The following is a 57671-nucleotide window of genomic DNA, read 5'->3' as shown; positions in this document are numbered from 1 at the left end:
CGGACTTCAAACTCTTCACGCCCCAGTACCAGCCGTTTTTGAACACCGTGAAAGGCTTCTGAAAGGCTCAAAGTAATCGTTGCTTCTGTATCTAAGCCAGTGCCAGTATCAAACCCTGTGGAGAACCCGTCGGTGGTTGTCCGGTAGGTGCGGTAGCCTGTTTGAGTACCAGTCCGTCCAAAGCCTGTACTCCCTGTCCCCATACGACCGAGTAGTTCGTTGATAAATTCTTCAAAGCTGCCGTACTGCCCAAACTCGAAGCCATCAAAGTCCATATTGGAGAAGGGCGATCGCCCACCGGCTGAAGCTCCAGCCATTTCAGCCTGCTTCCAATACTGCCCAAAGCGATCGTATTTTTGCCGCTTATCGGGGTCTGACAGTACTTCGTAGGCTTCGTTAATTTCCTTAAATCGGGCTTCAGCCGCTTTATCGCCAGGGTTCATGTCGGGATGATACTTACGCGCCAGCTTCCGAAATGCCTTTTTGATTTCATCGGCACTGGCCGTCTTACTTACCCCTAAAATGGCGTAGTAGTCTTTGAAGTCAGTTGAAGCCATATCTCTGTAGCTAAGTCGATTATTGTCTCTATGATGCCTTACATGAGGGGTCTCCTGCTAAAGAAACAGGGTAGGGTACCTCTTTTAACAGAACCCTACCCTGGATTACGCTATACAGCGGATGTTGTCGTCGCTCCGCTAACCTCTATCCCAGGTTAACTTTAACCACCTTGTTCTTTTCTTCTTCAACTTTGGGCAGGGTCAAATGCAGGATACCGTCTTTGTACTCGGCTTTTACGTCTGTGTTCTTAATTCGCGCAGGTAGTGAGATGACGCGCTGGAATTTGCCATAGTGGAATTCAGAGCGGAAAATCCCTTTATCTTCCGTTCTGCTTGTAGATTTACGCTCACCACTGATAGAAACCGAGTCAGCCGCAACCTGAACATCCAGATCCTTAATATCAATACCCGGTAACTCAGCTTTCAGGTGAATAGCTTCTGGAGTTTCTTCCATTTCCACTACGGGCATAAAACGATCGCCATCGATAGCGCTGATTGGGCTCAGCGTATCAAACAGACGGTTCATTTCCCGCTGCAGGCTGGTAATTTCTCGAAGCGGTTCCCAACGAACAAGTGCCATAGCTCAACCTCCTTGCTGTAAGTGTCTAAGACTTAATGAACTTGTAAGACTTAACTAGCCTTGGCTCATCGTCTTCCCTATCCTGGTATCAGGATACCAAACTCCCCCGATTAGGTAAGTTCGGTTCTTGACACATCGACTGGTCGCATTGCCGAACAATTGCAGAAATGAGAGAAACTAGGGCTGGAGTCAGGGAAGTTTTGAGTTCTGAGTTTTGAATCTGACTCTCGTCTCCCTACTTACTCTAGCTTTTGGCTATCGCCATAGCAACTTCTAACCTCTTGTCACCTCAATCAACCGGTCTATTCCCTCTTCCAGCGTTGGAGGGGCACTTATCAGAGAGCGGTGCATGTCCAGAATGACGGAAACTGGCACCTGGCGATCGCGTTTCTCATTTCTTTCTAAGCACACCCACAAGGGTGGATTGAGCCACAGTCCGGTGATGCAGGTAAAGCCAGAAATGCGGGCCAAGGCGATCGCGTCCCGGCGTTGTTTTCGGACGACGTTAGTGGCATCGTAAATAGCTTCCTGAACCATTCCAGCGCCGATCTGCTGAACCGTCTGCCGGAATTGCTTTTCTACCTCGTTCCAGACTTTTAGCCAGGGACCCTGAACGGCTTCATCGCCAAAAAGCTCTGCGCGGATTCGGTCGGTAGAAATCAACCGCCGCTCAGGACACTCCTGCAAAAGCCTGGCGGCGACTGAAGATTTGCCACTCCCCGGAAGCCCGATCAGGAGAATCAGGTGGGAAGTGGGAGGAGGGAGGGTGAAGAGGTGATGGAGTGGAGGGGGAGAGGGGTGCATAAGAAAATGAGTGATGGGGTGATAGTACTCCATCACTTCATTACTCCATCACATTAATTTATTCGTCTCTAATCAACTAACAACTAACAACTCCTAAATCACCGTGCCATCAGGAATTACGGCATTCTTCAGCACGACTACAATGCCACTACGGATGTAGAAGCCGAGGTTTTCTCGTTCAGCTTCTTCAATCCGGTCTTTGTTGATGATGCGGACGTTGCAGCCGATGCGGGCGTTTTTGTCAATGATGGCCCGACGAATGATGGTATCAGCACCGATGCCGACAGCTGGAATGTGGGCATCGTCAAAATGCTCTCTACTCTGACGCTCAGCAAAGGGTTGGTAGTAGTCAGCTCCCATGATCAGGGTGTCTTCGATGGTGCTGCCCCCTTCAACCCGCGATCGCACCCCCAACACTGAATGGGTAACGGAGCAGTTCTTTAGAATGCAGCCTTCGCTGATAATGGATTCCCGGATGTGGCAATCCAACAGCTTGCTAGGCGGCAGGAAGCGGGTGCGGGTATAGATGGGTGCTTTTTCGTCATAGAAGCTAAAGGGTGGGCGGGGTTGCTGGGTAAGGGCCAGGTTAGCGTCATAGAAGGCCGCGATCGTTCCAATGTCTTCCCAGTAACCCTTAAACAGGTAAGCCTGGATATTGTAATCAGCCGCGGAGGAAGGAATGATTTCTTTGCCAAAATCCGTTTGTTCCGGTGCCTGCCGCAGTAGTTTGCCCATCACCTCTTTCTTAAAGACGTAAATTCCCATCGAGGCGATGAAAGGAAACTGCTTCGCCTCACTTGGGGACAAACCCAGAACGGAAGTATCTACTTCCATTGCCTTGAGGGCATCTCCCTTGGGCTTCTCGCTGAAATTGATCACTCGCCCCGACTCATCAATCTTCATTAATCCAAAATCGGAAGCGCGGCGGTAGTCCATGGGTACAACCGAGATGGTAATGTCTGCTTCGGTTTCCCGATGGCGGCGGACAAAATCGGCGTAATCCATCCGATAGAGGTGGTCTCCGGATAGGATTAAATATTCGGAAACATCCCATTCTTGGAACAGCCAGAGGTACTGCCGTACTGCATCTGCCGTCCCCTGAAACCAGTTCGGATTTTCTGGCGTTTGTTGAGCCGCCAGCACTTCTACAAAACCATCGTTAAACCCGCTGAAGTTATAGGCACGGGCAAGATGACGGTTCAAAGAAGCGGAGTTGAACTGAGTCAGAACGTAGATCTTGTAGATCTCTGAGTTGATGCAATTACTAACCGGAATGTCAATCAGTCGGTACTTACCTGCGATCGGTACGGCAGGCTTGGCACGTTGTTTGGTCAATGGGTAAAGGCGAGTTCCTGCGCCGCCACCCAGAATGATTGCCAATACTCTTTTCACGAGAACCCCCATCTGCCAATCTGCGATCCCACTTCTAGTGTGGGACGCGACGGCACTGTTTGCAAGGTCTCTAGACAACAAGAATCAAGTATTTTTTGACAAATTTATTCTGTCTAAAGGCAGTTCTCAGACAAAACTCAACTACCAGAGGCTTAATAAACGTAGCAGGATAGTTGGGAGCTAGCCATGCCTTCAGAAGAACGACGATTAGAGGACGATCGCACTCAAAACATTCCCTGGCACAGGTGGGGGCCTTACCTGAGCGAACGTCAGTGGGGAACGGTGCGGGAAGACTACAGCCCCCATGGTTCCGCCTGGGACTATTTCAGCCATGATCAGGCTCGCTCCCGTGCCTACCGCTGGGGAGAGGACGGGATTGCCGGAATTTCAGATGAACACCAGCAGCTTTGTTTTGCGATCGCCCTCTGGAATGGGCAAGACCCCCTTCTGAAAGAGCGGCTGTTTGGATTGACCGGACTCCAGGGCAACCACGGAGAGGACGTTAAGGAATACTACTTCTACCTTGACAGCACCCCCACCCACTCCTACATGAAGTGCCTTTACAAATATCCTCAAGCGGCCTTTCCCTACACCCAACTGATTGAGGAAAACCAGCGTCGTGGGAAGCAAGACCTGGAATTTGAACTGATGGATACCGGGGTATTTGATGCCGACCGCTACTTCGATGTTTTTGTGGAATACGCCAAACAATCTCCCGAAGATATTCTGATCAAAATTACCGTGGCGAACCGGGGACCGGAAGCTAAACCCCTTCATTTACTGCCCACCCTCTGGTTTCGCAACACCTGGTCATGGAACCGCAAGGCAAGCAGACCTGTTTTGAAAGCAATTCATTCCGAAGGAAATCTTCACATCGTCGAAGCTGTTCACCACAAGCTTGGAAAGCGCTGGCTTTATTGCGAAGGGATGGGAGCCTACAACCACATGCCCCTTCTGTTTACCGAAAACGAAACCAATTCTGAACGGGTATTTGGAGTTCCCAATGCCTCACCCTATGTAAAAGATGGCATCAACCGTTATGTGGTCGAAGCGGAAGCAGAAGCCATCAATCCAGACCAGATGGGCACAAAAGCCGCTGCCCATTATGTTTTGAACCTGGGGGCCGGGGAAACCAAAACGATTCGGCTGCGCTTCAACAACATTCCGCTCTATCGGGATGGAGCCGCGAGCAGCCCATTTGCGGACTTTGACGCCATCTTTGCCACCCGCCAGCAGGAAGCGGATGCCTTCTATCAACGCTTGACTCCCTTTCCACTGGATGACGATCGCCGCCGGATTCAGCGCCAGGCCTTTGCTGGCATGCTGTGGAGTAAGCAGTACTACCACTACACAGTGGACACCTGGCTGAAGGGCGACCCGGATGTCGTTCCCCAACCCCCAGAACGCAAAAAGGGGAGAAACCACGACTGGATTCACCTGGACAGCGAAGACATCATTTCCATGTGCGACAAGTGGGAGTATCCCTGGTTCGCCGCCTGGGATCTGGCATTCCACTGCATTCCCCTGGCCATGATTGACCCGGAGTTTGCCAAGCACCAGTTAGATTTGCTGACGCGGGAATGGTACATGCATCCCAATGGGCAAATTCCAGCCTACGAGTGGGCATTTAGTGATGTGAATCCGCCAGTTCATGCCTGGGCTACCTGGCGGGTTTACAAGATTGAGCAAAAGATTTGGGGACAAAGCGATCGCCTGTTTCTGGAGCGGGTTTTTCAGAAACTCCTGCTCAACTTTACCTGGTGGGTCAATCGCAAGGATGTGGAAGGCAAAAACGTCTTTCAGGGAGGCTTTTTGGGGCTGGATAATATTGGCGTATTTGACCGCAGCGCAGCGCTGCCGACAGGAGGCCATATTGACCAATCAGATGGGACGAGCTGGATGGGGATGTATTGCCTGAATATGTTGGCGATCGCCCTGGAGCTGGCAAAAACCAACCCCGTTTACGAAGACATTGCAACCAAGTTCTTTGAACATTTCATCTACATTGCCGACGCTATGAACCATATTGGCGAAGGAGAAGCCAGCCTCTGGGATGAGGAAGATGGCTTTTATTATGATGTGCTGCACCTGCCTGAAGGGCGTCAGGTCACGATGAAGATACGGTCTATGGTGGGGTTGATTCCCCTGTTTGCAGTTGAAACGATCGAGCCCGAAATTCTGGACCAGCTACCGGCTTTCAGGGAGCGGTTGGAATGGTTCATTGAAAACCGTCCTGATCTGCGTCGAAATGTGGCCTGTATGCGAACTCAGGGTGTGGGAGCTCGCAGGCTACTGGCGATCGCCGATACGAATAAACTCCGTCGCATTCTGCAAAAAATGCTGGATGAGTCCGAATTTTTTGGACCCTATGGCATTCGCTCCGTTTCCCGCTATCACGCCGGGCATCCCTACATCTTCTATGCCAATGGCAACGAGTTTCGAGTGGACTACACTCCCGCCGAATCGACCAGTGGATTGTTCGGTGGTAACTCCAACTGGAGGGGGCCAGTCTGGTTTCCCGTGAATTTCCTGCTGATTGAGTCGCTGCAAAAGTTCCACTACTACCTGGGGGATGATTTCAAGGTGGAGTGCCCTAAGGGTTCGGGGCAGATGCTGACTCTATGGGAAGTGGCCTGCGAACTTTCCCAACGGTTGACGCGTATCTTTCTCACCAACGTGGCGGGCCAGCGTCCAGTTTACGGGGCAAGCAACAAATTTCAGATCGACCCTCACTGGCGCGACTACATCCTGTTCTACGAATACTTCCATGGGGATGTGGGAGCAGGAATTGGAGCCAGCCACCAGACAGGCTGGACAGGGTTGGTGGCTAAATTGATCCAGCAGTATGGCGAATATACTGCCCAAAACCGCGCTCCCGATCAGCAAAAAAACACAATCAAAGGTGATTTTAGAAGAAATTGCCGAATCTATCGCCCTGAAGTGAAACCGTACTCGCTCAGAATCGAGTTTTTGCTGACGATCGCGATCACTGAACGTTAGCCTAAAACTATTCCGCATTTGCACGGCGTTGCTGAAAAGCTGTATGAATCGAACCGAAGTTTCGAGCATACAGCCTCTATTTCATATAGCTCTACGCGGGTGCGTTAGGACATTGGAATTAGAGAGGGAGTAGGGGCTTCGCCCCCAGCTAGGGGTACTACCCCTGCACCCCGTCCTAACCATAATGACTACCGCTATATCCAGATTCAGCAATGCTTTCACCCACTACAACAAGGAGAACAGGCCGTAATGATTGGACACCAGGAAACCCCTCGCCTTCGCTGGATCACGCTCAATTCCGCTGAGGCAGAGGCTGATGAAGGGTTGGATATCATCCAGGGGGTTGCAGCAAACTCCCAAATACCTTCCCTGTCGTTATTTTTATGACGATCGCGGTTCCCAACTCTTTGAGCAAATCACCGACCTGCCAGAGTACTATCCCACCCGCATTGAACAGTCCATTTTGGAAAACTGTGCTTTAGACATCGCCCGGTTAACCGGATCTTGCGAACTAGTAGAACTGGGCAGCGGTAGCTCTCGCAAAACACGGATTTTGCTGGAAGCCTACGACACGCTACACAACGAACTGCAATACTGTCCAATCGATGTCAGCGCCGGAATTTTGAAAACGACAGCCCTCGATCTGCTGAATTCCTATCCCCGGCTTAAACTGTGTGGTCTGGCAGGAACCTATGAGCAGGCCCTGGCCCAACTTCCCCCCAGAGAACTGGAAAACCGGATGCTGATCTTCCTGGGCAGCACGATTGGAAATTTGAATCAGGAAGAGTGCGATCGCTTCCTCACCCTCATCCAGCAAGCCCTTGAACCGGGAGAGTTTTTTCTTCTGGGTGTAGACCTGCAAAAGGATATTTCAATCATTGAAGCAGCCTACAACGATGCCCAGGGCATCACCGCCGCCTTCAATCTCAATATTCTCAACCATCTCAACTGGCGGTTTCAGGGCAATTTTGACACCGACCAGTTTGAACACTGGGCATTCTATAACCCGATCAAGAACCAGATAGAAATGCACCTCCGCAGTCTGACCCTGCAAACGGCCAGGCTAGAAGTCCTCAATTTTCAGGTGGCACTGGAAGAAGGTGAAACGATCCACACTGAAATTTCCCGCAAGTTTCATCTCCCAACCCTGATGGCAACCCTGGAGGCTAAAGCCCTGAAGCCATTGCAAACTTGGACAGATCTCAATGCCTGGTTCGGCCTGGTACTCTGTCAGCGACAATGCATCGGGGCTGAGTGCCCATAGAAGAGATCCGTACGGCAGCATTTTTAATGCATTCGCTGCTCATCCACCCCTCCACCCCTCCACCCCTCCACGTAGCACTAGCGCCCTCGTAGCTCAGTTTCTAACTTGGGAAGGTCGCTTTTCAGAAAAACAGTGGCTCTGCCTGTGTAGGCAAAACCGTTGTCGTTCGTGGCAATTTCGAGCCAGTAGGCATAGCGATCGCCCTCGCGCACTTCTCCCTGAATTTCAGCCAGTAGAGGAGTTTTTTGATTCACAGCCTGATTCACATTCGCCCGGTCCGGGTATTGGTAAACAACCCTGGCGTTGATATAGTCCTGATAAATAACGGCTCCATAAATTGCTCTGAGCGCTTCTTGCAGGCGAGCCACCGTGACACCGTTGATCATATCGTAGATAGAAATTTCTTCAGTCCGAATGATGCCCCCAGTTGGACCAGGCGAACTTCTGCCCACCTGAAGCAGGGATGACCGGAACTGAAACCGCTGGGCTGGTGTTGCACTCTTGCGGATGAGCAATTTTTCGCCACTGGCTGGCCGCAGGGTGGGATGGGACTGAATCCAGGCTTCGGCTTCATCGGGAGATTGCCCCGGTAAAGCCTGTACCTGCCCTGCTATTAGCAACAGGGAAATGCCCATTCCCAGGGAACTCATGATCTGGGCTGGATGTTTAAGACGCTTCCCCACACTCCTCACGGCCTTCTCCCTGCCATCTATCAGCTGATACCTTTCATCTGCTGCATGTCTCATACCAAATCCCGCAAATCAGACTATGGCTCTACGCAAAAGTGCTAGTGGTTTATCAGTTTTATAGCTATAGCCACCAGGCTTAGAACGGGGTGCAGGGGCTTCACCCCGTCCTAACCACAATCACTACCGCTACACAAATGATTGACAGCACAGGCGCAGAACTTTGTGACCCTGCAGAAGACTTATCAGTCAAATTCAGGGAACTGGTATCACTTCGCCATCTTGCCACCAGTTTTTTACTTTGGAACACAAAGTTGTGATAGTTCACTCAAACCTGGTTTGGGCTGCCACCATTTGGATGGTAGTCAGTGGTACCTGATAGAAGTATTGGCGACGGAACTGTTCTTCCCGGATGGCGGTAAAAAAGGCTGTAACGGCGTTACGGAATGCTTTTTCACTTGCCTGCCGTTGCTGCCAGGCCACCTGTAGAGCATTGTCAGTGTAGCTGAGGCTAAAGCCAAGGGGTGCCAGCGTTCGAAAGCCCAATTGCAGGGTGCGATCGCCAATCCCCAATCGCTCCAGTACCTGTTGTCGGGTGGCTGTTTTTCCGGTGCGGCTCAGGTATTTGGCAACTCCCACCAGTTGTTGCCAGATTTCCTCCGGCGGGATAAGCGATGGAGGCGGGTAGGCGATCGCCAGAGGCCGCTGTTCCTGGCGCGATCGACGGAACCAGGTCTGAAATTCGCCCCAACTGCTGGGGCACTGTCGCAGCAGGAGGGGGGGGGATGTTTTGAATTTTGAATTTTGAATTTTGAATTGAATTTCTTCCGGTGCTTCCCGCCAGTCCAGGAGCCAATCGGTTTCAACAAAGGGTTGAATTGGGCTGGCATCACGGGAGCGGACGGCCAACAACCGCACTTCGTAGCGTTTCTTGTAGTTGTTGCTGTCCAGTTCTACGATCGCGTCGCACCGGCCAGAGGGCAGTTCATCCCGATAGTGCCCCCACCAGACTCCGGCAAACCCTTCTGAGACAGATTCATCCCACAGCTCAAACTCGGTTTTGATGTATTGTACCGATTGCCCTTTCCTGTCCTGGAGTTTCCGATTCCAGCCATTTGTGAACCAGCAGTTCTGGATCAGGAGTTTGGGAACGGGGTTGCCAATGCCGCAGGGTTCCAGCAATTTCAATTCCTGAAACAACGCTTTGCCCAGTTCCTGCACCTGGACAACTAAATCCACCTGAAGATGGGGAGCCGCCTGAGCTGGATCAACGGACTGCCGTAGTTTCTGATTAATTCCATCGGTAAACAGGGGCAAGTTTTCAATCGGCAGACTCAAGCCTGCGGCATAAGGGTGACCGCCAAATTTGGTCAACAGGTGCTCCTGATCTTTCACCAATTGATACAGATCGATATTGTTAATTGAACGGGCAGAACCACGGGCGATTGCCCCTCCCTCTGTGCTTAACAAAATGGTGGGACGGCCATACTCCTGCGCCATTTGTCCGGCCACCAGCCCCAGGACGCCAATTGGCCACTGTTCATCGGCCAGCACAATCACGCTGGTGGTAGACAGATCAAGCTGAGTCAGGCGTCGGGCAACCTGCGCCGCCACTTCTTTCTGCAATGCTTTGCGGCGGGTGTTGGCCAGTTCCGTCGCTTCTGCCAGATGGGTGCAAAGGTGGGTGTCCTGGCTGGTGAGCAGTTCAACACAGAAATGGGCATCCCCATGAATGCGGCTCACGGCGTTAATCCGGGGACCCAGACCAAAGGAGATGTCAGTGGGGCGATCGCCGCTGCGTTTGCAAAATTCCAGCAGTTTCGCAACACCAGGGTGGGTTGCCGTGGCGGAGTTCGATTGCTTCTGCAACTGTTCAATCCCCCGCTGCGCCAGATAGCGGCAGTCTCCCTTCAACTCCACCAGGTCTGCAATCAGCCCGATCGCCACCAGATCCAGCAATTGCGCCAATGGCTTCTGCGGCACGTCAGGTAACGTCTCATACAGTGCTTCTACCAGTTTGTAGGCAACGGCGACTCCAGATAGGGTTGCCAGTGGATGGTTTGTCGGTAAATAGCGGGGGTTAATAATGGCCGTCACTGGTGGACGCTCGGCTGGCAGGGTGTGGTGATCGGTCACAATCACATCCATACCCAGGCTTTGAGCATACTCAATCTCGTCCAGGTTAGTACTGCCCGTGTCGCAGGTCACGATCAAACGGCAGCCCTGGCTATGCAGTGAGTCAATACCCGGTTGCGACAAACCATGGGACTCCGTGAGACGGTTGGGAATGTAGTAGAACAGAGTCTTCTGCTGAGTGAAGAACTGCCCCAATCCATCCCACAGAACAGAGGTTGCAGTCACCCCATCGGCATCAAAATCTCCCCAGATTGCCACTGCTTCCTGATGGGTATAGGCTTGATGCAAGCGCTGAACAGCCCATTGCATCTCTTCCCCAAAGGCAAAGGGGCTGGTGGGATGATAGTGCTGGGGGTTGAGAAAGCCTGCTAACTGTTCCGGGTCTTGAATCCCTCGCTGCCATAGCAGTTGGGTAATAAATCGTCCATCGCTGTCGGACACCTGCTGTCTGACCGCCTGCACAAACCATTCAGGTGGTTTGGTTGAGGATTGAATTTGCCACTGAAGGTCGCGATCAGGCATACCTGCATTTAAGTACTTTGGATCAATTCCTTTCTACCGTAACCCTTACTTAGGAGAAACCACTTCAATCACCAGGGACGGAGCAGGCATATCAGCAAGCAGTAAGGCTTTGTTTGAGACCAGAGATTGCCTGGGCTGATTCCTCCGTCATGCGCCGGTTGGTTACGGGGACATCCTGCGATCGCTCCTGAGTCGTTTTCCCAATCCTACTCTAGTAGTCTGTCAAGCAGATTTTGAAGGGTTGACAATCCTTCAAAACCCTCTAAATTGGTTTTCCTGGGTTTAGATAACCAGGCAAAGTTCCTTTGATGACCCACTAATAGACAAGACCATAAATTTAGACCATAAATTTAGACAAGACCATAAATTCTGCCCATCCCCACCCACCCACATTGAAACTGAATCGCAATTCGCTTCAGGATTGGTTAGGACGGCGACGGGGGCGTTTCCAGACCTGACGTTCGGCCTTTTCTCGTTCGTAGGCAATGAGTTTGCCGTAATATTCGTGTTTACTCAAATTCATCGATAGAAAAATGTGCTTACGTATATTACCAAAGCCTTTGCGAGTAAAAAATTTGACTGCCGGAATGTTTTCTGGATCGGTGTCTACCATCATGAACCGTGCCCCATCATCAATCATCCGTTCAACCAGCTTATCGACTAGGCGATCGGCGATCCCACGTCGATGATAGGCCGGGTTCACACCTAGCCAGATAATGTAGCCGTAGACCCAGGAGGCTTTGTTGATGATGGTGCCCAAAATAAAACCCGCCAGCTGGTCTTCTACTTCTGCCACTAAGCAGTACTCTGGGTCAGTGTTATAAAGTCCAATCACCTCCCACTGGTCCCAGGTGCGGTAGATATATGGGTACAGGTCACTGGTGAACAGGGTCTCCCCCAAGTGATAAACAGGAGCCAAGTCATTGATGTCCATGTCCCGAATACTGATGGGGAGGGGTTCATCCTTAGGCGTGTCAGTCATAGAGGAATTTCCTGGATGTCTGCCAGGTTGGGTAGGGTGAAATCGCTGGATAAGGAGTATTTGTTCTGGATGGGCTCATGATCTACAGGGGGAGATGGAGTGCGATCGCACCGGATTGCATAATTACAGGAATCGCACAAACTGGCTCCCAGCGATACCTGGGGAAAGGATTCCCCAGCCTGATAACGCTCCAACCAGTGAGTCAATTGAATGAGCAGTTGTGTCAGATCGCGGCGGGTCTCCTCATGGCGAGCGGTGTCATACACAACGGTGAAATGTTGAGCTTCCTCCGATGCCTCCCCTTCCGCTTGAAAAAACCAGTAGGTCATGGAAATTTGCTCTGGTAAATAGAAACCCGTTTCAGCCAGGACAAAAGGATAGAGACGAGTTTGCCAGTTTTGCAGAAGCCAGCGCGGATTCTGGGGCTGGGGGTAGGTTTTCCAGTCTAAAATCTTTGCCTGGGCTGAGTTGGAAATCAGTAAGTCATAAGCGACAGTCAGCAGGTAGCCCTGGAATTCGACTGTGAGAGCATATTCGCTCTGGCGCAGAACATTGCCGCCCGGCTTGTCCAGCTTCAAGATCTGGGGCATCGCCTTTGTAAAGGATGAAAACCAGCGCTGAAGCTGGGTATCTTCCTCAACAAAGGGTTCAATCGGAAGTTCAAGCTGCCACTGCTGCATCAGGAGGTGAAACTGGGAACCTGCGGCTAGCCTTTCTAGCTGCTCAGGGGTGGTGGGCGAAGCCAACTGCTCCAGGTAGGTATGCTGAAACTTGCGGGGGCAGGCGGAAAGCAGGTTGAGATGCCCCTGGGATAGGCGGAGGGGAGGGAGGGGGTTCACTAGAACATCACCTCCTCAAGCTCTGGTTAAGACAAATACGCTGCCTTCGTTTCCCCGGCCAATCCGCAAGTCTTCATCGAGATAGGTGATATCAATCCATCCCTGCTGATCACGGTTCTCAACATTGAAGTTGATCGCCGCCAACCTCTGCCCCGATTCAATTTGCTCAATAAAACGGCTGGGGGTTTGATAGCCGATCAGGCGCTTTAGTCCTAGGATCGATCGCTCAAATTTGACATTGACGCGACGTTCAGAAACGGGTTGAAACCGGGCAGCGACGCTGACCAGTCCTTCTAGCAGGGGAAGCCCGTACACTTCGGCAATGTTGTAGACCTTCAGTTCAGCCACCCGAACGCATTGATAGACCTGTCCCAACTTTAAGAAAGGAAACTGATCAATTCCCAAAATGCCACCGCTGGTGGTGTACAGGAGTCGCCAATCCCCGTTCAACAGGTCAGTGGCTTCTACCGGGCGGGGGTTGGGGGTGCGGTCTTCGAGCTGGGCGATCGCCGCTAAGATTGCTTGCTTTTCAGTGCCCGACGCCAATAAACCCCGATTTTTACCAGCGATCATTTCTAATAGTGCCGCTTTGCCAATCATTGCTAGTATTCCTAATATTTCCTGTAGAATCCTGAATTTGGAAAAAAATCTTGCAATTTATTTCTATAGTGATACACTCTGGGTGTTTCATCCGGGAGAAAGGTGGACGTCCTGTCCATAATGTCTAAAGATCTAGAATAGTAGGCTGTTCATATTGTCGATCCGGTTTTCAAAATATGACGTATAATCCATCTCTCCGCGAAGAACCTCGAAACCAGCGGGCTGCTGTTATCCCTCTCAAACAAGAGTCTTCCATACTGGACTGGCTCGAAAGTAGCGGTCGTCTTCTGGCCCGGGAAGGGAATGAGTTTGATTACCTGGAAGAGGAAGGCGAAGACATTAGTGACCTGATGGGCGGCGATGACGGAAGCTTCGATCTGGACGATGACGATGATGATCTGGAACTGGAGGACTAGTGTTTGCAACGTGGGGGTTTGGGGGTGAAGCCTCCAGGCAGGGGTTCTACCCCTGCACTCCCAACAAAACTTTCGTTTTGCTGTACTAGTTGGCTTAGCCGGATTGATCCTCCAGCCATTTCATTGAGAGTGCATCTTTTGAACGCCTTCTTTGATAAAAATCGTTGCGTTTTTGCGAGACAGGCGCTGAGGCGTGTGTGTGTAGTGTGTGGAGTGAGATAAGAGACCTGTGGACGCAAAGTTATTTTCTAGTCGGGCGGTAAGCCTTTCAGGAGCTCTGCTGTTTATTCTGTTGACTGCTGGATTGAGTCTTGTTGCTGTATTTCTAGATGTTTCAGCGGGGCGGTTTGGGCAGCCTGTTTCGCTGGCGCTTCCCCTCTGGATTTGTGCTCTGGCAACGGCAGGATTGGGGTTTTGGGTGGTACCAATGTTGCGATCGCTCAAAGCCGGGCAGATTATCCGTGAAGATGGTCCCCAGGCCCATCTCAAGAAGGCGGGTACTCCAACGATGGGAGGCATCTTCTTTTTGCCCGTTGCGGTTGTAGTGGCTCTGCTGTGGTCGGGGTTTTCTACCCATGTGATGGCCGTTTCTGCTCTCACCCTTGCCTATGGGGCAATTGGCTGGCTGGATGACTGGCAAATTATTCGGCGCAAGTCTAATAAAGGCATTTCTCCCCGCATGAAGTTAGGGCTTCAAGTAGCTTTTGCCTGCCTCTTTTGCCTCTGGCTTTGGTTAACTCAGCCATCCACCATTACTTCGATCGCATTACCATTGGGTCTGGTACTGCCTCTGGGGCTTTTGTTCTGGCTGCTGGCAGGTTTTGTGCTGGTATCAGAGAGTAATGCGACCAACCTGACCGATGGGCTCGATGGCCTGGCGGCGGGAACTGTGGCGATCGCGCTGTTTGGGCTGGGTGCTTTAATTGCCCCCTCCTACCCTGACTTGATGTTGTTTTGTGCCTGCCTGAGTGGAAGTTGTCTCGGCTTTCTGGCTCATAATCGCAATCCTGCACGGGTTTTCATGGGCGATACAGGTTCCCTTGCTCTGGGGGGTGCCCTGGCAGCCGTGGCGATTTTGACCAACAGTCTATTTGCGCTGTTAATTTTGAGTGGGTTATTCCTGGTCGAAACCCTATCCGTTATTGCCCAGGTGGCTTATTACAAGGCCACCAAAGGGCCTGATGGAATTGGCAAACGTCTGTTCAAAATGTCTCCTTACCACAACCATCTGGAGCTTTCTGGATGGACTGAGACTCGCATTGTGGCTTTGTTTTACCTGGTGGGGGGATTGCTGGCATTTCTTACCCTGGCTATTTGTAGATGAGATTGGGAATATTTTTAAGTAGCTAGGCGCAATTAAATTAAGGATAAATTTGGGGATGGAAGGGGTAAACCCTCTGCCTGGACGTTCACCCCTATTCTCTCTTTACAATTAATGATGGCTATCTACTTACTACAGACAATCAGCCGCAGATTTAGCGCATTACTACTTAGCGCATTACTACAAGATTAATAGCACCTTAACCGTTTATCCTCAGCAACGCTTCTGCCAAAGCCAGATCAAAATAGGTGGCTTCCTGGGGCAAGGGTGTTATGGCTTTAAATGGCTGATCCGGTTCGCCCAAATGATTTAGCACCAGTGCAGCACCGGAAAAATCATCATCCTGAGTGTATCCATTGAAGGTGATAACCGTCCTTAGACCCGCCTGAGTAGAGGCTTTCAACCCCTGATATGAATCCTCGATCGCCAGGCAAACCTCTGGCGGCAGACCTAACCCATGCAGCGCATATTGGTAAATGTCGGGTGCTGGCTTCTTGGCAGGAACAATATCCCCCGCTGCAATTACATCAAACCAGGTAGGGCTATCGGAGCCCAGCCTTGCCTCTAACAAAGCCAACACATTTTCCGGGTCACTGGTAGTTGCGATCGCCAGCCGTACCCCTTGCTCCCGTGCTTCTTGAATCAACCGCTGCACACCGGGCCGCAACGGAATTAGCCCCTGTTGCATTAATTGGCAATAGTAATGCTTCTTCGCTCGATGCAGAGCCGCAGCCCAGGCCCACAGGTCATCTGCAGGACAAAAGCCGGGGTGATCTTGATTCAAATACGATATGATTCGCTCCTTTCCTCCAGCCACCTTAATCAGTTCCCTATAACGCTCTACCGACCATTCCCAATCAAGCCCGGCCTCTGCAAACGCCCGATTAAAGGCAACCCGGTGGGCATCCCGCTCGGTGTCAGCCAGCGTTCCGTCAACATCAAAAATTAGGGCCTGGAGTTGGGGCATAGGGAGAGCTTCTACTGAGAGGCATCGGAAATTTCAGGGTTTATCGTCCCTTCCTGATAATCGGGTCTGGAATCTGCATTGATTTCCTCTACGGAAGTATGCTTCAGATTGTTGTCTACCCGCTCGGTGGTTAAATTAGTTGAGGTTGGGCTATCCCAATGATCCAAAATATCTTCAATCAAGACTCTGCGTACCCAGATCTGACAAACCACCATCAGCGGAATTGCCAGCAACAGCCCCAGAAAGCCAAAGATAGTTGCAAAGAACACCTGTCCCAGTAGGGTCAGAGCTGGCAACAGGGAAACCTGTTGTGCCATTACATAGGGCGTTAACAGGTTACTTTCAAGTTGTTGAATCAGAACGAAGAGTCCAAGTACCAGAAGGGCTTTGAGCGCGGGAGTATGAGGATCAAGGAGCGATATCAGCATTGGTGGTACAACGCTGAAGGTGGGGCCAATGTTTGGAATGAAGTTGAGTAAGCCCGATAGAATTCCCTGAGCCAGAGCTGCCGGAACCCCAATTAAAATCAATCCAATGGTGCTGAAGATGGCAACCACCCCCATACTGATGATTGCACCTACAATCCATCGCCCTAAGGCAGTTTCACACTCCAGCAAAATCTTATCCACCCGATGACGGTAGAAGGATGGAAACAGACGAATAAAGCCGCGACGGTAAGCAATGGGGTTGACCAGCAGCATCAGACCCAAAACTACTACCAGAAGAATGTTTAGAATATTGCCAAAGGAACTGGAGAAGAAGGCGAACGATCCACTTAGAAGCCGGTTGATGAGTGGTTTTGCCTGTTGCTCTAGGCTTTCGACACTGGGAACATAAGGTCTAAATGGGGTTGGAATGAGCCGAACCATCCACTCTTCGATCTTGCTGTTCAGTTCTTCCCTGCCCTTAGGCACTAAAACAAAGAGCTCTTGAAATTGCCTGGCAAATGGCGGCACTATCAGCCAGAAGAACACCACTATCACAATCAACATCAAGAGAACGGAGAGCAAAACCGCACCCGATCGCTTGATTCCCATTTTTTGCAGCCGCTGCGCCAGCAAATTCAAGCTATTTGCCAGCACCACCGCAGCAAATACCAGTAGTAGGATCTGGCGAATCTCCCAAAGAATATAGAGAGCTGCGATCAATGCCAGAAGACCAATCCATTGCCCGATATTCACAATGGCTCCTTTCCGCCCCTTTACCCTTCACATACACTAACAACAAATAACCCTCTAAACAGGGTAGGTACGGCAGCACTGACCCCACCCATCGACCCATCACCTTTTCACCCCACTTTCTTTTTCATTGCCATCCTCTATTTCCTGTCCTCTTTCCTGCCAGCGCCAGGCCAAAATAGCTGCCATCAGTAGTGAGGGAAACCATACGGCGATCAACACATTTACAGTTGAGGCGGGAACGGACAGGCGTGGACCGATATATTTAATGGCGATCGCACATCCAACGGATAATCCAATCACTTTAAGTAAAAAAACAGCCATAAGTAAAACAACCAACCATAGCGTGAATATCGACCATTTGCACAGGGGGGTTAGCGAACGAAACCTAAGTGGAGCAAGAGTTTGACAGTAAAACCTACCCCTACCCATTCTTCGTCATTGAACCGGATTTACCGGATTTAATATTACCTGCTATGGTGCTCCTATCTGGATTGTGAAGGAGGATTCCTGCGGAATCCCCCTTCACAAAGCCTTTTTATTTCACGAGTCATTTAGAACTGCTATACATGGCAAATACTTGATTAATTGTTAGTTCCCATCCTGGAATGACATCGGATGGAATCCGTTGATCGGCTACAACTACCGTATCCTCGTACTGCCCATCGCTCCACTTACAAACGGTGATTTGTTGCATCTCCGGGTCAACGATCCAGTACTCAGTAATGCCTCTAGCTGCATACTCGGTATGCTTGTGGTGGTAGTCGCGGGAGCGATTGATAGCCCCAGGTAAAACCACCTCGATCACCAGAGCAGGTGGTGGCATATCGCGGGTAATGGTGGCACGGGTTGCTCCTGATAAGGCCGCCTTTGACTCTTCTGTATGAACCAGCAAATCCGGTAAACGACACTTTGCCCGCCGACCCATTACCTCAATTTCAATTCAATGTCTTTATAGGCAATGAGTGCCAGCGGCACATGTTTTGTTAACTCAAACAGCAATCGTTTTGCGATGTCATTATTTAATTAACTGGGCTCTCTGGAGGCATCTCGACTAACTCTCCATCCTCCAGCTCATAACGAGTCTCTGTGCCATCGTCATAGGCAAGAAATTCCTCAAAGGTCAGGAATTTAGAGCTTGTCGTCGTTCGCGTCATGGCAGTAAGGAGGGAGACATAAGAGGTGAAGGGGAGTTGGAGTGATAAGAGAGGATAGGGAATAGGTGATGGGGTGGTTGCTTCTTACACTTAGTACTCCATCACTCCATCTCTCCCTATTCCTCCTCCTACCCTCTATTTTCAAGTTAGCTAGTTGCCGCCAGTAGTGCGTTGGAATCTGCCACGGCTCCAAATACGCCACCCTGCATTTTCACCATGTTGAGGGCAGCCAGATGGTTGTTATAGTCGGTGGCTCCGGTGCAATCAGAAAGCAGGAGACATTCGTAGCCGCGATCGTTGGCATCGCGCATGGTGATGTGGACACAAACATCCGTTGTAATCCCTGCCAGGATAATATTCTGAATTCCCCTTAGCTTCAGCAGCATATCTAGATCGGTCGCATAAAAGGAGCCTTTACCTGGTTTATCAATAATTGCTTCACCCGGTAGGGGAGCAAGTTCGGGAATAATTTCCCAACCGGGTTCTCCCCGTACCAAAATTTTGCCACAGGGGCCGGGGTCACCGATGCCTGCCCCAACCTGGCGCGATCGCCACCGCTTGTTTTCTGGCAGATCAGCCAGGTCAGGGCGATGCCCCTCGCGGGTATACATAACATGAAATCTCTTTTTTCGCATGACTGACAGCACTTTTTTGATGGGTGCAATGGGTGCAGCCGTAAGCGATAGGTCATATCCCATCTGATCCACATACCCTCCCTTGCCACAGAAATCCGTCTGCATATCAATAATCAGAAAAACGGTATTCTCCGGGCGCAAGTCGCCATTGTAAGGATAGGGATAGGGGTCAGAGTCTACATAACAGCCCACAGTAAACCTCCATTCTTTTTGAACAAACTTCCCTTCACCCCTCGCTACTAACACTCAACAACTAACAACTGGGCGTTGCTGAATTCGGGTATGAATTTCGGGTATGAATATAGATGCTGTATGCTCGAAACTTCGTTTCGATTCATACTGCTTTTCAGCAACGCCAACAACTGTCCTTAGCTGCCATTTCTGCTAGCGGCACACCTTGATACAATAGGGTGGGCGCAGGAAAGCCACAGGAGGTTCCATCTGTATGCACCAGTTTCTCTTCCCAGGGAAGGCGGTAAGCGCCGTTCACTACAGGTGCAAATTTTTTGAGTCTGAGCTATTACATCGTCGGGAGTCGCAACATTAGGTAACTGCAACTGCACCAGACCCAAAACGACCCCATCGGGGGATTTATTTAAACCACCAAGTCCACTCATGCAAATCTCCTGCTAACTGCATTCCACTTATTTGGAGCTGCCATAATCAGGGTTTACAGAATCATGGAGGTTCATTAGGTATCAACAAACACTTTTTCCAGGGATTCGATACCAGCAACCATAGAATGAATGGTGCCGAAGACTGACTCCAATCTATGGCTGCAGGATCTTGATATCTGAAAGCGATCGCTAAGGGGTCTTTTTCTGAATCCGCAGTAACTCGTTGTCAATCTGCTGTTGCAGGGCCGGATCGCTGTCCTTACGGCGAGTAATCTCATTGAACTGGGTGATCGACAAACCATTGCTTTTAATGATGTCAGAAGACTCCTTCATAAACTCATCGCAGATGCTACGAACCGAAGCAGGAATCGTTGGCTGCTGACATACATTCGTGGGTACATTGCCGCCTAATTCATTCTTAGCTTCCCTGAACTTCTTCTGGCGCAAACGCTCAATTTGATAGGCCGCATTGGCATAGCTTGTAATCGCAGGATCACCCTGAGCATAAGCCGCGGAGCCAGAAAACAGATCAACCGGACGTTGAGCGATGTGAGGAGTTACTCCAAACATTAAGCTGGCAGCAGAAAGCACACTCACAATACCAATCCGCGAAAGTGTAAAACGAACTGGCAAAGTGATTAACCTCTGCCTATTTGCGGAAACAGTTCTTACAGAACGATTCAGAGTTTTCATCATGGTTGGGCGCATACCGAACACAATTAGCACTAACGAGTTTCTTCTAAACGCTTTGAATTATTTTAGAGGCGATAAGTTCCAGTGACGCGCCATCAATTTGATGGAGTTTCGGTGAAGTAGAGACAGGTGGATGGGTAACGGGGTGATGGGGTGGATGGGTGGATGGGTGGGTTTGTCAATTTTTTGTGGCAATCCTGGAAAGGGGGTCGAGGGAATCAGGGTTTCAAGGAGTCAGAGCCCCGTTTCTAGAACACCCCCTAGTCCCCACTCCCTAGTCCCTGCCTCCTGCCTCCTGCCTCCTTCTTCCTCCCCTCCCTTTCCCAGGCTAAAACCAGCAGAGCATTCAAAATAGCTGCTGCCACGGGTGAGCCTCCTTTGCGTCCATCGACTCGGATCTGGGGGACAGGGGTTTGGGCAAGGGCGGCTTTGGACTCGAGGACGGAAATGAAACCGACGGGGGCACCAATGATTAAAGCGGGCTGGCGTAGAGTGGGCAGGCAGGCGCAGAGGGCCAGTAGAGCTGTGGGTGCGTTGCCGATCACATAAATGGCCTCCGGAAACTCCTTGAAGCACTGGAGCATTCCGGTTTCGGTGCGAGTTTTGCCGGGAAGGGCTTCAGCCACCTGATCCACTGCGCTCAGGAGGGGATTGCCAAAGGTCTGGGTAACCATCGTGGCAACTCCCTGTTTAACCATACTGACATCAGTCACAATGGGAATTTGCTGCTGGAGAGCGGCGATCGCGTTCTCAATCGCTCCTGGACTGAACCGGACTAGATCCTTAAACTCAAAGTCTGCGGTACTGTGAATGACTCGCCGTACAACGGCATACTCATCAGGTGTAAAGGAGTGTTCTCCGATCTCGCGATCGATTATTGCGAAGCTCTGTTGCAGGATAGGGTGGGTAAAAAGAGGCATCAAATAGGGTTGCTTGTGGCTGTTTAGCCATAATTTACAACAATCCCCATAGATACTCTCCCGATCCATACCGCAAATCCTTCCTCTCCTTTGGGATGCTCCAAATCATAGGAGAGATTGTTAGGCTGCTTGTAGCCCTTCCGCTCCTGATGTACCGCTTCTGGACGTTATTGTTTCAGTAATTACTGGGAAATCTAATTCTGGTGCATGTCGTTTGCAGGAAAGTTTCTGGGTAATCGTCACAATGCATTCAGGCAAAGACCGAAAAATTTGGGCTGTGCTAAAAAAGGCATTGGCAGGAGGGGGACGGGTTCTACTCACAGCTTCAAGCGTTGCCGGTTGTGTGATTTTGCTGCGATCTACTGGAGTGTTGCAAGCATGGGAGTGGACGGCTCTGGATCAGTTTTTTTGCCTGCGATCGCCAGAACCTATTGATGAACGGGTCGTGGTGGTTGGCATTAACGAAACCGATTTGCAAAAGGCCAAGCAATGGCCCCTGCCTGACACGATGCTGGCCGAACTTCTACAAAAGATTCAGTCATATCAGCCCCGTGTTGTTGGCCTGGATATTTATCGGGATCTTCCCGTCGAACCGGGTCATGCAAAGCTGCTGGAAGTTTACCGCAACATGCCAAATTTGATTGGCATTGAGCAAATTAAGGATAAAGCCAGTGCAGGCGTCCCCGCCCCTCCTGTTTTGGGCGATCGCAACCAGGTCGGCTTCAACAACCTAGTATTTGATGGCGATGGTAAAGTACGGCGTGGGTTACTTTATTGGACGTTGGACGATGGCAAAGACCACGAAAGCCTGATTCTCAAATTGGCACTGAAGTATCTCAAAGCGGAAGGCATTACCCCCCAACCGTCTGCTGACAATCCCGACTACTTACAGTTAGGAAATACAGTTTTTCGCCGGTTTGAAGCAAATGATGGTGCCTACGTCCAGGCGGATGATGGCGGTTACCAGGTTCTCAGCAATTTACGAAGGCCCACCCATGCCGTCCCTATTGTGTCAATGGCAGCGGTGATAGAAGGGCAGGTTCATCCTGAAGTTTTGCGCGATCGCGTGGTGATAATTGGTTCTACCGCCATTAGCTTAAAAGATTTCTTTCATACCTCTTACAGCCACCAGCCAGGTAAGCCGCCCCAACCCATCTCCGGGGTTGAACTTCAGGCAAATTTTGTCAGCCAGATGATCAGTGCAGCCCTGGATGGGCGAGGGTTGATCAATGTCTGGACAGATCCGCTGGAGTGGTTGTGGATTCTAGTCTGGTCATGGCTGGGGGCAGAAATTGTCTGGCGGTTGCGATCGCCCTATAAATCTGCCCCAGCCGTAATTTTGGCAGGGGGAATGCTGATTACCCTTTGCTACCTGACGTTTTTAGCAGGCTGGTGGTTGCCACTGGTGCCCTCGTTGATGGCAATGTTTGGATCTGCCGTCGTTATTCTGGCTTACCTGGCCCATCTGGAGGAGGAATTCAAACGTTCCAAAGAATTCTTAAATAGTATCATCAACACCATCCCAGATCCAATTTTCGTCAAAGACCGTCAGCACCGCTGGATTGTCCTCAACCAGGCTTACTGCAAATTCCTGGGTCGCCCCCTGGAAGAGCTATTGAACAAATCTGACTATGATGTATTTCCAGCCCACGAAGCGGAGGTGTTTCGCCAGCAAGATCAGCACATCTTTGATAATGACCAGGAATACGAAAACGAAGAAGAATTTACTGACAAAGACGGTAGAACTCACCACATCGCCACTAAGCGATCGCTCCATAAAGACGCGGCTGGCAACTTGTTTCTAGTAGGGGTGATTCGAGACATCACCGAGCGCAAGCGCATGGAGGAGGAACTGAAACGCACTGCTGCCGAACTCGTTCGCTCTAATGCTGAGTTAGCCCAATCCGCCAGCCAACTTCGCCATCTGGCAAATCATGACCCCCTTACCGGCTTACCCAACCGTAAACTGTTCCACGAACACCTCAGCCAGGCTCTAACATGGGCCAATGAAAATGCACAACAGGTTGCTCTTTTGTTTCTGGATCTGGATGGGTTCAAACTAATCAACGACACCCAGGGTCACGACATTGGAGATTTACTACTGAAAGCAGTTGCCTGTCGCCTGACCGAGTGCCTGCGTGGCAGTGACACCGTTTCACGACTGGGAGGCGATGAGTTTACAGTGATCCTGCCAGCCATTCCCAGTAAACGGGATGCAGGACGAGTCGCTGAGAAAATTCTGACAACTCTTTCCCAACCTTTTGAGATTGAAGATCACACAACCTTTGTAACGACCAGTGTTGGGATTAGCCTTTTCCCTCAAGATGGCAAGGATGTAGAAACTCTGGTGAAAAGTGCAGATAATGCCATGTACCGTGCTAAACAATTGGGAAAGAACCGTTATCAGTTTGCCGCTCCGTAACACTTGCTACACGGGGATCAGCGAACACCCTCTAGGCTTTTATCAACAGGAGCTAAACCCTTCCCAAAAACTCCGGACGATGGCTGGCTGACTATGACCAATGAACTGGTAACAATGAACGGTGTACAGCGCCATGAATGTAAAAGGGGGCACGAGCCATAACTCAGGAGAGGAAAAAATCCTGAATTCTGGCTCCTGGCTTCTGGCTTCTACTCTCCAGGTCAGCCAATGGTAAGAGTTGAGGTTGCTAGCTGTCATTAGGGGGAGGAGAGACACTTATCGGAATGTCTAGAATGCAGAAACACTACCATACTGAGGGGGGGAGCCATGGTAGACAGAAATGAAACGCGATCGCTCCACCGGGTTGTGATTGTGGGAGGAGGCTTTGGCGGATTATACGCTACTAAATCCTTGGGACAGGCTCAGGTAGAGGTAACGCTAATTGACAGGCGAAACTTTCATCTGTTTCAGCCCCTCCTTTACCAGGTGGCAACGGGAACTCTCTCCCCGGCAGATATTTCTTCTCCATTACGAGGGATTCTCAGCCGTTACAAAAACATTCAGGTCTTAATGGATGAGGTGATTGACCTTAACCCACAGACGCAAAAGGTGATTTTGCCCGGTCAAGAAATTCCCTACGATTCGCTGGTAATTGCGACTGGCGTGAGCCACCACTACTTTGGCAATGAGCAGTGGAAAACCACCGCACCAGGTTTGAAGACCGTAGAAGATGCGCTGGAAATGCGCCGCCGCATCTTTATGGCTTTTGAGGCCGCAGAAAAAGAACCGGACCCTGAAAAACGGCAAGCCTGGTTGACCTTTGTAATTGTGGGGGGTGGCCCGACAGGGGTAGAGCTGGCTGGGGCGATCGCTGAACTCGCCTTCAACACCCTCAAACAGGATTTCCGCAACATTAACACTTCAGAAACCCGTATTCTTTTATTGGAAGGGCTGGATCGCATCCTACCACCCTACCCACCCGAACTTTCAGCCGAAGCGGAAGCCTCCCTCAACCGATTGGGTGTGACTGTTCAAACTCAATCAATGGTCACCGATATTTCTGATAGTGTTGTCATCTACAAGAGGAATGGACAGGTTGAGCAAATAGCTGCCAAAACGACCCTCTGGGCAGCGGGTGTTAAGGCATCTGCGATGGGTAAAGTCCTGGCAGAGCGCACAGGAGTGAGCCTGGACCGGGTTGGGCGGGTCATTGTCGAACCAGACCTGAGTATTCCCGGTTATCCCAATATCTTTGTGATTGGTGACCTGGCACACTTTGCCCATCAGGGTGATAAGCCATTGCCTGGTGTGGCACCCGTAGCTGTCCAGGAGGGAGAATACATTGCCAAATTCATTAAAAAACGCCTCCAGGGTGAAACGCTACCTCAGTTCATCTACAAAGATACGGGTAGTTTAGCCGTGATTGGACAAAACTCTGCGGTAGTTGATCTGGGGTTTGTCAAGCTGACAGGAGCGATCGCCTGGTTCACCTGGGTCTTTGTCCACATTTACTACCTGATTGAATTTGACAATAAACTGATTGTGCTGCTCCAGTGGGGTTGGAACTATTTCACCCGCAATCGGGGTGCCCGTTTAATTACTGGAAAAGGCTCCCTCCTCCAGATAGAACAGGATGCCCGTGGCAACTATCAGACATCCATTGCAGGCGGTAGGTGGTAGGTGTGAGGGTATGAAATCGCTACTCCTCAATCTTCACTGAAAGAATTCGATCCCCCTGGCGGATTGAATTGACCACATCCATGTCTTGAGTTTGACCAAAGACTGTATGAACGTCGTCTAAATGCGGTTGGGGCGAATGGCAGATAAAGAATTGGCTACCACCAGTGTCTCGCCCCCGATGAGCCATTGAGAGTGAGCCTGCAAGATGCTTATTGCGATTAATTTCGCATTTAATCGTGTAGCCAGGACCACCTGTTCCGGGCATTCCTCTGGCTCCTTCACGAGTATTGGGGCAACCACCCTGAATCATAAAATTCGAAATCACGCGGTGGAACGCAAGACCATCGTAGAAGCCTTTTTGGGACAAATCGACAAAGTTTTTGACGGTGTTGGGCGCGTCCTGGTCAAACAGTTCCAGGTGAATTGTTCCCTTGGTGGTTTCCATAATGGCGCGGGTCATAGTTTCTCCTTTGGCGATCGCTGAAACGGATATTTTTATAGCGATAGCCACCAGACTTAGGACGGGGTGCAGGGGTGGAACCCCTGGCTGGAGGCGCAGCCCCCACACCCCCTTAAAACCAATGTCTTAAGCAACCTGGCGACAGCTATACCATTCCAGCATACAGTGGCCTTCCAATCCTAACCCAGGGGCTGGCTGCTCGTATAACGGTAGCAGAGTCAGGGTTAGCGAGGGCAATCCATCACTTAAAACTCAAAGATGGGCCAATCAGGTTTTCGGTAGTATTCGGTCATGTCGTCGAATTTGCGGAGTTCTGCCCGGTACACCCAAAATTCCTGGGAGTTACTATCATTCCACTGCTGATTGGTTTCAGTCATGCGATCGCCTAACACAGTCAAATCCTCGGCAGGGGGAATCGTCCCAAAGTAGCCCAGAGTGATATGAGGAGTGAAATAATACTGCTGCTCAATGCCCAACCCAATCAGGTTGCGATTCTGGTAAATGGCACGGCGGAATTTCAGAATCCGTTCATAGGAATACTCGTCTACGGGGGCGAGGCACACCGCGATCGCGCGCGTCATCACCATCAGCCCAATCGCGTGGAACTCAATCGATTTGTCTTCGGCGATCGACTGGCACTGCTCAAAAATCTGAGCGATACACTGCTGAAGCTCAGTTTCAAAATTGGGATTCTCTTCGCTGGCCGCCAGATAGGCACTGTCCCAAATTAAATCAGCCAGTGTCAGGTGAAAACTCTCTGGTGGCACCGGGGCGAATAGCCTGGATCCCAATTGCTGCAAAAGCTGTTGCTGACAATGCTTCATTCGATCGTATAAAGCAGTATTTTTGAGGTCTTCGCTGCCAGGAGGCGTAACAATCGTATACCCCGGAAAAGGAACCGCTTCCCGGCCCTTTTCTGCATGCGGTCGAAACTTGGGCGACTCTTGAATAAGCTGCACCTGAGACCGATACGTCTCTGGCAAGATTAGACGCATGGCTCGATTAAGGTAAGTTTGATAATTCTCGTCCAATTGCGATCGCCTCGTAGTGCTGTTTCACAAATAAGGTTACCCCGTCGTAACCCCTTATCTATGGTAAGAACACAAGCGCTATCCTGAAAACGCCCGGCCGTAAGTCTAAGAGAAGTTGCTGGTTGTTAGAAGAGGTGAGGAGTGAGGAGTAGCCCTCCCCCCTCACTTCCCCTTCACCCAACCTGGCCATAGCACAATACAATGACACAAATGAAGCAGGAGGTAGTATCCCAGGTGCCAATTTATCTCTATTGGGGAGAGGATGAGTTTGCGATCGCCCAAGCTGTAGATGCACTCCGGCAACGGGTCCTCGACCCCAACTGGAGCAGTTTCAACTTTGACAAAATCACTCCCGATCAACCTGATGCAGTCATCCAGGCGTTAAATCAAGCGATGACGCCTCCTTTTGGCATGGGGAATCGTCTGATTTGGTTGGTAGACACGCCTCTTTGCCAGCGGTGTCCGGAAGAACTCTACACCGAGCTGGAACGTACTCTGCCCCGGCTTCCTGAAACCAGTGTGCTGCTGTTGACCTCAAGTAGCAAACCGGATAGTCGCCTTAAGTCCAGTAAGCTCTTACAGAGACACGCTGAAATCCGGGAGTTTCCGGTGATTCCACCCTGGAAAACGGATTTATTGGTTAAACAGGTGCAGCAGACAGCTAAAGAAATGGGGGTGAAACTGGCTACCGGAGCAGTGGAGTTACTGGCTGAAGCGGTTGGTAACAATACCCGCCAGCTATATAGTGAGTTAGAAAAGCTACAACTTTACGCAGGCAAGACAAAGCAACCCCTGGATGAAAGGGCGATCGCCACCCTCGTCACGGCCAGTACTCAAAACACCCTGCAACTGGGAGCCGCCATTCGTCAGGGGCAGGTTGCCCAGGCCCTCGACCTGGTGACGGACTTGTTACGCCAGAATGAACCTGCTCTCATGATTGGCAAATCGCTGATTGGGCAGTTTCGCACCTGGCTCTGGGTCAAGCTGATGGTGGAATCGGGTGAGCGAGATGAGCAAAAAATTGCCCAGGAAGCTGAAATCAACAACCCCAAACGCCTTTATTTCCTCAAAAAAGAAGTTGAGCGGTTGTCCCTGTCTACGCTGCTCCAAACCTTACCCCTCTTGCTAGAACTGGAAGCCAGCCTGAAACTGGGAGCGGACGAGCTTTCTACCCTGCAAACCCGGATAATTGAATTGTGTGAACTGTGCCGGAGAGGGAATTTTCCATGATTCCCATTCACGTGATTGGGATTGGACTGGATGGTGCGGTAGGGCTATCGGAAACTATACGCCAGTTGATTGAGCAGGCAACGCTGCTGGTGGGCAGTTCCCGTCACCTCAGCTATTTCCCAAACCATTCTGGCAATCGCCTGCTGTTGAATAACTTCACTGCCGCGATCGCCCAAATCCGCCAACTTTTAGAACAGGCAAAGGGCTCTGCGTTTACCCTTCACTCCCTATCCCCGACTCCCTACCCTCCACCCTCTACCCCCCACATCGCCATCCTCACTTCCGGTGACCCCCTCTTCTTTGGCCTCGGTCGTCTACTGCTAGAAGAATTTCCTGCTGAGCAACTCATCTTTCACCCCCATCTGAGTTCTATTCAACTGGCCTTTAGCCGGATTAAACTACCCTGGCATGACGTTCGGTTTGTTAGTGCCCATGGGCGATCGCTGGATGAATTGACTCAGGCACTGCACCAGGGGGCCGAAAAAATCGCCGTACTGACGGATGGAACCAATACGCCAGGAGCGATTGCTGACCTAGTGCGGGCCCTTGATCTACCTGTGTGCTACAAATTCTGGGTTTGTGAAAACTTGGGTGGAGCTAACGAACGCATCGTTGAGGCATCCCATCCCCACATGCTTCAGTCCCAGGAATTTGCGCCCTTGAATGTGGTGATTCTCCAGCGTCTGGCGACATCAGAAAGATCCCTGGATCTGACAGCATTGCCCCTATTGGGAATCCCCGACCAGGCGTTTCTGAGCTTTAGCGATCGCCCCCGATTGATGACCAAACGGGAAGTTCGGGTACAGATTCTGGGAGAACTGGCCCTTCAACCATCCCAGATAGTTTGGGATATTGGCGCAGGTACCGGGTCCATTTCCATCGAAATTGCTCGCCTCTGCCCGGCTTCTAAGGTGTATGCGGTGGAGAAAACGGCGATCGGTTCCGCCTTAATTGAGAAAAATTGCCTGCGATTCCAAGTCAACAACGTAATTTCAATTCATGGAACTGCCCCTGAAACCTTGGAAACGTTACCACAACCCAATCGCATTTTTATCGGTGGTAGTGGCGGCCATCTCACTCCCATCCTGGATTTTTGTGGAGAGCGGTTAGCATCTGGTGGGCGAATCGTACTGGCGCTGGCAACCCTGGAACATCAAAGTGAAGCGTTACATTGGTTTGCTGAACAGGTAGAGGAGGGAGGAGGGAAGTGGACGAGAGCAGAAGTGGACGAGAATAGGAGTAAGAGGGAGCAGGGCCGGTACAAGGAGGCTTCAAATTCTGAAGGTTATCCTTTTCAGGGTAGAGCAAAATGGCATTACCGCCTGCTCCAGCTTCAAATTTCCCGGTCATTGCCGGTAGCGTCGTTAACTCGCCTATCGCCACTAAACCCGGTACTGCTTCTGGTGGCTGAAAAAATTCACTAATCAATTATCCTTTGATCTGTGACTTTCAGTTCATGGATATTCCAGACAACACCGCCCAATTCGGGGTATTCAATACCCTCTATGTGATCGCGGGCCGCCGCCATAATCCGCTCTACCACCAGAGGAATCCACGGCAGGTATTCCTGGGTAAGCTTTTGTGTCTGGGCATAAATGGCTTTCCGCTTCGTTTCATCCAGTTCCTGGGCTCCTTCAATAAATAGCCGACCAATTTCGGCTTCCCAATCGGCGACCACCCGCCCTTCAATCGGAGGTCTACCTGGCAGGGAGGGAAAGTTGAAATTGTGAGATGACCCATTGGGTAGCCAGATGTTGGCACCATCGTTGGGTTCGCGCCCACTGCCCATTGCCAGCAGGTAGGCTTCCCAATCCAGTGTGTTGTCTAATTTATCCAGCAAGACATTGAAATTGAGTGGCCTCAGGTCAACCTGCATTCCAATCTTTGCCAGGTCTTGCCGGATCTGGGAAATCATCTGTTCCCGAATGGTATTTCCGGCATTGGTCATGAGCGTAAACCGGACCCGATTACCCTCTGAGTCCAATAGTTGCCCTTTGGAATCGTACTTAAATCCCGCATCCAGTAGTAGTTGTCTGGCTTTGGCTGGGTCGTAGTTGTATACTTTCAACCCCTGCTCCGGAGAAAGATAGTAGGGACTTTGGGGGATGAGTGTGGAGTTGATCAACGTCCCCAGTCCACGATAGATGGTATTTTTCATCTTCTCGCGGTCGATCGCATAAGCCACAGCCTGCCGAAACGACACATTGTTAAACCAGCGGGACTTAACCGGATCGACTAAGGGTTTCCCATTGCGGCGACCCTGGTTCAGATTAAATGACATGAATGTTGTAATTGGGCGTGGTCCCCCCATGTAGACGGTGAAACGGCCCCGTCTTTCTTCTCGCTTTAATAGCTCAAAATCCTCCGGGCGAATGGGTTCTGAAAGGTCAAGCCCCCCGGAACGAAATTGCAACAGGGCCGTATCTCGATTCTCAACAATACTCCAGACAATTCGCTCAATATAGGGTTGGGAGTTGCCCTGGGTGTCCTTGCGCCAGTAGTAGGGATTTTTCTTGAAAATCACACGTTGGCTGGTAACGTAGGCATCCAGTACGTAGGGACCATTGCAAATAATGTCTCTGGGGTTGGTATCCGTTCCCCAGGTGGATAAGAACAGTGGGTTGCCATCGGAACCCTTCGTTTTCACGGCCTTTTCCAGAGCATGTTTGGGCATGATGGGGATGCCCGTAATCCGCAGAAAAGGAGCAAAGGGTTCTGGGGTGGTAAACTCAACGCGGCGATCGTCTACCTTACGCACTGTGGGAAAGCGGCGGTCCTTACCAATTTTTAAGACATCTTGAATCGGCGTTGGAATGGCAGGATTGGTGTAGATGTCTTGATAGCTAAACACCACATCGTCTGCCGTCAGCGGTTGACCATCCGACCATTTCAATCCCTCACGCAGGGTAAAGGTGATTCGCTTCTTGTCCTCTGCAATTTCCCAGGACTCCGCTAGTGCAGGCTCAATGGCTCCCGTTAGGGCGTTTTCAGTAATCAATCCCTCATAGGTGTAGGTAAATACATTGGGAGATTCATTGCTGAGGGCGTAGTTGAAGGTTTTGGGATTGCTGAGATTCCAATCAGTGAGTTCTGGCACTTGCGCTGCCGACGTTCTGAACATCTGAGGGCTGCAAGCAGTGAGGGCGATCGCCCCAATCCCCACCAATAAAACCACCAGCCATCGCCGCAACGCGTGAAAATCAACCCATCTCATAAATGAAATAACCATTGGGAGAGCTAAATTAGCAAATCCTATGCGTCTCTCCAGGATACGAAAATCTAGCCAGGATGAGGCGGAAAGATTCTTCCGGCTTGCCGATAAAAGTATAGTTACGCTACACTTTTCTCCCAAACAAAACCCCTGGAATATTAAAACCCCTGGAATATTGATTTTGTTGTGGTCATAAGCGAGGCTTATTCACCAGCCTTCCAGGAGAACCGGAGGAAAGATAGGATTACGGGCTCATTAATGGGAGTAGTAAATCGTAAGCCCATTGAATGGGCGGATGGGTGAAAAGGAGTGAATGGGCGAATGAAATCCGGCATGATTTCACGATAGAGTGCTTTGGCTAGTATAAAGAAAAGTCTTTCTCAAAGCCTTTACGAGTCATGGGTTGGTCAAGCATCAGGCCCTCTCCACCTAGGGTATTCAAAGGTTCCCCTTCAACAGAAAGCCAGACCTGAGCGTTGGGATTCAGGCTTGTTGCCGTGTAGAGAATCTGGGCTACTCTGGCTGTCATTGAAGTTGTTCCCCCACCCTGAGTGAATTCTTCGGATAGGTCAATATGAATGCCATCGTTGCGAACAGACAGACTTTTGAGTTTTGTCTTGCGGGGAATGGTGGTCGTGACGGAGGCGTTGGAGGGACCTGCCAGCAGTTGCTTGACGGCGGCTTCCACCAATGCTCCAGAGTCCTGGGAAGAACTCAGCTTCACTGGAACCGCAGTGAGTGCTACTTCGTTGCCCATACCCTTGAGCCAGAACACTTGGAGCGTTTTTTCAGCTTCCGCAGGGGCAATCTTTGCTGGGGGTTGCCCCGTTTCAGCCGGATCAGCGGCGATCTGCGGCGACTTGGGCTCTTCCTGGATAGGTTGCGATCGCTGAGTCGCGGATGGGGCAGTCTGACGCTGAGAGATCGTGTTCCACCCCCACCAGGCAACCGCACCTCCTGTCCCCAGAATTAGCGCTGAAATGCCAGCGACGATGCTGAGCGGAAGACGGCGGGTAGGTGATTCGTGGTCTTGCATGGAAGGGTTTCCTTAGTCAGTTGTTAGCTGTTTGTTAGTCGTTGGAGAGGGGTGGAGGAGTAAGTTGTGAGTTATGAGTTTTAATTTTATGAGCTTTAAATTCCGATTTTTGAGTCCAGAGTTGTCCCAATACCTGATCCTAGCCCCTAGCCACACTCCTAGTCTCCGATTTATTTCTTCTTTCTTCTTCTTCCTACTCCCTCCTCTTAGCCTCTGACATCTGAACAAAGGCTGCCAGTTCCATCCGGTTGTTGCCGATCTTCAATTGCAAAATTCTAGCGATGATTCCAGATTTTTCAAGTTGGCGCAGATCGGAGCGTTCGAAGACGCCATCAGCGATCGCTTTCAACAAATTTTCGGGGGCTGCTTCCCCATTCAACCGAATGATGGGGGCAAGCAGGCGTAACTGCCGTCCGGCAACGACTTCAATGCCCGATTCTACAAAAATATCCAGGCTGGCGGGGTCTCCTTTTTCCCGTACTTGTACCTGCAAACGCAACCGCTGGTTGTCGAGTAATTCAATTCGGGGATTGATCAGTTCGTAACGTTGAGCCCGCCGCCGATTGTCTCCGTCATTCAGGATGCTGACCCCGGCTCGCCTCAATCGGTCTAAAACTGTGGAAGACTGCATAGCTTTGAGAATATCTTCCTGTTTGATGACGACCCTCACTCCGGTTCGGAGTGGTTGCACCAGTCGGGTTCTGCCGCGCCGCAGCAACCGCCGGGCATCGAGGTGAACTGGATCGGTTTCAACCTCCAGGGCTTCAATCCGCACGCCCTTCAGTGGAAACACTCCCCGTCCGGCAATGCGGATGCGATCTGCTTTTCCCTGGATTAACTGGTAGGAGGGAGCATTATCAATCCGCACCTGGAGTTGTTCAACATCCGCAAGCTGTTTGCGAATGGCGCTTTCAACCAGGCGATCGCTCACCACCCCCACTGGCGAAATGAGGGTTATCAAGCCAGAAAGAAGGATAACCAGAACTTCCATATCTCCCACCTGAACCCCATGACTGTAACCGATTGCTCTGGAAAAACGCGCTAAGTTTTACGCATTGTCGCAAACGGAACTTTTTGTGTCACTTCCAGACTGGCTCCTTGAACCCATTTCTGGGCAAAAAGATAATCTTTGCTTTGCCAGAGGGGAATAAAGGGAACATCCTGGGCCAGGAGGTTTTGCAACTCAATGTAGAGCTGCTTACGACGGGCTGGGTTCTGTTCTTTGCGGCTTTGATCGATTAGCTGGTTGGCGCGATCGCTGTAGTAAAACGAACCCCAAAGATAGCTGGAACCTTCTTCACATCCCGTTTTTGGGGACCCTTTTGAACATTCCATAAACGGCTGAATGTAATTATCCGGGTCAAAGAAATCGGGGGACCAGTCCAGCAAAAAGATGGGATAAGCGCCCTTATCCAGATTTTTGTAGGCCGTGGTAGATTCAACGCTCCTAAGCTCAAGCTGCATCAGTCCGCCCAGTTCCTTGTTAACTACGGCTTTGGAAGTGGCGGCAGCGAGTTGGTCATTGATTACGTTTGAGCGGTACCAGAACTCCAGCGTGAGGGGGTTGGATTCTGAATACCCTGCCTTAGTCAGCAATTCTCTGGCTTTGGCGGCATTGCTATCCCCGTATTGCTCCTGAAAGACGGGCTTCTGAACATCCAGCGTGGTAGGAACGAGACTATAGAGGGGTTCAATCTGTCCCTGGAACACCCGTTCCTGGACTAGCGGGCGATCCATGACAGCGGCGATCGCCTGCCGCACTTCCAACCGATCCAGGGGCGGGCTTTTCAGGTTAAGTGTCAGTACATCAATACTACTGCCCGATCGCTCGATGACCCGCCAGCCCTTCGCTTCCATCCCCTGCTGAAGGGTGTTGATCTGCTCAGTTGCTAAACTTTGATAGGCTACATCCACTGCCCCTGTGCGAAAGGCATTGAACAAATTGGCCGAACTGGAAAAAAACTGAATATCGATATTTTGGGTAAGAGGTTTTGGTCCCCAGTAGCGGTCAAAGGCTGCTAGCTGAATCTGATCCGTGCCCACTTTCACTAATTTGTAGGGTCCTGTACCCACAAATGTTTCCGGCTTAAACTCCCCTTCCTTAATTTCGTAGGCATTGGGGGAAACTGCACAAACCCCAGAAAATGCCAGTAGAGAAGGGAAAGCAGCAAATGGTCTTTTCAGTTGAATGGTTAATTCATATTCAGCGATGGGCTTGATTTCTTCAACCAGATCAGCCAATAGAAAGGATGGAGAACCTCCGTTTTGAATGAACCGATTGAGCGAAAAGGCCATTGCTTTGGCGTCGAAGGGGGTGCCATCGTGAAAAATAACATCCTGCCGCAAGGGAATGGTGTAGGTCAAACCATTGGAACTGACCTCAGGCATAGCCGTTGCCAGTTGCGGCTCCAGCTCGTGGGTGCCCAGTTTGTAGGTATAGAGGCGATCGCCCAGATTGTAGAGCAGCGTGCCCACAAACTTACCATAGGCATCTGCCGGATCAAGTGTACTGACGGTTGCGGTAGAACCCAGGATAATGCGATCGCGGTAGGTAGCGGATAGATTTCCCGCCTCTGGGGTTGAACGGCTACAGCCAATGACAAGCAAAAACGCCAGACAAACAAGTCCCCAAAATCGTGCCAGGGAGCGTGCTTTACTCAGGTTGCGCCAAAAATTTGCCATCCCAACACCTCAATGAGCCTTTGTAACTCCCAGGTAAAGCTCACCGACTTTGGGATCGTTGAGCAAATCAATGCCCCGCCCTTCAAAGCGATCGCGCCCCGCTTCTAAAACATAGCCGCGATCGGACATCTCCAGGGCTTTACGGGCATTTTGCTCCACCAGAACGATCGCCGTTCCTGCCTGGTTAATTTGTCGAATCTGGTCAAACACACTATTGACCAGCAACGGAGACAACGCAGCCGAAGGTTCATCCAGCAATAGCAAATCGGGCTTCAACATGAGCGCTTTCCCCATTGCCAGCATCTGTCGCTCTCCACCGGAAAGTGTCCCTGCCTGTTGCTTTCGTCGTTCTGCCAGCCGAGGAAACCGGGAGAAGATTTCTTCCTTTAGGGATTGCAAAGAGGTGTTTCCCAAAACAAACGCGCCCATCTCCAGGTTTTCTTCTACGGTCAAAGAGCGGAACACATTAGCAATTTGTGGCACATAGCCCATGCCCCGCTGCACAATCTGGTCGGACTTCAGCCCAGCGATCGACGCTCCCTTAAAAACAATCGTGCCTTTATGAGGTGTCAGCAACCCGAAAATTGTCTTTGCCAGCGTTGACTTTCCCGCCCCATTGGGGCCAATGACCGCCACCAGTTCACCTGGATAAATTTTGAAATTTACCCCCTGCAAAATGTCTAGGTCTCTAACGTAACCAGCAAATACATCGTGAACTTCAAGGAGCGGGCTAGAATCAGGCATGATTGGTCCTACTGCGGTGTTCTCTGTAAATCAGGGCGCTCTTCTGGAACAATCGCCCCCTCCACGGGGCAAACTTGCAGGCAAATGCCGCAGTCAATGCAGGTTGCAAAATCAATCCAGTACCAGTCAGTGCCCTTAGTATTTTTACCAGGACCAGGGTGGATGCAGGCAACAGGGCAGGCGTCAACACAATCGGCAACGCCTTCACAAGTGTTCGTAACAATTGTATGTGGCACTTTACTCTCTCGCAGTTTAGTTGTCAGGGGTTAGCAGTTGGTTTTAGGAGGACTTATATCCTATATAGCTATAGCCACCAGGCTTAGGACAGGGTGCAGGGGTAGAACTCCTGGCTGGGGGCGAAGCCCCAACCCCCTTTAAGCCAATGTCCTAAGGATCATAGATTTAATAACATCACATTCTTTGAGTGAACCCACCTCTCCCCCTTCCCTGCGCCGACTCGGATCGAGGTGCCAAAGGCGGGGTGAGGTTTTCGGAGTTATTTAACTCTCATTCCTTAACAACCTGGCGACAGCTATGAAAGCACTATTCAGGGATTATCGATAGTCTCCATCTTGCGTGAAGAAACACTCTACTATCGTACTCCCCATTTCCAACTCCTGACTTCTGGCTCCTGTAGAGGCAGGTTTTCAGAGATACTTGTTTTCTTAACAGATCTGACATGTCAACTCCCCCTACACTTTCTTCTTCCTTCTTCCTTTTTCTTCTTTCTTCCTTCTCCTTTTTACCCAATGGGCAAGCGAATGGTGAATGTGGCTCCCTGTCCCACTTCGCTGCTTGCAGTGATAATGCTACCATGCGCTTCCACAATCCGTTGAGCGATCGCTAAATCCAGGTCAGTAATGCTACCTTTGCGCGATAAAGGTAGCGGCATATAAATGGCATCTTTCTTTGGAAATAATATTGTTATGCTTTCTATTTGCATTGGATAAAAGAAGCGATGGGCCCATTTCACCAGTTCCATAAAGACAGTTAAGCCATCTTTGACTATTCTATTGATTGAAGTTGTTTGCAATTCTGGCTTAGTCACGGTTGAGATGGCAGGACATAGTAAGTGGGCAAATATCAAGCGCCAAAAAGCTCGGGTAGATGCTGTTAAAGGCAAAGTTTTCACCAAAATTTCGCGGGAGATCATCGTAGCTGCTCGTAATGGAGCGGACCCAGCCAGTAACTTTCAATTACGAACAGCGATTGAAAAAGCGAAAGCAGCAGGAATTCCAAATGATAATATTGAGCGGGCGATCGCTAAGGGTTCTGGCAAATTGGGAGCTGATAACGCAGCCCTGGAAGCGATCCGTTACGAGGGGTATGGTCCTGGCGGAGTTGCCGTCTTAATTGAAGCCCTCACCGACAATCGCAACCGCACTGCCGCAGACTTGCGGGTTGCTTTTAGCAAAAATGGCGGCAATCTGGGTGAAACTGGCTGCGTTGGCTGGATGTTTGACCAGAAGGGAGTTGTTGAAGTGATGCTCACTCCTCCAGAGGCTGGACGCAAACGCCGCCATGAACAAGCCAATCCGGTGAACGAAGAAGAACTGTTGGAAGCGTTTTTAGAAGGTGGAGCCGACACCTATGAATTGATTGAGGGAGAGGAAGGCACCGTTGCTGAAGCCCTGACTGATCCCACTCATCTGGAAACTCTGAGCCAGACGTTGAAAGACAAAGGTTACAGTGTCAACCGGGTGGAGTTGCGCTGGATTCCGAATAACACTGTAGAAGTCAGCGACTCTGATCAGGCACGCGCACTAATGAAACTGATGGACGCTCTGGAAGATCTGGACGACGTGCAAAATGTCACGGCTAATTTTGAGATGAGTGATGAGTTGATGACGCTGAGTGTGGCGTAAAAGAAGAGGGGAGCTAGAATGCCCCCATTCAGCTCCCCCATGTGCTTGTGCTCTACACATCTTTTAAATTAATACCAGTGCTTACTACCTTACCTCATCCTGCCAACTCATCCAATTGGGTGAATTCAGCCTCTGTTTTATAATCTGGCACTTTTTCCCAGGACATGTAATAGTCTCCTTAACCCCGTTTTGTAGGAGCACCCATTCGTGGTTGAAGTCGCCTTTCCCAAGGCTAACGCCTATTCTGAATCAATAATTGGCTATTGGATTTTCGCTATTGAAGAGCTGGTCGCGATCGCAATTGGCTTGGGGTTAACAGCTTTGGGTTTGGGAAGCGCAGCGTGGATACTGGGCGGCATTGGGGCGGGGGCTCTGGTATTTTACGGTTATCGGATACTGGGCAATTTCTCCATCCAACCTAACCGCAGGGCAAGAAAAGTGGGACAAATTATTATCGGGTTAACGATTGGGCTGTCTCTGCAACAAAGTAATCTAACCGTTTTCTCATCCCACTGGCTGTTTCTGCTGGGGCTACCGCTGTTTCTGCTGATCAGCGGTGGATTGATCGGAGGGATCTATTCCCGAATTGAAAAGACAGATTTGCTCACCGCTATGCTGGCAACCTCTCCTGGCAATATTGGGGTGATGGCAAGCATGGCAGCAGACTACAGCAAGAGTGCGTCGCTGGTTTCTTTAGTCCAATTAATGCGGTTTACGTCGGTTATTCTTGTGATGCCGATGATTGCGAATAGGGCGATCGCCCATTCCACCCATCCCTCTTTCAAAGAACTGCTGAACTCATTACTGACCCTTCAGATAAGTCAATTATCGTTGCCCTGTCTGGTACTGGCAGTGACTTCACTGGCCGTCTACCTGGCAGGAAAACTGAAGATTCCAGTGGCTGGATTTTTTTGTGCGATCGCGATCGGACTCGTGTTTGATATTCTGCCGTTCCTATTTCCTCCCCTCGCCTCCTTTGACTTTCGGTTGCCACCTTTGTTTAATATTGTGGGTCAAGTTCTATTAGGCATCACCATTGGTGAATATTGGGGAATCAACCCCAAACTCAAAGGGTCTACTGTTACGAATGCTGTAATCCCGGTTTCCCTTATGTTTGGAGTCACCTTTCTAGCAGCCGCAGGAGCCCGATTATTGACCTCATGGGACTGGCTCACCTGCTTGCTAATTGCGGCTCCAGGAGGTTCTCCAGAAATGATCTGGATTGCCCTAACCCTGAATCACAACGTCGAAATTATCACCGCAGGGCACTTAATTCGTCTGTTGATTATCAATCTGTCGCTTCCAGGGCTAATCTCAGTGGCATGTTATCTGGATCGGGAGTCAGAATCAATCTGACTTCTGCCTTCTGATTCCCTAATTTTTATATAGCGATTCTTCTTGAAATTTGGGCGTTGCTGAAAAGCAGTATGGATCGAAACGAAGTTTCGAGCATACAACACCTATTTCATACCCAAATTCAGCAATGCCAAAATTTGAACGGGGTACAGGGGTTCCACCCCTGCTTGGGGCTTAGCTCCCCTTTGTTCACAAACTCTTGTTCACAAACTATAGCTGTAACCACCAGGCTTAGGATGGGGTGCAGGGGGTGTTCCACCCCTGCTGGCTGGGGGCAAAGCCTCTACACTCCCTTAAAATCAACGTCCTAAGTAACCTGGTGACAGCTATAAAACCCATCGAGGGCGCGATCGCGAGTACATTCAAGGGTAGGTCTGTTGGTCTGATTGATATTGCGGAATTTACTGATGTACCGCTTCATCACATCATACCCATGCCGCCCATACCACCCATACCACCCATATCGGGAGTACCACCAGCAGGTTTCTTCTCAGGCTTTTCCACTACCAGAGCTTCGGTGGTCAACACCATGCCAGCGATGGAACCAGCATCTTGAAGCGCTGATCGCACAACTTTGGCAGGGTCGATAATTCCTGCGGCAATCAGATCCTCGAACTTATCGGTCTGGGCGTTGTAGCCTACGTTGAATTCGGTACTGCGGACTTTTTCAACCACAACGGAACCTTCGACACCTGCATTATCCGCAATCTGTTTCAGTGGAGCTTCCAGAGCTTTCAGTACAATATCGGCCCCAATCTGCTCTTCAGCGTTCAGCGTTTTCTTGAACTCAGCCAGTTTGGGAGCCAGGTGAATCAGGGTTGTACCACCACCGGGAACAATCCCTTCTTCGACTGCGGCTTTTGTGGCATTGAGGGCATCTTCAATCCGAAACTTGCGGTCTTTAAGTTCGGTTTCGGTAGCAGCTCCCACTTTAATTACCGCTACACCACCTGCCAGTTTAGCGATCCGTTCTTGCAGTTTTTCTTTGTCGTACTCGGAGTCACTGCGTTCCAACTCCTTCCGCAACTGCTCAACGCGCTTATCAATATCTGCTCTATTTTCAACCTCAGATACGATTGTGGTGGTGTCTTTGGTGATAGTAACTTTGCGTGCCCGACCCAGCATTTCCAGCGAAACAGTATCCAGGCTGAGCCCAATATCTTCTGAAATCACCTGACCGCCAGTGAGAACCGCAATATCTTGCAGCATGGCTTTACGGCGTTCTCCAAAACCGGGGGCTTTAACGGCGATCGCATTCAGCACTCCCCGCAGACGATTAACCACCAGGGTTGCTAGTGCTTCCCCTTCGATGTCTTCGGCAATCACTAGCAGGGGTTGACCCGAGCGAGCAATTTTCTCCAGAGCTGGGATGAATTCCTGAATGGAGCTAATCTTTTTGTCTGTAAGGAGAATAAGAGTATTTTCAAATTCTGCAATCATTCGCTCCGGATCGGTGACGAAGTAGGGAGAAATGTAGCCCCGGTCAAATTGCATCCCCTCGACCACTTCCATCTCGGTACTGAGGGATTTGGACTCTTCCACGGTAATCACGCCATCTCTACCGACTTTGCCCATTGCTTCGGCGATCATGGCCCCCACTTCTTCGTCGTTGCCAGAGGAAACGGTGGCGACCTGGGCGATCGCATTCCCTTCGATGGGCTTAGCAACTACTTTGATCTCATCCACCAGTTTGGCGATCGCCTTCTCGATACCTCGCCGCAAAGCAACCGGATTGTTTCCTGCTGCCACATTCTTCATCCCTTCCCGAATCATCGCCTGGGCAAGGACGGTTGCCGTGGTGGTGCCATCCCCGGCCAGGTCTTTGGTCTTGGATGCCACTTCACGAATGAGGGAAGCACCCGTATTTTCCAACGGGTCTTCCAGTTCAATTTCTTTGGCGATGGTGATGCCATCGTTCACAATCTGGGGCGCACCATATTTCTTCTCCAATAGAACGTTACGTCCTTTGGGACCCAGGGTCACACGAACAGCATCCGCCAGAGCATTCACGCCGCGTTCTAGCGCCTGACGGGATTCATCATCGAATACAACGATCTTTGCCATAGTTTCTCGCTTAGTTCTCCACATCTAAATTTAGCACTCAACTTGTTGGACTGCTAAATAGGTGAGGGGTGAGGGGTACTGAACAGGCAGCCTAACCAGAAGCTTAAGCAGACAGGCTCCTCGAATGGAAATTTGCCTGCTTACGTTGTCATCGCTACTTGGGCTGAAGCAGGTATAATCGGTTCCAGATTGGTAATCTGTTGTGGGTGAACTGGAATAGTGAGTTTCGTTTCCTCAGTTTGCCCGATTGTTGTTTAGGAGCAGCGATGGGACAGAGCACTATGAATCAGTAGTTGCCTCAGTTCATTCACCATGTTGTCGATCGCTTGCAGGCAGTTAAGGGGGATTGTAGCGATCGCGTTGGGTGGCTCAAGAGCAAGAGGCAACTATACCCTGAAGTCAGATGTGGCTCTGTGGTAGTCCTAAACAAGTAAGGAAGAGTTGGAGTGGTGAACGAAGTACCAGATGATCGCCCCGATTTGATTCTCCAGGTTTCTGGAAAATGACAGGGTCTTGCGAAGCAATCTCGAAACCTGTTGCCGTAAGGTGCAGTTAAACCGTTCGATGTAGCTGGTTTTGCCACTCTCTTTGCCGACACTATGATGCCGCTTACTAGGGAATACCTCATCGTAAACTGACCAGAAATCGCTATAGGAGGCGGCCCACTGTCGATACACAACGGGTAAGGCAGACCACAATCCTTTTGCCCCCTGGCAGCTACGGGCACCAACATACACTCCAACAAGTTCTCGGGTTACCACATCTAAGGCTAGCCAAATCCACAGGTTGTTCCCCTGGTTGCCCACAAATGACTACATCTCGTCACACTGGATCGTCAAACGTCCTTTTTTTACCGACACCTCGACCTGCGGAGGCACTGCTTCATATTTGGCATTGACATAACTTTGCAGCCAAGGCTCTCAAACACCTGCTACTCTTGCTATTCCAGCTCAAGGGAGCTTCTCCAATAACAGTTTGTCAATCAAGATTTTGGTTCCCTGAGCAATGCGTTTGTTTTGAGGGACTTCAACAAACTGTCTGCCACACTCGGGGCACTTAAAGTTCTGCTTGCCATTGTGAATTCTACCATTTTTGACCGTGTAAGTTGATTGACAAGCAGGACACGGGGGAGAGCAATCGACATAAACTATTGGAGGTAGTGTTGTCTTATCCATCCTTACATCTTTAAGACTACCGTGCATTAGGCGCAATTAAATTATTAAGGATAGTTTTGGGGGTGGAGGGGCACACCACTCCCCCTTTTACCAATTAATGATGACTACCTACTTAATCTTTCGACTCAATAATTCTGATTTGTCGAAGAGTTGGTTGAGTTTTAAATCTGTCATGAATCATTTGCAGTTTCATGAAACATCTCTACAGAGGAAAATGATATTGCTGGAATACTACTGTCAGAGAGCTTATAAGCTTTATTTGATAAGCTTTTTAGATTTTAAGTACTGTCAATATAAAACTAGCAAATTAGCCAGCGAAAACCCGACAAAGATTGCATAAAAGTGCAATCTTTTAGTGAGGAATCCGTTTTAGACTGAATGCAAGAGGACAACATTGCTTTAAGTGTGTCTTGTCTCCTGGAATCGTCTTAGGAGGTTTGCAGAGCAATCCTGCCCTTCTCGTCACCAGTTAGGGAAATCTACCTCAGACTTATCCAGACAGTGCTTTTGTTTCTCCCGGTTTGCTGGTAAAAAAGTAGCGTAAACTACTCTTTCACCCCAAACAAAATTCCTAGAATATTGATTTTGTTTCGGTGATAAGCAAGGCTTATACCAAACTTCCAGGAGAACTGTGCTTTTTGTATTTGCAGAAACTTTAATCAAGTTTCTGAGATCATAGCTGGGCATGTCTTTGCATGGAATTGTGGCGAGGCTTTAGGTTTTTGTTCCTGATTGAGATCGCACAGTTAAATTTCCCATTCACACGTGTGAAAATTCAACTCCAAATCCTTAAATTTGCAGATTCTCCTGGTTGGTCGTTGAAAGAGTACACAAGTTATTCTTTTACCTCACACCAATTCTCTGGAAATTGAAGTTGTTTTGTTAATAGAAAATGTTCATTAACAGACTTTGAAGAGAGTCATGATGCAATTTGAAATTTGGGTATGAGTTATCACATTACCAATGAGAGGAGTCTGATCTGGGGGCAATCTACTAACAATTTGGATCAATGTACTTCAGTTGCCTTTAGAGTTATGAATGATCGAATCTTTCTACCTCTCGTCAAAACTGTCAGATTAGGGGTTGCCAAAACCAAAGACACGCGTTTTTTATCTAGAAGTATCAGCATCTTGGGTGTTCTGATAATTGGAGCAACGGTTGTAATGGAATCGTACAGTCCTCCATCCAGACCCCGCAGAACACCCCGTAGAACTACTTCCTTTGTGGAAAATGTTCATTTGGTGGCAACCGTTTCGCAGATCAACCTTTTAATTAAAAGTTGAATTGCAGGAATCTCCAAGAAGTCACGTACTGTGCAAAACGCAGTGCGTTTTTTTGTGCTTTTTTGTCTTATAAGTAGGTAGCCATCATTAATCGGTAAAAGGGGGAGTGGGGGCTGCGCCCCCAGGCAGCGGCTTTCACCCCCTCCACCCCCGAAATTATCCTTAATTTAACTGCGCCTCGCTACTTATTTGGATTGTGAGAAGGAGTTCTGCAGAACTCCTTCTCACAAAGCCTCTCCATCTCACAACTGATTTAGGACTGCTATATAAAGGCAACAGGTGGCTGGCAGTGGGTACTCATTTTTCCTGCTGCTGCCTGTCACCTGATGCCCAACGTTGGTTGCCTGTGATTTCATTTACTGCTAGTCAATTGTTCAACCAGGGCAAGCACCTTGGTGCGGCTGAGTTTCTCTTCCCCTTGAGCCAGGGCGTCCAGGGTCGCATGGGCCAGTGCTAACGGAATCTGGCAGAAATCTAAAGCAGGACCGAGAGGTAAAGCACTGGTATACGCATCTGCCATTGCCAGGTTGCGGCGGGCATAGGTTTGCATGCGCTCATTTGTCCAGTCAGTCGGGTAGAAATTTACCCCGCGGTTCATATCTTCGGCATGGTTCCGTAAGATATTGACGGCTTGTAATCCTCGTCCAAAACCGATCGCATGGGTTCGGTTTGTTTGGGTACCGTCATACCAGGCCCATAGATCAGACAGTAGCAACCCAACTGCACCAGCTACGCTCATAGTGTATCGATCCAGGTCGGCCTGGGTTTGAATGTTCCAGTTGTTCAGTGCCCAGTAGGCCATCCGGTCAGACATAGCCGCTGTAGCATCCCATACACGGGGGGCGATCGTTCCCGGTGCTAACATTGCCCACTCTCCAATGCGGATGCTGACTTCGGGCAGTAGGTTTGTGTACTGGCTCAATTCTGCAGCCAAATCATCGACATCAATGCTGTCTGCCGCTGCCTGTAAAGTCAGGCTAATGGTTTGCAGGAGCTTAGCCTTGAGCGGATTATCCAGGTCTGGATGATCTTCAATTTCGTCAATCGCGCGCATACAAAGGTAAGCCGAAGTTACCGCCTCTTGTAACCCTACCGGAAGACGGCTGATAGGAATATAAAAGGTTCGGCTAGTTTCCTGTAAAACCTCTAAGGCATTTTTGTGCAACTGCATCAATTCACTCCTCCAAACCACCAGACCAATTCGCTCTCAATATATAGCAAAAAACTTAATTTTTTTTGAAAGAGAATTAAATAGAATCTGAGCTTTTCAAGATATTCAGTTTTCCGACCTATAGAGTCATGAGACTAACTATGAGAGTGAAAAGGCGCACCCTTAAACGCTAGCGTTGAGCCTGGCAACAATTTTTGATGGCTAAGAATGGTTTACAACAGCAGATTGCTCTTTATAAAGAAGCTGTATCAACTTATCGATATGGAAATGAAGGTTTAAGGCTCTCTGCTATTGACGTTCATTCTTTTATAGCTGCCGCCAGGTTACTTAGGACATTGACTTTAAGGGGATGGGGGGCTGCGCCCCCAGCCAGGGATTTCACCCCTGCACCCCGTCCTAAGCCTGGTGGCTATCGCTATAAAGTGTTTGGGGATCGCCGCTAAGTTCCAATACACACGGTAGATACCGTTTTCCAGAAAATTTAAGCTTTATGCGATAGAAATGGTTACTCCCCAGGGGTTTCCTTGCTGTAGGGAGTGCCCAATGCGGCGGGTGGGGTTGATCGACCCGCAAGTCCAACCATGGCCAGAAGGGCGATCGCGTAGGGCAGCATTACTAGAAATTGGTAAGGAATATTCAAATTAAATGCCTGGATGCGGAGTTGCAGAGCCTCTGACGCGCCAAATAACAGACACGCCAGTACTGTACTGACCGGGTGCCATCGCCCGAAAATCAGCGCAGCCAGAGCAATGAACCCCTTTCCGGCACTAATATCTTCTGTAAAAAATTTTACATGCACCAACACCAGGTAGGCTCCCCCCAAAGCCGCCAGGACACCACTCAAGATCACACTGATGTAGCGGACTCTGGCAACCTGGATTCCGGCTGTATCGGCAGCACGGGGATATTCGCCCACAGCCCGCAGGGTTAACCCCAGGCTGGTGCGAAACAAAACATAGGTACTCAGCGGTACGAGAAGAAACAGTAGATAAACCAGGGGATCCTGATTAAACAGAAGGGAACCCAGAAGAGGGATCTGGCTGAAGCCGGGGATGGCGATCGCGTCCATACCAGGCAATCGCTGGGTTGTCTCACTGGTAAACATCAGCCGTGACATAAACGCGGTTAACCCCGCCGCCGACAGGTTAATAGCCAGCCCCGATACCAGTTGATCGACCTTCAGCGTCACGCACAGAAAAGCATGCAACAGCCCCACCAGCCCCCCAGCAACCAGCGCTGCCAGAATTCCCAACCACCCATTGCCACCGACATAAAAGGTTGCCGCCGCACTGACAAACGCCCCCGTAAGCAGCATTCCCTCCAGCCCAATGTTCAAAACTCCAGACCGCTCAGACCAGAGCCCACCCAGAGCTGCAAACGCCAGAGGCATCGATAACCGCAGACTGGCAGAGAGATAGTCGGAGAGGAAGGGAAGCGTGGACATGGTAATTACCTAGGCATGATTTCTGGCTGCCGGTTCTTGAATAGAAGATTCCGCTCCAGTACCAGACTGATTGCAATAAACAGAACTGTAAACCCCTGGATGGCGTAAACCACTGTGACCGGAACTCCAGCACTGCGCTGCATGACGTTGGCTCCGCCGCGCAGAGCGCCGAAAAAGAGGGATGTCAGTACGATGCCTGCCAGGTTACCCCGACTGAGGAAGGCGATCGCGATCGCATCAAACCCATACCCTGTTGAAAAGTTTTCAAACAGGCGATATTTTAGCCCCATCACTTCGCCAGCCCCCGCCAGCCCTGCCAAGCCACCGGCCAGTGCCATCACCAGCAAAATGGTGCGTTCAACAGAAATTCCGGCATACCGGGCAGCAATAGGATTCTGTCCAACGGTTTCAATCTGATAGCCGAGGGGCGATCGCGTCAACACAACCCACAGAACCACCGTTGCTACCAGTCCCAGCAAGATCCCGGCATGAACCTGAGTCTGGGGCAGAAGGATGGGCAACTGGGCGGTGGGCGCAATCATTGGACTGAATGGGGTTGGAGCCCCCAGTTCTTTCAGTGGATGGCTGACAGCATAGCTCACCAAATTTTGAGCAATGTAGTTCAGGAGGAGGGTGGTAATGACTTCATTGACGCCCTGGTATGCCTTCAAATAACCCGGAATCATGCCCCAGACAGCGCCCAACAAAAAGCCCCCCAGCAATGCCAGTGGCACATGAATCACCAGAGGCAGCCCGCGGATGTACAGCCCAACCAGGGCACTGCCCAGGCCCCCCATGTAGATTTGTCCTTCTCCCCCAATGTTGAATTGACCCGCCTTGAGGGCAGCCAAAACCCCTAAACTTGTCAGCAGCAGCGGAGCTGTCTTTGTTAGAGTATTGCCAAAGCCGTAGTAACTGGCCAGAGATTCGCTAAATAAAACCGTGTAAGCCTTGAGGGGGCTAACTCCTGCCAGTAGAATCAAACCTGCACCAACTAAGAGCGCAGCGGCGATCGCCAGCAACGGCGACACCAACGGCAGAAATCGCTTCAACTTCAATCCCATTCAAACCCCCTCTAAAGCGACCACCCCGACAGATATTCCCGGATTTCTTCCAGGTAAAGGGCTGCAATTCCTCTCCCCAGAAACCCCAAAAAGTGCCCCTCAAAGGATACCCCTTTGCTCTGTATCATTCTGCCGGACATATTTTGCCTGACATATAAAAAGGTAGTCATCATTAATTGTCAAGGGGGGAGGGGGGGCGGCGCCCCCAGGCAGGGGTGGAACCCCTGCACCCCGTTCAAATTTCAAGAAGGACACTATATTTAAGTTAAAATCTCCGGGGTTTGCGTAAGCCCTGGAAATTTACTATTTGATTTCTGCTAAAGAAGGCTGAGCAATAGGCGGTAAACTTTGGAAAGTCCCTATTTTTGCTGGAGTGCCAGGGGAAACCATGTTTGTCTGCGCTCCAGAACTTTTACATGAATACCGCTGAATCCTCCAACGTCGGGCTGCTCATCCTGATTAACCTGGTACTGATCGCGATTAATGCTTTCTTTGCTGCGGCTGAAATTGCATTGGTATCTGTTAATGATGTACGGATAAGGATGCTAGCAGACCAGGGCGATCGCCGTGCCCGCCTGGTTTTAAGAACAACAGAAGACAGCACCCGGTTTCTAGCAACCATTCAGCTGGTGATCACGCTGACTGGCTTTCTCAACGGCGCATTTGCAGCCGACAACCTGGCGGGGCCGCTCGCAACGTTGCTCACTCCCCCCCTGCCTCCCCAAGTTGCCAGTCAGGTAGCGTTAATCGGGATCACAGTGGTCATTGCTCTACTCAGTCTGGTCCTGGGTGAACTTGTTCCCAAGCGTCTGGCAATCCGCCATGCCGAAGAGTTTGCCCTGTTCTGTATTCGCCCCATTCGATTTCTAGAAAAGCTGGTAACACCCGTTGTCCGCATAGTCAGCGCTTCTACCAACCTTATCCTCAAACTGACGGGCAATCCAGTTGAAGACGAAGAGGAGTCGGTCAGTCCAGAGGAAATTAAGGCAATGGTGGATGCCGGGCGGGCAGGCGGTTCCGTGGGAGAACAGGAGCGGCGCATTATCCACGGCGCTGTGGAACTTAGTCACATTACCGCCAGGGCGATTATGGTGCCCCGTGTCCAGATCCAATACCTTAGAATTGACACCCCCCTGGAAGAGGCGTACCAGATTGTGGCTGATAACGCCCATACCCGTTTGCCGGTCTGTGACAGGGACCTGGATCATATTGTGGGCATTTTGCATGTCAAAGACCTGATCCGACCCCTCCCCGGTTTACTGGAGCACCCCCCCGTATTCGAGAACTGCTACGCCCGGTCTATTTCATTACAGAGAATAAACCTGCCAATGAAATTTTAGAAGAGATGAAGAAAAACCGCCTGCATCTGGTAATTGTACGGGACGAATTTGGCGGCACAGCCGGACTGGTGACGTTAGAAGATGTATTGGAAGAGATTGTGGGCGAAATCCGGGATGAGTATGACGCGGAAGAGGAACGAGAGTTTCGCCAGATTGGAGAGCATGAAGGCATTTTCAAAATCCGTGCCAGCATTGCCACTGTCAACAATGAGCTGGATTTGGAACTGCCACGTGAAGAGGCAGCTACCCTGGCCGGATTGTTTCTGGAGGAGTTACAGCGATCGCCCGAACCAGGAGATACCCTTCAAATTCAGAACATTGTGCTGACTGTCCTGGAAGATGGACAACGGGTAAGGGTGACTCAACTTCCTACTCCAGATATCGAGATGGAAGATTGATTTAGTAATGAAAAGGAGCAACCAGCAGCGGAAGAAAGCCTGAAAGTAACCATGCCCAAACCCACAATCCTATTTGCTGAAGCGGTTTGGGCTGGGACAACAATACCTCTATTCGCTCTTCCAGGCGATTGTGAGGCAGTGCATTACTGAAGGCGGCAGACGCAATTTCAGAATACAGTGCCGGAGCACTGACCATTTGCACCAGCGACTCTGCCAGAAGCAGGCTATCAACTGATTGCGCCGCCCAACAGTCAGCTCGATGTTCCCGCAGGAGCAGCAACTCCTGCCAGAGAGTTTCCGTTTGCGGCAGCCAGAAGGTCAGCCTGCGCAACCAACCAAGCCAGAAAAACCAGAAGGTATCCCGGTAGTAGTGATGGGCCTGCTCGTGAGTTAAAACAGCGTTTAGATGATCTGCATCAAAGGCTTGCAATAACCCCTGGCTGATCACCAGTTCAGAACGCCAGAAGCCAACCCTGGCAACAAAGGGGATCGGCGTCGGCAGTAAGCGGGCGGAGGTGCCCTTTAGCTCCCATTGGGGATATTTCCTGACCCGACGTAAAGACCGCCAACCTTCCCCCGCCAGTTTGATTGCCCAAAAAACGGCAAAAACCAGAAACAGAAGTGCCAATGAGTAACTGAACCAACCTTCCCACCAGCGCACCATCTGTCCCCGTGGTCCCATCCAGACCAGAGCGATCGCCGTTGCCAGCAACAACAACGGTGAGAAAAGAAACAGACCCAGCAATCGCCACCAGCGTTCCTGCCAGTTCTGATTCGGATCGATGGGCTGCAACCTCAGCAACCCAGCAACTGTTAAGGCCGCCAGCAAAAGGGTTAGATGCATTACTGCTCCTCCCTGGCTTTACGAATCGAGCGCAGACGCTGGGCGATCGCCTCGATCTGCTCTACACTCGCCTGATCTAACTTGTCAGCAAAAGCCGCAACCACATCGGGATTGCCTACCGCCAAAAACTGATTCAATTGTTCATAAGCCCGCAGTGCCTGCGCCTCTGCCTGAGAAATCAACGGTTCCCAAATATGTGTCTTTCCCTGCTTGTCACAGGTCAACCAGCCTTTCTGGGCCAGCCGTTGCAGCACGGTCGTGACAGATGTATATGCCAACTCCCGCTCTGGATTGGACAAAATCCGTTCATGCACATCCTTGACCGTCGCTGTTCCCAATTCCCAAACAATTTGCAGAATTTCGGCTTCCAATGGGCCAAGGGAAAGTTGCTTAGGTCGGTGATCTGGCAAAGAAGCCATAGCCGCTAGTGTTTCAATGAATCAACCATTCACTATAGCTTATACCGATTGAATCCACGATTTGCCTATGTGAGAAGTTAGGAGGCAGAAGGTGGGGGGCAGGAGCCAGAAGCTAGAAGCCGGGGCTGGTAAGAGGTGAGGAGTTGCTTGAATGAAACGAGCCACAAATCTGGAATATTAATAATTGCTAGGAATAATTGCTAGGGAATAAAACGCATCATTAATCCAATCTATCAAGCTCATGCTTAAAGTTGCTCCCGCCGTTTCCTGGAGATGTGCAATTGTCTGGTTATACAGAGTTTTTCAGTTGAGTTAGCCACCCTCTTTAAGGGGCTAGGGAATAGGGGCTAGGGGTCAAAGAGTGGTTTATCCATTTCAAACTTACTGTAAACATCGTTAAATCCGTGCAAGCTTTAGGGAACTCTTAATGACAAATGTGAGAAGTGAGGGGCTGGATGGGTGGATGGGTAGATGAGTTCTGAATTGCTCCAATACGAGGCTGTTCTAGAAATGGGACTCTGACTTCGGGGGGTGTTCTAGAAACGGGCCTCTGATTCCTTGAAACCCTGATTCCCTCGAACCCCTTTCCAGGATTGCCACAAAAAATTTGACAAACCCTCCAATATCTAATCCCTAGCCCTCAGTCCCCAATCCTGACTCCTAACTCCTGGCTTCTTTCTTCTTTCTCCTTCTTCCTCCTCCCTCTCCCTATCCTATTTTCTGCCTTTCGCTACGAAAATCAAAACTGTTAGGAGTTCTCAAACGGAGTACCTGTTATGCATCCTTCAATTCAACAATTGGGTATCGGTGTTCTGGCGGTTTCTGCCCTGGAAGTTGCCATCGGCTTGAGTCAGCCCCTACCTGCCAGGGCCGCAACGATTACCCTTGAGGATGGAGCTACGTGCGAGGGAAATTTCAGTGGACGGAGCGGCACAGGCATTTGTGTGTTCTCGAATGTGAACCCCGGTAACCCCTACAACTACTATCGGGGACAGATTCGTAACGGGGTACCGAATGGGGTTGGCACGTTTGTGTACCAGAATGATGACCGCTATGAAGGCTCGGTGCGGAACGGGCTGCCCAACGGCAGGGGAATGTACATTTTTGCGAATGGCGATCGCTACGAGGGTGGTTTTTCCAATGGCAAATACAACGGCAAAGGCACCCTCACCTATCGAGACGGTGGGCGCTACGTCGGAACTTTTCGCAACGGTCGGTTTTACGGCAGGGGATCTCTGGTCATGCCCAACGGAATGAGCTACACCGGCACCATGCGTGACGGACAACCCCACGGCAAAGGCACCATGAAATTTAGCGGCAGCACCTATTCTGGTGATTTTTACCTGGGGCAGGTGAATGGGCAAGGGGTTCTTACCAACGCTGATGGCATTCGCTGTCAGGGAGTTTTCTTCAGCAGCCAGTTAAGCGGTAAGGGAACCTGCACCTATCCACGGGGTAGCGCCTTCAGAAGCTACACTGGCGAGCTCCGGGGTGGCAAACCCGATGGTAAGGGGGTGTTGGTCTATGCCAATGGTAAGCGCTTTGTTGGACAGTTTCGAGGTGGACAACCAGTGAACCCGTAAGGGTCATCCACTCATCCACCCCCATTACTCCATCACTCTCCAACTCCACCCTGGCTCCCTTCTGCCCTCTCACTCCTCTCCTTTCCTACCAGCTCCTCACCCTCCCTTCTTCTGTCTGGGACGGCCCAGGGTGGTGATATAAAGAACCGCTTCATCAGCGGGAATGCCAAGCACCTCATTAACCTGGTCATCAAAAAAGCCGCCAATGCCACTGACGCCTAATCCCAAATAAATTGCGGCCAAGTTCAGGCGCTGCCCTAGGTGCCCGGCATCTAAATGCAGATAGCGGTAGACGCGATCGCCATATTCTGCTACTGCTGTCTTCAGATCTGTTGTATGGAACAGGACAGCCGCAGCATCCCGTCCCAATTCTTGCCAGAGGCAGAGGTAATACAATTCTTTGCGAAAGTTTTTGAAACGGATTTGCCGCAATTCCTGGGTTTTGGGGGCGTAGTAGTAGCAGCCTTCTTCCAAGCCGGTGACGGAGGAAACTGCAATAAACGTTTCTACCAGGTTAAGGTCACAATAATCGGGCGAGGCGTCCAATCCCTGTTCGATATAGTGACTGGGGTGGTATGTAAAGTCGAGCAGGGCTTTTAGTTCATTCAGGGTAAGGGCTTCACTAGTGTAAGCGCGGGTGGAACGCCGTCGCAAAATCGTGTTTTGCAACCCTTCCAGATTCTCTCCCCAGGGAATGGGGGGAGCCGTTGTAGACACCTTCAAACAAAAGGGAAAGTTGTATTTATCTGCCCGTTGCCCTTCTACCGTTGAGAGCTTCCAGTTAACTTTGGTGTTGGAGTTGAGCGGCATCTGGGTTGCCCGGTGGAAATAGCTGAGTAACTGCCCATCAGGAATGGAAGGATAATGGGTATGGATAGGGGCTGGCAGGATGGTTCGTGCCAGGGGCAGATTTTGCTTGACTTCCAGCAGGTCTGCCAGCGGAACAATGGCGATCGCTCCCTCCTGCTCAGCATCCAGATAAAGAATTTGGTCAATGGCTTCATCCATAAAGCTACCAATCAGGTGGGGACGGTAGTCATTCATGGCGCACGCCAGTTCGATATTGCCAAGTAAATGCCCACAGTCCAGCAAGATCCGGCGGTAAGCCCGATCCTGGTAGCGCCAGGCAGAACGGAAGAAAACAGCCGTTATGACCAGCGCCAGTTGGGTATTTTCCAGGACGGGGTGCCAGAAACATGCAGTTTGCAGTTTCGTCCAAACATCGCTCTCCCAAAAATGCATCAAAGAATGGGTGCGTACATGATAATGATGCAGTCCAGCAGGCAGGAGAGGCGTGCCACGGGAAATCAGATAAATTTCTGCGGGATACAGTCCCCCTGCGGATGGAGCCGCTCTCAAGTAGTGAGGGTTGTCTGGTATGGAAATCTCGCCTGTCAAACCATAGCTGCTATAGAGTAACCAGGAGAGCCTGCACCACCAGCCAGCATTTGGAGTGTCCGAGTCAAATGTTGCATCAATTTGCAGGTATGGCTTTAGGTCAAAAGTTGAACCAATTTTGTACTCCTTAAACGGAGTGGGCTGCTGGCTCCAGTCGGGGGCTTTGCTCTTGGCGTTAATCGTTTGAGGATCGTATTTGGTTCGCTCGTGGTAGTGCTGGGCGATCGATGCCGTCGAGTCAGGCATGGCATAGCTAGGAAGGGTTCGCTTTCATCTTGACACTACCCCACTCAAACATGCCAGTTTGAAGAGGGCAACACTCGTCCACTCATCCACCCATCTATAGTCTATAGAAGTTTTCATTATGAATGAGGTACGGGAGTGTAAGGTAGAGTAAGAGTGCAGTGCATCTTCACTCTACCTCACCCCCCTGAGAAGGGTTATACTCTTCACCCTTTACCCCTCATTTCAGCCTTGAAGAAGAGTTCCAGTTGCGATCGCCAGACCTTGTATCCCTGGGAGCTGAGATGGAGACCATCTGTTGTTAAATCCGGTCGCATGTCCCCTTTCTCATTGGTGAAATGGGTGTGCAAATCTAAATACTCCACTTTTTCTTGTCGGGCGATCGCGGCCAAATGTTTGTTCAGTTCCCGTATGTAGTGGTTTGGAATGAGATAGAGGCGATCGACCCAGGGGGGCGGTTGCTGGTTCCGCTGAACTGCACGGCGGTATTGCTCATCCAGAAGCAGTGTGCCGCCATGGGGTAGAATCGACTGAACCACAATTTGGGCATGGGGATGCGCTACCTTTAAATGACGCACAATTTCTCGCTGGTTTGCCAGCAAGGTTTCCTCACGCACACCTCGAATAAGATCATTGATGCCAATCATGATAAAGATGGTATCGGGGTGGGTCGCATCGAATAGCTTTAACCGCCGCAATAGGCCATAGGATGTTTCTCCCGAAATTCCCTGATTCAACCATGTGAAACCAACAGGTAGCAGTTCTTGAGGAAACCAGAGACTGAGGGAATCCCCTGCCAAAATAGTCAACCGTTTGGGGCGTTGATCAGCGGCTACCCTGGCTTCCCGCTGTAGCAGATCAACCCATTGCTTATAGGTGAGCTGATGGCGCGGCCCCAGATCGAACTCAGACGAAGCAACACCCAACTCTGTCTGGGGAACTGAAGTATTCACCTGGAAAGATGCTGGTAAACTGAAGCGGTTCAGCAGCAGAGCTACCAGCGCCAAAGACCCACCGCCCGTTGCTAATAAAATTACCCATTTTGGCAGCGTCAGAAAATGCCTATGCACATCTCAGATTTAGCGTTGTTTGAGTCAGATTTTAGAGGCAAACCCGCCCCTTATGGCGATCTTCCGCAAAAAAATATCCCTCGGTCATAAGTAGGTAACCATTATTAATTGTAAAGGGGGAGTGGAGCTGCGCTCTAAGGCAAGGGCTTCACCCCTTCCACCCCACGAAATTATCCTTAATTTAATTGCGCCTGGTAGGCTGCCAAGCAAATTTTGAAGGTAAACCCTTCAAAACCCCCATGAGTTTATTTTTGGGGTTTAGATAACCAGGCAAAGTTCCTTTAGTGAACCATTAGTACAGCACAGCAGGAATACGGATACCATTCTGGCTCCCTCCTAATCCCCACCTTAGTCCGAACGACGCCTGGCAAAGGAAATTTCGCCTGCAATTTCTTCACCGTAGGCTTCTTCACCGTGCAAATGAATATCCAACCCTTCCTCTTCAACCTGTTGGGAGACGCGCAGCTCCATAAAGCGCGAAAGAATTTGAAGAATGATCCAGGTGCCGACTCCAGCAATAATCCAGGTAATCAGTACGGCGACAACCTGAATCGTTAACTGATTGGGGTTGCCAAACAATAAACCATTAAAGCCAGCAGGGTTCACAGCTCGATTTGCGAAGAAACCCGTTAAAATTGCACCGACGGTACCACCAATTCCGTGTACTGGAAAGGTGTCCAGTGAATCATCAAATTGAAGCCTGGCTTTCAAGTTGACGGCAAAGAAGCAAGCCAGGGATGTAAGCACTCCGATCGCGATCGCCGACAATGGATTAACAAAACCTGCGGCTGGAGTAATTCCTACCAAACCGGCAACAAAACCACTCCCGATTCCAATAGCGGTTGGCTTGCTTTTCAAAAGCCACTCTGCCACTGCCCAGGCAAACCCTCCTGCCGCTGCCGATACTGTTGTGGCAACCAGAGCAACAGTGGCGAGTGAACCAGCACTGAGGGCATTGCCGCCATTAAAACCAAACCAGCCAAACCAAAGGATACCAACACCCAAAAGAACATAAGGGACGTTGTGGGGAATAATCGGCTTTACCATCCAGTCTTTCCGTGGTCCTAACATCCAGGCCGCAACCAGTGCGGAAATCCCGGAGCTAATATGAACAACCGTTCCGCCAGCAAAATCGAGGGCACCCATTGCCCCCAGCAAGCCCCTACCCCAAACCATATGGGCAAGTGGGCTGTAGATAAAGGTAGACCACAGAATGATGAACCAGAAGAAAGCTTTAAAGGAAATGCGCTCCACGATCGCCCCAGAGACCAGCGCCACGCTAATAATTGCGAAGGTCATCTGGTACAGCATGAACAACATATGCGGAATGGTTGGCGCATAACCTACAGGATCAGCAGCGTCAAACGCTACTTGATTCAAACCCAGCCAGCCAAGACCCCCAATAAACTTTTGAATACCATCGGCAAAGGTCTGCCCCTCTGCCAGGGTGACATCAAACGCCAGACTGTAGCCCCAGAGAACCCAGAGAACCCCCACGATCGCCATTGCCGCCAGACTCATCATCATGGTGTTGAGTACGTTGCGCGATCGCACCAGACCACCATAAAAAAAAGCCAAACCCGGTGTCATAAATAGGACCAGCGCGGAAGAGATCATGATCCAGGCAGTATCCCCTGTATTAGCTGCCCAGACTTTGGCTGCGGTATCCTGAGCAACCGCCGTATTGGTCATGGGACCTGCCCAAAAAACCATGACCGCGATCGCAACTAGCATTAGCCCAAACACTAAAGCCAGCTTTGGCAAAGGTTTGAGGCTGTTTTTCCTGTAACCTCTAGCAACCAGTTTGGGGTATTCCTGCCCCATTGGGAATAGCGCTTGAGCTGTAGTGGCAGAAGAACGCCGACGGTTATTTCTCCACCTTTTGTAGGGCCTAAATGTAGACATTGTTAGCGAGACTTCCTTGCGACACGTTGCAAACAAAGTGGGTCATGCACTTGGTAGGTTCAGATCAAAATAGTATAGAGCGAAACATTTCAAATGAATCTCCACACGTTCTAACTGCTACAGAGACAATAGGCGATGAGTAGGAAATCAGCTAGGCCAGAGTTTATTCGTTATCAGATGAAAATAGGTAGTGTAAACCATAACTTGAGTAATGCCCCAATGAAGTGATTGCACCAAAGTTTAGCGGAGGAGATCCGTATCTTTTCAAACAAATAGATTGTGAAAACACTTAAGTTATTCAACTAAATAATCAAGTAGTTTGCTTTTTCCCCGATACTGAAGAGTGAGATCTTGCCACTGCGGTAAGTCCAAATTGGAAAGGGAAACACCAAATTGGAAAGGGAAACAACTGTTTACGGAAAAACCACCGCTCATCCAGGGAGACCACGCTATGCTGTCGAAAGGGTTTGAAGTTGAGATGTATACCAGCACCCCTGAGGGCGACATTGTTGGACTATCAGACAAGATTGTGGCATCGCTGGATGGTTTTGTGCGGGAACCAGACAGCCGCAACGTCGAATACACAACTCCTCCCTGCTACCGTTACGAACGATTACTGTGCGATCTGCTGCGTCCTCGTATTCGTCTGCGGAAGTACTTAACCGACCTGGGAGGCTATACGCTCATTCCTGGCAGCACCCTTGCCCTGGGAGGAAGCGATCGCTTTCACCGCTCTGACCCTGAAAACCCTTATCACACCTACATCGAGCAGACCTATGGCACCCGCGTTGTCACGGCCAGTGTTCATATTAATATCGGAATTTCCGATCCAGAGATGCTGTTACAGGCATGTCGCCTGGTTCGAGTAGAGGCCCCCTTATTTCTGGCACTCAGTGCGTCTTCCCCATTTTTAGATGGAAAAGTGACGGGCTACCACTCCACTCGTTGGGGATTGTTTCCCAAAACTCCCACCCATGTTCCTCTGTTTGAGAGCCATGCTCACTTCATTCACTGGACGGAACAGCAGCTAGCTGCTGGCACCATGCAAAATGTTCGCCATCTCTGGGCGTCGGTACGTCCCAATGGCGATCGCCGCCCCTATAATCTGAATCGACTGGAACTCAGAATCTGTGACCTGATTTCTGATCCGGTTTCTCTACTTGCTATCACTGCATTACTGGAAGCCCGTCTGATCCAAATGTTAGAAAACCCCGACCTTGACCCGCTGAAAATGAGTCAACTGCCTGCAGCAAGCCGAGCGCAAGACCTGCTGACCCTGACTGACGC

52 protein-coding genes and 1 pseudogene (2 of these 53 cut by a window edge) are annotated in these 57671 nt (G+C 50.4%); 15 read left to right on the top strand and 38 right to left on the bottom strand.

Going from position 1 to position 57671, the window contains the following annotated elements:
* The 4 genes from P4D80_RS00550 to P4D80_RS00535 all read right to left on the bottom strand — a co-directional run.
* Window positions 1–557, bottom strand: partial view of a DnaJ C-terminal domain-containing protein gene (locus P4D80_RS00550; RefSeq protein WP_421656918.1) — the 5' portion only. The gene continues 442 nt to the left of window position 1, outside the view; 557 of the gene's 999 nt are visible here — the first part of the coding sequence; its start codon is at window positions 555–557; the stop codon falls past the left edge of the window.
* A gap of 145 nt (window positions 558–702) precedes the next feature.
* Window positions 703–1137, bottom strand: coding sequence for an Hsp20/alpha crystallin family protein (locus P4D80_RS00545; protein ID WP_421656917.1), 435 nt, complete (start codon window positions 1135–1137; stop codon window positions 703–705).
* 273 nt (window positions 1138–1410) lie between these two features.
* Window positions 1411–1974, bottom strand: coding sequence for an AAA family ATPase (locus P4D80_RS00540; RefSeq protein ID WP_421656916.1), 564 nt, complete (start codon window positions 1972–1974; stop codon window positions 1411–1413).
* Window positions 1975–2034: 60 nt separating this feature from the next.
* Window positions 2035–3321 (bottom strand): glucose-1-phosphate adenylyltransferase, encoded by a 1287-nt coding sequence (locus P4D80_RS00535; protein ID WP_421656915.1) that lies wholly within the window; start codon window positions 3319–3321, stop codon window positions 2035–2037.
* Between the two features lie 198 nt (window positions 3322–3519).
* Between P4D80_RS00535 and P4D80_RS00530 the strand changes: the two genes are divergently transcribed.
* Together P4D80_RS00530 and egtD are read left to right on the top strand one after the other, a co-directional pair.
* Entirely contained in the window at window positions 3520–6333 is a 2814-nt protein-coding gene (locus tag P4D80_RS00530; protein ID WP_421656914.1) for an MGH1-like glycoside hydrolase domain-containing protein, read from the top strand.
* Window positions 6334–6649: 316 nt separating this feature from the next.
* The gene (egtD, locus tag P4D80_RS00525) at window positions 6650–7597 is read left to right on the top strand and encodes an L-histidine N(alpha)-methyltransferase (RefSeq protein ID WP_421656913.1); all 948 of its coding nucleotides are present in this window, start codon (window positions 6650–6652) and stop codon (window positions 7595–7597) included.
* A 77-nt stretch (window positions 7598–7674) separates the two neighbouring features.
* Here the strand turns inward: egtD and P4D80_RS00520 are convergent, their stop codons facing one another.
* From P4D80_RS00520 to P4D80_RS00500, 5 genes are all read right to left on the bottom strand, one after another.
* Window positions 7675–8280 carry a hypothetical protein gene (locus P4D80_RS00520; protein WP_421656912.1) on the bottom strand — a complete coding sequence of 202 codons (606 nt, stop codon included), beginning with the start codon at window positions 8278–8280 and terminating at the stop codon, window positions 7675–7677.
* Window positions 8281–8607: 327 nt separating this feature from the next.
* Window positions 8608–10941, bottom strand: a complete 2334-nt coding sequence (gene recJ / locus P4D80_RS00515) for a single-stranded-DNA-specific exonuclease RecJ (protein ID WP_421656911.1) — start codon at window positions 10939–10941, stop codon at window positions 8608–8610.
* A gap of 415 nt (window positions 10942–11356) precedes the next feature.
* Window positions 11357–11923, bottom strand: a complete 567-nt coding sequence (locus P4D80_RS00510; RefSeq protein ID WP_421656910.1) for a GNAT family N-acetyltransferase — start codon at window positions 11921–11923, stop codon at window positions 11357–11359.
* Window positions 11920–12762 (bottom strand): PD-(D/E)XK nuclease family protein, encoded by an 843-nt coding sequence (locus P4D80_RS00505; RefSeq protein WP_421656909.1) that lies wholly within the window; start codon window positions 12760–12762, stop codon window positions 11920–11922. Before P4D80_RS00505 ends, P4D80_RS00510 begins: the two co-directional genes overlap by 4 nt.
* A 15-nt stretch (window positions 12763–12777) precedes the next feature.
* Window positions 12778–13362: a PAP/fibrillin family protein gene (locus P4D80_RS00500; protein ID WP_421656908.1), complete on the bottom strand. Its 585-nt coding sequence runs from the start codon at window positions 13360–13362 to the stop codon at window positions 12778–12780.
* A 176-nt stretch (window positions 13363–13538) separates the two neighbouring features.
* Between P4D80_RS00500 and P4D80_RS00495 the strand changes: the two genes are divergently transcribed.
* Together P4D80_RS00495 and mraY are read left to right on the top strand one after the other, a co-directional pair.
* Entirely contained in the window at window positions 13539–13778 is a 240-nt protein-coding gene (locus P4D80_RS00495; RefSeq protein ID WP_421656907.1) for a DUF3134 domain-containing protein, read from the top strand.
* A gap of 229 nt (window positions 13779–14007) precedes the next feature.
* Window positions 14008–15102 (top strand): phospho-N-acetylmuramoyl-pentapeptide-transferase, encoded by a 1095-nt coding sequence (gene mraY / locus P4D80_RS00490; RefSeq protein ID WP_421656906.1) that lies wholly within the window; start codon window positions 14008–14010, stop codon window positions 15100–15102.
* A gap of 196 nt (window positions 15103–15298) precedes the next feature.
* On the opposite strand, the gene P4D80_RS00485 is transcribed toward mraY, so the two are convergent.
* From P4D80_RS00485 to P4D80_RS00450, 8 genes are all read right to left on the bottom strand, one after another.
* Window positions 15299–16066 carry an HAD family hydrolase gene (locus P4D80_RS00485; protein ID WP_421656905.1) on the bottom strand — a complete coding sequence of 256 codons (768 nt, stop codon included), beginning with the start codon at window positions 16064–16066 and terminating at the stop codon, window positions 15299–15301.
* 11 nt (window positions 16067–16077) lie between these two features.
* Window positions 16078–17247 (bottom strand): AI-2E family transporter, encoded by a 1170-nt coding sequence (locus P4D80_RS00480; protein WP_421656904.1) that lies wholly within the window; start codon window positions 17245–17247, stop codon window positions 16078–16080.
* Window positions 17248–17346: 99 nt separating this feature from the next.
* Window positions 17347–17568, bottom strand: a complete 222-nt coding sequence (locus tag P4D80_RS00475) for a hypothetical protein (RefSeq protein WP_421656903.1) — start codon at window positions 17566–17568, stop codon at window positions 17347–17349.
* Between the two features lie 226 nt (window positions 17569–17794).
* Complete coding sequence (locus tag P4D80_RS00470; protein ID WP_421656902.1) at window positions 17795–18172, bottom strand: Uma2 family endonuclease; 378 nt, start codon at window positions 18170–18172, stop codon at window positions 17795–17797.
* Window positions 18173–18266: 94 nt separating this feature from the next.
* Window positions 18267–18401 (bottom strand): hypothetical protein, encoded by a 135-nt coding sequence (locus P4D80_RS00465; RefSeq protein WP_421656901.1) that lies wholly within the window; start codon window positions 18399–18401, stop codon window positions 18267–18269.
* Window positions 18402–18547: 146 nt separating this feature from the next.
* Window positions 18548–19228, bottom strand: a complete 681-nt coding sequence (locus P4D80_RS00460) for a cysteine hydrolase family protein (protein ID WP_421656900.1) — start codon at window positions 19226–19228, stop codon at window positions 18548–18550.
* A 614-nt stretch (window positions 19229–19842) separates the two neighbouring features.
* Window positions 19843–20286, bottom strand: a complete 444-nt coding sequence (locus tag P4D80_RS00455; RefSeq protein ID WP_421656899.1) for a DUF4168 domain-containing protein — start codon at window positions 20284–20286, stop codon at window positions 19843–19845.
* 320 nt (window positions 20287–20606) lie between these two features.
* Window positions 20607–21266: a cobalt-precorrin-8X methylmutase gene (locus P4D80_RS00450; protein WP_421656898.1), complete on the bottom strand. Its 660-nt coding sequence runs from the start codon at window positions 21264–21266 to the stop codon at window positions 20607–20609.
* Between the two features lie 244 nt (window positions 21267–21510).
* Between P4D80_RS00450 and P4D80_RS00445 the strand changes: the two genes are divergently transcribed.
* The gene (locus tag P4D80_RS00445; RefSeq protein ID WP_421656897.1) at window positions 21511–23688 is read left to right on the top strand and encodes a CHASE2 domain-containing protein; all 2178 of its coding nucleotides are present in this window, start codon (window positions 21511–21513) and stop codon (window positions 23686–23688) included.
* A gap of 327 nt (window positions 23689–24015) precedes the next feature.
* A complete protein-coding gene (locus P4D80_RS00440; RefSeq protein WP_421656896.1) occupies window positions 24016–25368 on the top strand; it encodes an NAD(P)/FAD-dependent oxidoreductase in 1353 nt (450 codons plus the stop codon).
* Between the two features lie 19 nt (window positions 25369–25387).
* On the opposite strand, the gene P4D80_RS00435 is transcribed toward P4D80_RS00440, so the two are convergent.
* Window positions 25388–25828: a peptidylprolyl isomerase gene (locus tag P4D80_RS00435; protein ID WP_421659603.1), complete on the bottom strand. Its 441-nt coding sequence runs from the start codon at window positions 25826–25828 to the stop codon at window positions 25388–25390.
* Window positions 25829–26073: 245 nt separating this feature from the next.
* Complete coding sequence (locus P4D80_RS00430; protein WP_421656895.1) at window positions 26074–26823, bottom strand: DUF1868 domain-containing protein; 750 nt, start codon at window positions 26821–26823, stop codon at window positions 26074–26076.
* A gap of 237 nt (window positions 26824–27060) precedes the next feature.
* On the opposite strand from P4D80_RS00430, the gene holA reads away from it, so the two are divergent.
* Window positions 27061–28089, top strand: coding sequence for a DNA polymerase III subunit delta (gene holA, locus P4D80_RS00425; protein ID WP_421656894.1), 1029 nt, complete (start codon window positions 27061–27063; stop codon window positions 28087–28089).
* Entirely contained in the window at window positions 28086–29513 is a 1428-nt protein-coding gene (gene cbiE / locus P4D80_RS00420; RefSeq protein WP_421656893.1) for a precorrin-6y C5,15-methyltransferase (decarboxylating) subunit CbiE, read from the top strand. Before holA ends, cbiE begins: the two co-directional genes overlap by 4 nt.
* On the opposite strand, the gene P4D80_RS00415 is transcribed toward cbiE, so the two are convergent.
* The 7 genes from P4D80_RS00415 to P4D80_RS00385 all read right to left on the bottom strand — a co-directional run bounded on the left by P4D80_RS00415 (window position 29510) and on the right by P4D80_RS00385 (window position 36654).
* Window positions 29510–31303, bottom strand: coding sequence for an ABC transporter substrate-binding protein (locus P4D80_RS00415; protein ID WP_421656892.1), 1794 nt, complete (start codon window positions 31301–31303; stop codon window positions 29510–29512). The genes cbiE and P4D80_RS00415 overlap by 4 nt on opposite strands.
* A 355-nt stretch (window positions 31304–31658) precedes the next feature.
* On the bottom strand, window positions 31659–32336 hold the full coding sequence (locus P4D80_RS00410; protein WP_421656891.1) for a GerMN domain-containing protein: 678 nt from the start codon (window positions 32334–32336) through the stop codon (window positions 31659–31661).
* Between the two features lie 193 nt (window positions 32337–32529).
* Window positions 32530–33327, bottom strand: a complete 798-nt coding sequence (locus tag P4D80_RS00405) for a DUF2993 domain-containing protein (protein WP_421656890.1) — start codon at window positions 33325–33327, stop codon at window positions 32530–32532.
* A gap of 50 nt (window positions 33328–33377) precedes the next feature.
* Window positions 33378–35018 (bottom strand): ABC transporter substrate-binding protein, encoded by a 1641-nt coding sequence (locus P4D80_RS00400; protein ID WP_421656889.1) that lies wholly within the window; start codon window positions 35016–35018, stop codon window positions 33378–33380.
* A gap of 9 nt (window positions 35019–35027) precedes the next feature.
* On the bottom strand, window positions 35028–35762 hold the full coding sequence (locus tag P4D80_RS00395) for an ABC transporter ATP-binding protein (protein ID WP_421656888.1): 735 nt from the start codon (window positions 35760–35762) through the stop codon (window positions 35028–35030).
* A gap of 8 nt (window positions 35763–35770) precedes the next feature.
* Entirely contained in the window at window positions 35771–35998 is a 228-nt protein-coding gene (locus P4D80_RS00390; protein ID WP_421656887.1) for an indolepyruvate ferredoxin oxidoreductase subunit alpha, read from the bottom strand.
* 506 nt (window positions 35999–36504) lie between these two features.
* Entirely contained in the window at window positions 36505–36654 is a 150-nt protein-coding gene (locus P4D80_RS00385; protein ID WP_421656886.1) for an ATP-binding protein, read from the bottom strand.
* 109 nt (window positions 36655–36763) lie between these two features.
* On the opposite strand from P4D80_RS00385, the gene P4D80_RS00380 reads away from it, so the two are divergent.
* Window positions 36764–37627: a YebC/PmpR family DNA-binding transcriptional regulator gene (locus P4D80_RS00380; protein ID WP_421656885.1), complete on the top strand. Its 864-nt coding sequence runs from the start codon at window positions 36764–36766 to the stop codon at window positions 37625–37627.
* Between the two features lie 207 nt (window positions 37628–37834).
* Window positions 37835–38983 carry an AbrB family transcriptional regulator gene (locus P4D80_RS00375; protein ID WP_421656884.1) on the top strand — a complete coding sequence of 383 codons (1149 nt, stop codon included), beginning with the start codon at window positions 37835–37837 and terminating at the stop codon, window positions 38981–38983.
* Between the two features lie 420 nt (window positions 38984–39403).
* Here P4D80_RS00375 and groL read toward each other — a convergent pair whose 3' ends face one another.
* The 4 genes and pseudogenes from groL to P4D80_RS00355 all read right to left on the bottom strand — a co-directional run bounded on the left by groL (window position 39404) and on the right by P4D80_RS00355 (window position 44676).
* Window positions 39404–41047, bottom strand: coding sequence for a chaperonin GroEL (gene groL, locus P4D80_RS00370; protein WP_421656883.1), 1644 nt, complete (start codon window positions 41045–41047; stop codon window positions 39404–39406).
* Window positions 41048–41301: 254 nt separating this feature from the next.
* The gene (locus tag P4D80_RS00365) at window positions 41302–41433 is read right to left on the bottom strand and encodes a hypothetical protein (protein WP_421656882.1); all 132 of its coding nucleotides are present in this window, start codon (window positions 41431–41433) and stop codon (window positions 41302–41304) included.
* Window positions 41434–41469: 36 nt separating this feature from the next.
* Window positions 41470–42222, bottom strand: a pseudogene (locus tag P4D80_RS00360) (IS1 family transposase).
* Between the two features lie 1635 nt (window positions 42223–43857).
* Complete coding sequence (locus P4D80_RS00355) at window positions 43858–44676, bottom strand: squalene/phytoene synthase family protein (RefSeq protein ID WP_421656881.1); 819 nt, start codon at window positions 44674–44676, stop codon at window positions 43858–43860.
* A gap of 197 nt (window positions 44677–44873) precedes the next feature.
* Between P4D80_RS00355 and P4D80_RS00350 the strand changes: the two genes are divergently transcribed.
* Window positions 44874–45119 (top strand): hypothetical protein, encoded by a 246-nt coding sequence (locus tag P4D80_RS00350; protein ID WP_421656880.1) that lies wholly within the window; start codon window positions 44874–44876, stop codon window positions 45117–45119.
* Window positions 45120–45181: 62 nt separating this feature from the next.
* Here P4D80_RS00350 and P4D80_RS00345 read toward each other — a convergent pair whose 3' ends face one another.
* The 3 genes from P4D80_RS00345 to P4D80_RS00335 are packed head-to-tail and all read right to left on the bottom strand — an operon-like array spanning window position 45182 to window position 47357.
* Window positions 45182–46120 (bottom strand): ABC transporter permease, encoded by a 939-nt coding sequence (locus P4D80_RS00345; RefSeq protein ID WP_421656879.1) that lies wholly within the window; start codon window positions 46118–46120, stop codon window positions 45182–45184.
* Between the two features lie 5 nt (window positions 46121–46125).
* The gene (locus P4D80_RS00340; protein ID WP_421656878.1) at window positions 46126–47184 is read right to left on the bottom strand and encodes an ABC transporter permease; all 1059 of its coding nucleotides are present in this window, start codon (window positions 47182–47184) and stop codon (window positions 46126–46128) included.
* An 11-nt stretch (window positions 47185–47195) separates the two neighbouring features.
* A complete protein-coding gene (locus P4D80_RS00335) occupies window positions 47196–47357 on the bottom strand; it encodes a hypothetical protein (RefSeq protein ID WP_421656877.1) in 162 nt (53 codons plus the stop codon).
* A 243-nt stretch (window positions 47358–47600) separates the two neighbouring features.
* Between P4D80_RS00335 and P4D80_RS00330 the strand changes: the two genes are divergently transcribed.
* Complete coding sequence (locus tag P4D80_RS00330) at window positions 47601–48524, top strand: hemolysin family protein (RefSeq protein ID WP_421656876.1); 924 nt, start codon at window positions 47601–47603, stop codon at window positions 48522–48524.
* 5 nt (window positions 48525–48529) lie between these two features.
* The gene (locus tag P4D80_RS00325; protein ID WP_421656875.1) at window positions 48530–48922 is read left to right on the top strand and encodes a transporter associated domain-containing protein; all 393 of its coding nucleotides are present in this window, start codon (window positions 48530–48532) and stop codon (window positions 48920–48922) included.
* Between the two features lies 1 nt (window position 48923).
* On the opposite strand, the gene P4D80_RS00320 is transcribed toward P4D80_RS00325, so the two are convergent.
* Both P4D80_RS00320 and P4D80_RS00315 read right to left on the bottom strand, forming a co-directional pair.
* Window positions 48924–49766, bottom strand: a complete 843-nt coding sequence (locus P4D80_RS00320) for a M56 family metallopeptidase (protein WP_421656874.1) — start codon at window positions 49764–49766, stop codon at window positions 48924–48926.
* Window positions 49766–50185 (bottom strand): BlaI/MecI/CopY family transcriptional regulator, encoded by a 420-nt coding sequence (locus P4D80_RS00315; protein WP_421656873.1) that lies wholly within the window; start codon window positions 50183–50185, stop codon window positions 49766–49768. The genes P4D80_RS00320 and P4D80_RS00315 overlap by 1 nt, the downstream gene beginning before the upstream one ends.
* Before the next feature lie 776 nt (window positions 50186–50961).
* Between P4D80_RS00315 and P4D80_RS00310 the strand changes: the two genes are divergently transcribed.
* Entirely contained in the window at window positions 50962–51768 is an 807-nt protein-coding gene (locus P4D80_RS00310; RefSeq protein WP_421656872.1) for an MORN repeat-containing protein, read from the top strand.
* A gap of 96 nt (window positions 51769–51864) precedes the next feature.
* Here the strand turns inward: P4D80_RS00310 and P4D80_RS00305 are convergent, their stop codons facing one another.
* The 3 genes from P4D80_RS00305 to P4D80_RS00295 form a co-directional block, all read right to left on the bottom strand.
* Window positions 51865–53412, bottom strand: a complete 1548-nt coding sequence (locus P4D80_RS00305; RefSeq protein WP_421656871.1) for a SagB/ThcOx family dehydrogenase — start codon at window positions 53410–53412, stop codon at window positions 51865–51867.
* A gap of 203 nt (window positions 53413–53615) precedes the next feature.
* On the bottom strand, window positions 53616–54479 hold the full coding sequence (locus P4D80_RS00300; protein WP_421656870.1) for an SGNH/GDSL hydrolase family protein: 864 nt from the start codon (window positions 54477–54479) through the stop codon (window positions 53616–53618).
* Between the two features lie 348 nt (window positions 54480–54827).
* Window positions 54828–56384: an ammonium transporter gene (locus tag P4D80_RS00295; protein WP_421656869.1), complete on the bottom strand. Its 1557-nt coding sequence runs from the start codon at window positions 56382–56384 to the stop codon at window positions 54828–54830.
* 451 nt (window positions 56385–56835) lie between these two features.
* Here P4D80_RS00295 and gshA point away from each other — a divergent pair, with 451 nt between their 5' ends.
* On the top strand, window positions 56836–57671 hold the 5' portion of the coding sequence (gshA, locus tag P4D80_RS00290) for a glutamate--cysteine ligase (protein WP_421656868.1). The gene runs 313 nt beyond the window's last position; the window shows 836 of its 1149 coding nt (coding positions 1–836); the start codon lies at window positions 56836–56838; the stop codon falls past the right edge of the window.

The sequence above is a fragment of the Leptothermofonsia sp. ETS-13 genome, from assembly GCF_049200465.1.
GTDB lineage: Bacteria > Cyanobacteriota > Cyanobacteriia > Leptolyngbyales > Leptolyngbyaceae > Leptothermofonsia.
This window is presented reverse-complemented; position numbering and strand designations above follow the sequence as displayed.

Coding starts and splice junctions, on each gene's coding strand:
- P4D80_RS00465 (WP_421656901.1), bottom strand. CDS start 18,401: ATGACGCGAACGACGACAAGCTCTAAATTCCTGACCTTTGAGGAATTT.
- P4D80_RS00320 (WP_421656874.1), bottom strand. CDS start 49,766: ATGCATCTAACCCTTTTGCTGGCGGCCTTAACAGTTGCTGGGTTGCTG.
- P4D80_RS00495 (WP_421656907.1), top strand. CDS start 13,539: ATGACGTATAATCCATCTCTCCGCGAAGAACCTCGAAACCAGCGGGCT.
- P4D80_RS00340 (WP_421656878.1), bottom strand. CDS start 47,184: ATGGGATTGAAGTTGAAGCGATTTCTGCCGTTGGTGTCGCCGTTGCTG.
- P4D80_RS00305 (WP_421656871.1), bottom strand. CDS start 53,412: ATGCCTGACTCGACGGCATCGATCGCCCAGCACTACCACGAGCGAACC.
- P4D80_RS00440 (WP_421656896.1), top strand. CDS start 24,016: ATGGTAGACAGAAATGAAACGCGATCGCTCCACCGGGTTGTGATTGTG.
- P4D80_RS00355 (WP_421656881.1), bottom strand. CDS start 44,676: ATGCAGTTGCACAAAAATGCCTTAGAGGTTTTACAGGAAACTAGCCGA.
- P4D80_RS00345 (WP_421656879.1), bottom strand. CDS start 46,120: ATGTCCACGCTTCCCTTCCTCTCCGACTATCTCTCTGCCAGTCTGCGG.
- P4D80_RS00395 (WP_421656888.1), bottom strand. CDS start 35,762: ATGCCTGATTCTAGCCCGCTCCTTGAAGTTCACGATGTATTTGCTGGT.
- groL (WP_421656883.1), bottom strand. CDS start 41,047: ATGGCAAAGATCGTTGTATTCGATGATGAATCCCGTCAGGCGCTAGAA.
- P4D80_RS00530 (WP_421656914.1), top strand. CDS start 3,520: ATGCCTTCAGAAGAACGACGATTAGAGGACGATCGCACTCAAAACATT.
- P4D80_RS00350 (WP_421656880.1), top strand. CDS start 44,874: ATGGCTAAGAATGGTTTACAACAGCAGATTGCTCTTTATAAAGAAGCT.
- P4D80_RS00475 (WP_421656903.1), bottom strand. CDS start 17,568: ATGGCTGTTTTTTTACTTAAAGTGATTGGATTATCCGTTGGATGTGCG.
- P4D80_RS00470 (WP_421656902.1), bottom strand. CDS start 18,172: ATGGGTCGGCGGGCAAAGTGTCGTTTACCGGATTTGCTGGTTCATACA.
- P4D80_RS00405 (WP_421656890.1), bottom strand. CDS start 33,327: ATGGAAGTTCTGGTTATCCTTCTTTCTGGCTTGATAACCCTCATTTCG.
- P4D80_RS00330 (WP_421656876.1), top strand. CDS start 47,601: ATGAATACCGCTGAATCCTCCAACGTCGGGCTGCTCATCCTGATTAAC.
- egtD (WP_421656913.1), top strand. CDS start 6,650: ATGAAGGGTTGGATATCATCCAGGGGGTTGCAGCAAACTCCCAAATAC.
- P4D80_RS00325 (WP_421656875.1), top strand. CDS start 48,530: ATGAAGAAAAACCGCCTGCATCTGGTAATTGTACGGGACGAATTTGGC.
- P4D80_RS00315 (WP_421656873.1), bottom strand. CDS start 50,185: ATGGCTTCTTTGCCAGATCACCGACCTAAGCAACTTTCCCTTGGCCCA.
- P4D80_RS00450 (WP_421656898.1), bottom strand. CDS start 21,266: ATGCCTCTTTTTACCCACCCTATCCTGCAACAGAGCTTCGCAATAATC.
- P4D80_RS00485 (WP_421656905.1), bottom strand. CDS start 16,066: ATGCCCCAACTCCAGGCCCTAATTTTTGATGTTGACGGAACGCTGGCT.
- P4D80_RS00385 (WP_421656886.1), bottom strand. CDS start 36,654: ATGCCGCTACCTTTATCGCGCAAAGGTAGCATTACTGACCTGGATTTA.
- P4D80_RS00445 (WP_421656897.1), top strand. CDS start 21,511: ATGCATTCAGGCAAAGACCGAAAAATTTGGGCTGTGCTAAAAAAGGCA.
- recJ (WP_421656911.1), bottom strand. CDS start 10,941: ATGCCTGATCGCGACCTTCAGTGGCAAATTCAATCCTCAACCAAACCA.
- P4D80_RS00500 (WP_421656908.1), bottom strand. CDS start 13,362: ATGATTGGCAAAGCGGCACTATTAGAAATGATCGCTGGTAAAAATCGG.
- P4D80_RS00540 (WP_421656916.1), bottom strand. CDS start 1,974: ATGGAGTACTATCACCCCATCACTCATTTTCTTATGCACCCCTCTCCC.
- P4D80_RS00415 (WP_421656892.1), bottom strand. CDS start 31,303: ATGAGATGGGTTGATTTTCACGCGTTGCGGCGATGGCTGGTGGTTTTA.
- holA (WP_421656894.1), top strand. CDS start 27,061: ATGACACAAATGAAGCAGGAGGTAGTATCCCAGGTGCCAATTTATCTC.
- P4D80_RS00435 (WP_421659603.1), bottom strand. CDS start 25,828: ATGACCCGCGCCATTATGGAAACCACCAAGGGAACAATTCACCTGGAA.
- P4D80_RS00410 (WP_421656891.1), bottom strand. CDS start 32,336: ATGCAAGACCACGAATCACCTACCCGCCGTCTTCCGCTCAGCATCGTC.
- P4D80_RS00335 (WP_421656877.1), bottom strand. CDS start 47,357: ATGATGACTACCTTTTTATATGTCAGGCAAAATATGTCCGGCAGAATG.
- P4D80_RS00295 (WP_421656869.1), bottom strand. CDS start 56,384: ATGTCTACATTTAGGCCCTACAAAAGGTGGAGAAATAACCGTCGGCGT.
- P4D80_RS00545 (WP_421656917.1), bottom strand. CDS start 1,137: ATGGCACTTGTTCGTTGGGAACCGCTTCGAGAAATTACCAGCCTGCAG.
- cbiE (WP_421656893.1), top strand. CDS start 28,086: ATGATTCCCATTCACGTGATTGGGATTGGACTGGATGGTGCGGTAGGG.
- P4D80_RS00510 (WP_421656910.1), bottom strand. CDS start 11,923: ATGACTGACACGCCTAAGGATGAACCCCTCCCCATCAGTATTCGGGAC.
- P4D80_RS00430 (WP_421656895.1), bottom strand. CDS start 26,823: ATGCGTCTAATCTTGCCAGAGACGTATCGGTCTCAGGTGCAGCTTATT.
- P4D80_RS00310 (WP_421656872.1), top strand. CDS start 50,962: ATGCATCCTTCAATTCAACAATTGGGTATCGGTGTTCTGGCGGTTTCT.
- P4D80_RS00400 (WP_421656889.1), bottom strand. CDS start 35,018: ATGGCAAATTTTTGGCGCAACCTGAGTAAAGCACGCTCCCTGGCACGA.